This is a genomic window from Umezawaea sp., from assembly GCF_036375055.1.
GTDB lineage: Bacteria > Actinomycetota > Actinomycetes > Mycobacteriales > Pseudonocardiaceae > Umezawaea.
In genome coordinates this window covers 1-56863 of sequence record NZ_DASUSQ010000075.1, presented here as the reverse complement: position 1 = coordinate 56863, position 56863 = coordinate 1, and the positions used below count along the sequence as shown (strand labels likewise).

The window sequence follows — 56863 nt, the reverse complement described above, 5'->3', positions numbered from 1 at the left end:
GCCTTGAGGTCGGCGTGCTCGTTCGGGCCGGAGGTCGCGAGCGCGCGGAGCTTGCCCGCCTTGATCTGCTCGGCGTACTCGCCGACGCCGGAGATGCCCGCGTTGACCTTGTTGCCCAGCAGCGCGGCGAGCGACTCGCCACCGCCGGAGAACGGGACGTAGTTGAGCTTCGCGGGCTCGATGCCCTTGGCCTTGAGCATCATCGCGGCGAGGATGTGGTCGGTGCCGCCCGCGGAACCGCCCGCGATCGAGACGCCCTGGCCCTTGGCGGCGATGTCGGCCAGCAGGTCGTCGATCTTCTGGTACGGCGAGTCGGCGGGAACCACGACGACCTCGTCCTCGGCGGTGAGCCGGGCGATCGGGGTCGCGTCCTCCAGGCGCTTGTCGACACCGTTGGTCTCGACGGCGCCGACCATCACCAGACCGGTGATCATCAGGAAGCTGTCGGACTTCTCGTTGGCCAGCTTCTGGAGGCCCACCGTGCCACCGGCACCGCCCACGTTGCTGACCTGAACGGACTTGACCAGATCCGCGCCGGTGATGCTGGCCTGCATGGCCCGCGCGGTCTGGTCCCAGCCGCCGCCCGGATCCGCGGGGGCCATGATCTCCAGCTTCGCGACCGAGCTGGAGGAGCTCGCGCCGCCACAGCCCGCGAGCGCGAGACTCACCGCGATCGTCGCGGCCGCCACCGTGCGCGCTCCACGGGTGTGAATTCTCGACATTGTTGTACGCCTTCCGGGTATCCGGGGCTTCCGTGCCCCGGTGGCGGCTGAGGGTAGGCATTCGTCCGGTGACGAATACACCACTGGAAGTAACGGTCGTATTGGTCGTTACGGTCGTGAAGCAGCTCACAAGCGCATTGGGCCAGAATGCGCACCATGCGACGGTCGTTTTCCCTCGGTGTCTACCTGCTGGCTCTCCAGGTCGTCATCGTTCTGGTCACGACGTGCACCGCCGGTCTGCTCGCGGCGAAACTCCAGAACGACCGGATCCGCGAGGCGTACAAGGGGCGGATGCTGTCGACGGCGGAGAGCGTCGCACGGTTGCCGTCCGTGATCGAGGCGTTCGACGCGCCTCACCCGGCCGAGATCATCCAGCCTCTCGCCGAGGTGCTGCGCAAGGCGTCCGGGGTGACCTACGTCGTCGTGACCGACAACGCGGGCAACCGCTACGCCCACCCGGACCCCGCGCGGATCGGCCAGAAGGTGTCGACGGACCCGTCCACGGCGCTGTCCGGCCAGGTGTTCGTGGGCACCGAGACCGGAACGCTGGGCACCTCCCTGCGGGCGAAGGTGCCGATCAGGGCCACCGACGGGACGATCATCGGCATCGCGTCGGTCGGCATCCTGGAGACCCAGCTGGCGGCCGACTTCGCCGACGACCTGCCCGAGCTGATCGGCTGGCTCGCGGCGGCGGCGCTGATCGGCTCGCTCGGCGCCGCGATGGTGACCAAGACGATCCGGCGGCGCACGTTCCGGCTGGAGCCCGCGGAGATCGCCCAGCTGCTGGAGACCCGCGACGCCATGCTGCACGGCATCCGCGAGGGCGTCGTCGCGGTCGACGACCGCGACCACCTCGTGCTGGTCAACGACGAGGCGATGCGGCTTCTGGACCTGCGCGAAGACCCCACCGGGCTGCCCGCGGCGCAGGTGCTGGAACGCGGCGGCCTGCTGGACCTGGCCAGGGTGGTCGAGGACGTGACCGATCGGTTGGTCCTGGCCGGTGAGCGCGTGCTGGTCGCCAACCGCATGACCGCCAAGTCGCAGGGCCGCCCGGTCGGCGTCGTGCTGACCCTGCGCGACCGCACCGAGCTGTACGACGCGCTGCGCGAACTGGACGGCCAGCGCACCGTGACCGAGGTGCTGCGGACCCAGGCGCACGAGTTCTCCAACCACCTGCACGTGATCGGCGGCCTGCTGGAACTCGACCGGCCCGCCGACGCCGTGCGCTACATCGAACGCGTCGGCGGCGCGGGCTCGCTCACGTCGGCGACCGTCGACCGCGCGATGGCGGACCCGGCGCTGGCGGCGCTGCTGCTGGCGAAGGCGGGCACCGCCCACGAGCACGGCGTGTCGTTCCGGTTCTCCCCCGATTCGTCGGTCACGAGGGAGGCGGGTGACGACACGCTGACGGTGTTGGGCAATCTGGTCGACAACGCCGTCGACGCGGCGGGGTCGGGCGGCACGGTCACCGTGCTCGTCCGGTCCGACGACGACGGGGTCCGCATCCTCGTCGAGGACGACGGGCCGGGCATCGACGAAGCGGAACGCGGGAGGATCTTCACCTTGGGCGTCACAACCAAACAGCCGCGACGGGCGCACGGCCGGGGCATCGGGCTGGCGCTGGTGTCGCGGGTGGTCTCGCGGCGGTCCGGCAGCGTCGAGGTGGGCCGGTCCGAGTTGGGCGGGGCCTCGTTCGACGTCTGGCTCCCCGCCCTGGTGGGGGTCGGCGCATGAGCACCGTTCGCACCCTGGTGGTCGACGACGACTTCGCCGTGGCGGCCGTGCACCGGGCGTTCCTGGACACGTTGCCGGAGTTCACGGTGGTCGGTGAGGCGCATCGCGGGATGGACGCCCTGCGGGCCGTGGAGGAGCTGCACCCGGATCTGGTGCTGTTGGACATCCACCTCCCCGACATCTCCGGGTTGGAGGTGTTGGCCCGGTTGCGGGCGCGGTCCGGTGCCCAGGTGGACGTCATCGCCATCACCGCCGCTCGGGAGGTGGAGACCGTGCGGCAAGCCATGTCCCGAGGAGTGGACCACTACCTGGTGAAGCCGTTCACCCGCGGGGCTTTCCTGGAGCGGATGAACGCCTACCTGGCCCAGCGGGCCGAGGTCCTGCGGGTGGGGCGGGAGTCCGTTCTCGATCAGGATGCCGTGGACCAACTGTTGGCCGCCGGGCAGCGCAAGCCCAGGGGTGGGGCTTTGCCGAAGGGGTTGTCGGCGGTGACCCTGCGGTTGGTCACCGAGGCCTTGCGGGCCAACGAGGGGGATATGTCCGCGCAGGAGGTCGGGGATCGGGCCGGGGTTTCGCGGGTGAGCGCTCGGCGGTACCTGGAGCACTTGGTGGCCATCGGGAAGGCCGAGGTTCAGCCCCGGTACGGGGTGTCCAATCGGCCTGCTCATGGGTATCGGTTGGTGTGACGGTCGGTGGACGGGGATCGGGTGGCCGCCGGTCCTGGCGAATCGGGTGGCCGCCGGTTCCAGCGGTGGTGGCCGATGCGACTCGGGGCCCCTCGGTGCGACCCCTTGATCGGGCTGAGGGGCAGGTGGTGGCTGCCTGCCCGATCAAGGGGTGCGGGGGTCACCTCCCCCGAGCACAATCGGCCACCGGTTCAGGGAAAGCCGTGGCTCACTGCTCGGTCAGACGGAACCAGCGGCAGTCGTAGGGTTCCAGGGTCAGCTTCAGGTTGCCGTTCTTGGGGATTTTCGTGGTTTTCACCACCAAGAGGTCTTCGGCCGTGGTGAATCCCGCGAGCGGCAGGGTGACTGTTGTTTTTTTGTCACTGAAATTGTGCACTGCCGCTACCGTGCCGTCCGCGTCGCACCTGTGCGCGAAGGCTGCCGGGTCTTCGGTCTTGAGCACCTGGAAGTCGCCCCAGGCCAGTTCCGGGCAGTCTCGGTAGCGCTCTACGAGTTGGCGGATCCAGTTGAGCAGTGAGGTCTGGTCGCGTTGCTGCGATTGGACGTTGATGTTCTTCGGGCCGAATTCCCCCGTGACCACTGGGCCCGGCAGGGATTTCTTGTCCGCTGTGGAGAAGCCGCCGTTGGGGTCGTCCGACCACTGCATGGGGGTGCGTACCGCCAGCCTGCCCTCTGCCGCGAGGTTTTCGGCCATGCCGATCTCTTCGCCGTAGAAGAGGACCGGGGTGCCCGGCAGGGAGAAGAGGAGGCTGTAGACCATGCGGATCCTGCGCTGGTCGCCCTCCAGCATCGACGGGAGCCTCCTGCGCAGGCCCCGGTCGTAGAGCTGCATGTTCTGGTCCGGGCCGAAGGCTTCGAAGACCTCTTTGCGTTCGTAGTCGGTGAGCTTGTCCAGGGTGAGTTCGTCGTGGTTGCGGACGAAGGTGGCCCAGTGGGCGTCCCTGGGCGGGGTGGGGCGTTCGGTCAGGACCTTGGCCAGCGCGCCCGCGTCCTTGCGCGCCAGGGAGAGGTACATCTGCTGCATGCCGATGAAGTCGAAGCACATCGTCAGCTCGTCGCCCACGCCCTCGGCGTTGCCGAAGAACTTCATGGTGTCCGCGTACGGGAGGTTGACCTCGCCGAGCAGGACGCCCTCGCCGTTGCGGCGGTTGAGGAAGGCTCGCAGGTCGCAGAGGTAGTCGTGGGGGTCCGGGAGGTCCACGGCGTCGGCCTGGCCGTCGGTCTCCAGGAGGAACGGGACGGCGTCCACCCGGAAACCGGAGAGGCCCAGCTCCATCCAGAAGCCCATGACCTTGGCGATCTCGTCGCGGACCTCGGGGTTGGCGACGTTGAGGTCCGGCTGGTGGCGGTAGAAGCGGTGCAGGTAGTACTGGCCCGTCGGTTCGTCGAACTCCCAGAGGCTGGTCTCCTGGTCCGGGAACACGACGCCCTGGGGGCCGTCGGCCGGGGGCTCGTCCGCCCAGACGTACCAGTCCCGCTTCCGGGAGTCCTTGCTGGAGCGGGCGTCCTGGAACCACGGGTGCTGGTCCGAGGTGTGGTTGACGACCAGGTCGGCGATCACGCGCATGCCGCGGTCGCGGGCGGTCCGGATGAACTCGACGAAGTCGCCCAGCGTGCCCAGACCGGGGTCGACGCCGTAGAAGTCGGTGATGTCGTAGCCGTCGTCGCGGTCGGGTGACGGGTAGAACGGCATGAGCCACAGGCAGGTGACGCCCAGCTTGTGGAGGTGGTCGATGCGCTGGGTCAGGCCGCGGAAGTCGCCGTGGCCGTCGCCGTCCGAGTCGGCGTAGGTCTCGACGTCGAGGCAGTAGACGACGGCGTTCTTCCACCAGACGTCGGAGGTGCGGGTGAGCTTCACGACCTCACCTCCGGCAGCACCTTGGCGCCGAAGGCGTCGATGAACGGGTCCAGCTCCTGGCCCACGTGGTGCAGGTACAGCTCGTCGAAGCCCAGGTCGGCGTACTCGCGCAGCCAGGCGGCGTGCCTGCCGAGGTCGGAGGAGATGTTGACGACCTCGGCGACCTTCTCCGGGGTGACGTCGGCGGAGGCGGTGTCGAAGGCCTCCGCGGTGTCGAGGTCCCAGCAGACGGGTGGGGGGAAGACGTTGCTGCGCCACTGCTCGTGGGCGATCCGCGTGGCCGTGGCCTCGTCAGGGTCCCAGCTGAGGTGGACCTGGAGGTGCAGCTTGCCCCTGCCGCCCGCGTCGCGGTAGGCGTCGGCCATGCGGCGCAGGTGTTCGGCCGGGGCGTTGACGGTGATGAGGCCGTCGGCCCACTCGGCGCACCAGCGCGCGGTCTCGACGCTGACGGCGGCGCCGATCAGCTGCGGCGGCTCCTCCGGGCGGGTCCACACGCGGGCGCGGTCGACCGTGACCAGACCGTCGTGGCTGACCTCCTCGCCGTCGAGGAGGGCGCGGATGATGTCGACGCACTCGCGCAGGCGGGCGGTCCGGAGGCCCTTGCGGGGCCAGAGTTCGCCGGTGATGTGCTCGTTGCTGGCCTCGCCGGTGCCGAGCGCGGCCCAGAAGCGGCCGGGGTACATGGCGCCGAGCGTGCCGATCGACTGGGCGATGATCGCCGGGTGGTAGCGCTGGCCGGGAGCGTTGACCACGCCGAAGGGCAGGCTGGTCGCCTCCAGCGCGGACCCGAGCCAGGACCAGGCGAACGTGGACTGGCCCTGGCGTTCGCTCCAGGGCGAGAAGTGGTCGGAGCACATGGCGGCGTCGAAGCCGGCCTGTTCGGCGTGCTTGACGGCGGACAGGGACTCGGTCGGGTGGACCTGTTCGTGGGAGGCGTGCACTCCGTACAACGTCATGCGCTGACGGGTACCCCGGTCGTGTCCGTTTTAGACCTGAACGCGCTGATGGCGCCGCCGCTCTCACGGCTTCGTTCATTCGCGCACGACCAGGACCAGCTTCCCCGCGGTGCGACCGGTCTCGCCGCGGACGTGCGCCTCGGCGGCCTCGGCGAGCGGGAAGGTCGCCTCGACGTGCGGTCGGAGTGCGCCCCGCTCGACGAGGTCGGCGATGGCGCGCATGCCCGCGTGGTCGGCTTCGACGACCAGCCCCTCCAGTCGAACGCCCAGGTCGGCGGCCCTCGTCGCGGCCGAGGCGAAGTCGTTGCCCGCCACGAGCGTGATCAGCACACCGCCCTCGCGCAGGACGCCGAGCGAACGGGTGCGCACGTCGTCGGCGAGGGGGTCCAGGACCACGTCGACGTCGTCGACCACGTCCGCGAAGTCCGTCGTCCGGTGGTCGACCAGCTCGTCGGCGCCGAGTTCGCGCAGCCACTCGTGCCTGCCCGCGCTCGCCGTGCCGATGACGTGCGCGCCGCGCGCCTTGGCGATCTGCACGGCCAGGTGGCCGACCCCGCCCGCGGCGGCGTGGACCAGCACCCGCTGTCCCGGCCGGACGTTCGCGGTGTCGACCAGCGCCTGGTGGGCGGTGAGCGCGGCGAGGGGCAGCGCGCCTGCCCGGACGTGGTCGATGGTCGCGGGTTTGCGGGTGAACGACCGGGCGGTGGCCTTGGAGTAGTCGGCGTAGGCGCCCGCGCCGTGCGAGTAGGGCAGCATGCCGAACACCTCGTCGCCCGGTTTGAACAGGGTGACCCCGTGGCCGACCTCGACGACGACGCCGGAGACGTCCCAGCCGAGGACCGGGACCGGCTCGGTCATCCACGGCAGGCCCGCGCGGTGCTTCCAGTCGGTCGGGTTCACCCCCGCGGCGTGGACGCGGACGACGATCTCGCTCGTGCCCGCCACCGGTCGCGGCCGTTCGACGAGCCGGAGGACGTCGGGGTCGCCGAGGACGTCCTGGCTGACGGCGTTCATGGTGGGGTTCCGGTCGGTCATGGTCCCAGCCTGTCGAGGGCTCCTGATCACGACAATGGCATGATGGTCACCTTGCGATGAGATCGTGCCACTGGCCGGCGATCCCCGGAGCCACCCCATGACCCGCGCGCACCGCGTCGCCGTCCTCGCCCTGGACGGGGTGTACCCGTTCGAGCTCGGCATACCGAGCCGCGTCCTCGGCGCGACCGACGGGCTGTACGAGGTGGTGACCTGCACCGTCGACGGTCTGCCGGTGACCACGGCCGCCGACTTCACCATCGCCGTCGAGCACGGCCCCGAGGTGCTGCGGACCGCGGACACCGTGGTGATCGCGCCCTTCAGCCCACCCCCCTGCGCGGCGGAGATCACCGCGCCCGCGCTGCCGGGACCGATCGCGGCGGCCCTCGGGCTGATCCGGCCCGGCACCCGGCTCGTGTCCATCTGCACCGGCGCCTTCGTGCTCGCCGCCACCGGTCGGCTGGACGGCCGATCCGCCACCACGCACTGGCAGGCGTCCGACCTCTTCCGGAGCCACTTCCCACGGGTCCACCTGGACCCGGACGTGCTGTTCGTCGACGACGGCGACATCCTCACCTCGGCGGGCGCCGCCTCCGGCATCGACGTGTTCCTGCACATCCTGCGCAAGGACCACGGCAGCGCGGTCGCCAACCGGGCGGCGCGCCGGTGCGTCGTGCCCCCGTCGAGGGAGGGTGGCCAGGCGCAGTACATCGAGGCGCCGGTCCCGCGGACACCGGACGACGGCACCTCGGCGACCCGGCAGTGGGCGCTCGCGCACCTGCACGAGCCGCTCGTCCTGGCCGACCTGGCGGAGCACGCGCGGATGAGCCCGCGCACCTTCGCCCGCCGCTTCTCCGACGAGGTCGGCCTGAGCCCCGGCCGGTGGGTCATCCAGCAGCGCCTCGCCCGCGCCCGCGAACTGCTGGAGTCGAGCGACCTCCCGGTCGACGAGATCGCGGGCCGGGTCGGCTTCGCCACCGGCACGTCCCTGCGGCAGCACCTCCACGCGGCGATCGGGGTGTCACCGCTGGCCTACCGGCGGACCTTCCGGACGACGGCGGCCTCCGACTAGCGCGGCCACCGCGCTAGGCCAGTTCGGGCCTGCCGGACGGGCGCGGCTCGGGGTCGACGTCGACCACGACACCCTCGACCACGGCCCCGTCCACGACGACGCCGCCCGCGGTCCGCGGACGGCCGTACTGGTGGTTGAGCACGGCCGTGGCGGCGCGCTCCTCGGAGCGGCGGGCGATGCGGCGGCTGACGAGGCGGCGGGTCGGCGGGAACAGCAGGAAGAGCGCGGCGACGTCGCTGACGAAGCCGGGCAGGATGACCAGCGCGCCCGCGGCGGCGATCAGCACGCCGTCGGCGACCTCCTGGTGCGGCGCGCGCCGGGTGCGCAGCGCCTCGGAGAACGACGCCATCGTCCGGGCGCCCTCGCGGCGCAGCAGCATCGAGCCGACGACACCGCCCAGGATCAGCAGCCCGACGGTGGCGAGCACCCCCACGGACTCGCCGACAGCGATGAGCGTGCCGATCTCGACGGCCATGCCGACCAACAGCAACAGGAAGACGCGCATGTCCCCTCAACGCACAAGTCGGTCAAATCGCTCCCTTGACACGTGTAACACGGTCAACACGCCCTCGTGCCGCAATATTTACGTCCAACTGGCGCTGTGTCAGGATATCTTTACGCGAACCAACCCGTAGGGGGTACGTATGACTGCGCTTCACGAGGTCGCGCCCGCGTCCGAGGGCATCGACCACCAGCCGTACACCTACGTGCGCAAGGAGCTGGTCGAGCCCGACTGGCGCCGCTTCCCCGGCTGGAGCCACGTCACCGACGCGCAGTGGCGCGACGCGCAGTGGCAGCGCGTGAACTGCGTGAAGAACGCGAAGCAGCTCCGCAAGGTCGCGGGCGACCTGCTCAGCGAGCGCTTCTACGAGGACCTGGCCGCCGACCAGGCCGAGCTGGCCACGATGTCGATGCTGCTGCCGCCCCAGATGCTGAACACCATGGCACCGGACGCGGCCCCGGAGGACTTCACGGACGCCTTCCTCGCGGACCCGGTGCGCCGCTACATGGTGCCGGTGCGCTCCGACCGCGACCCGGTGTGGCCGAGCCACCCGCACTCCGAGCGCGACTCGCTGCACGAGGCCGAGATGTGGGTGGTGGAGGGCCTGACCCACCGCTACCCCACCAAGGTGCTGGCCGAGCTGGTGTCGACGTGCCCCCAGTACTGCGGCCACTGCACCCGCATGGACCTCGTCGGCAACAGCACGCCCACGGTCCAGAAGCACAAGCTGCTGCTCAAGCCGGTCGACCGCCAGGACCAGATGGTCGACTACCTCAAGCGCACGCCCGGCGTCCGCGACGTGGTCGTGTCCGGCGGTGACGTCGCCAACGTCCCGTGGGCGCAGCTGGAGTCGTTCCTCATGCGGCTGCTCGACATCGACACGGTCCGCGACGTCCGCCTGGCCACCAAGGCGCTGGCGGGTCTCCCCCAGCACTGGTTGCAGCCCAGGGTCGTCGAGGGCCTGGAGCGCGTGGCCCGCACGGCGGCCCGCCGGGGCGTCAACCTGGCGATCCACACGCACGTGAACCACGCCCAGTCGGTGACCCCGCTGGTCGCCGAGGCCGCGCGCACGGCGCTGGAGGTCGGCGTCCGCGACGTCCGCAACCAGGGCGTGCTCATGAAGGGCGTCAACGCCACCCCGAACGACCTGCTGGACCTGTGCTTCGCGCTCCAGGGCGAGGCGAACATCCTGCCGTACTACTTCTACATGTGCGACATGATCCCGAACGCCGAGCACTGGCGGGTGGCGGTGTGGGAGGCGCAGGCCCTCCAGCACGCGATCATGGGGTACCTGCCCGGCTACGCGACGCCGCGCATCGTGTGCGACGTGCCGTACGTGGGCAAGAGGTGGGTGCACCAGCTCGCCGAGTACGACCGCGAGCTGGGGATCTCCTACTGGACGAAGAACTACCGGACGGGCATCGAGCTGGCCGACCCGGAGGCGCTGGACCGCCGCTACCCGTACTACGACCCGATCTCGACGCTGGGCGGGACCGGGCAGGAGTGGTGGTCGGACAACGCGTGACCCGGTGCGGGCGCGGATCGGGACCCGCGCCCGCACCGGGTGGTCAGCAGGCGCAGAGCGAGTAGGTCGCCCGGTACGTCGTGGCCGACGCCGGTGCGACGACGTTGTGCGTCTGGGCGCCTCCGTCGGACCACCGGTTGAAGCGGAAGCGCAACCCGAGCGGGCCGGACTGGGGGCTCGGCGCGCTGACCGAGTTGTTCGACCCGACGATCACGGTGCGGGTGAACGGTGTCGTGGACGCCGTGCCGCCGACGCTGAGCCGGAGTCCGCTCGGGGAGGACGTGAAGCTCAGGGCGACCGTGCGCGGGTCGAGCCTGACCTTGCTGGTGGCGGAGCGGCCGGAGGAGTCGGTGGCCGTCAGCGACAGCTCCAGGTAGGACGGGTACTCGTGGTCGGGCGCGGTGAACGAGCCCGACGCCACGCCCGCCCAGTCCTGCACGACGTGCTCGTGGCAGGAGCCGCTGCTCGCGCAGTGCTGGATGCTCAACCGCCAGCGCAGCGCGGACGCGGGCAGCGTGCCGTCCTGCGCGTCGGTCGCGTGGCCCGTGAACGGGACGTTCTGGCCCACGGCCCAGCGCAGCGCGGCGGTCGGATCGTCGATCACCGGCACCGGGTCCTGCGCGACCGGCGTGCCGACCGTGACGGTGACCGTCGTGGTGCCGGACGCGCCGTCCTGGTCGGTGACGCGCAGGCCCACCACGACCGTGCCCTGGGTGCTGTAGGTGCGGGTCGGGGTGGCGGACGTGGAGTCGTCGTACGCGCCGTCGCCGTCGAGGTCCCACGCGTAGGACAGGGTGTCGCCGACGTCGGGGTCGGTCGACCCGGTGCCGCTGAACTGCACGGCCAGCGGCGCGGGGCCGGAGGACGGGGTGGCCGTGGCGGCGGCGGTCGGCGCGCGGTTGCCCTCGGGGTAGCCGACCCGGCGCAGTTGGCCCGCGCCGAGGGCGAGGTAGAACAGGTCGCCACCGGGACCGGTGGTGATCTGCACGGGGACGTTCACGCCGGTCACGAACGGCACCAGCTTGGCGGGGTCGGGCTGGCCCGCGGTGGTCTGCATCGCCCAGATGCAGCCGCGCGAGCTGTCGGCGAAGAACAGCGCGCCGTCGTAGGCCGCCGGGTAGTTGCTGGTGGACTCGAACGCGATGCCGGAGACCGACGATCCGCCGGTGGGGCACGGGTCGGTCGACACGACCTTCGCCGAGTGGTTGTAGGTGTAGTACGGCGCGGTCTGGCCCGCTCCGGTGTAGAGCGACTCGCACAGGGAGAGGTTCGCGCCGTCGTAGCCGCCCTGGCGCGCGGCGCCCTCGTAGCAGGGCCAGCCGAAGTTCTCCGCCGTGCCGTCGTTCACGTCGGTGATCCGGTTGATCTCCTCCCAGGTGTTCCAGCCGACGTCACCGGCCCACAGCTCCTCGGTGCCGGGCCGGAACGCGAACCGGAACTGGTTGCGCAGGCCGGAGGCGATCACGCGGCGGGCGTTGGCGTCGGCGCTGCCCGCGAACGGGTTGCCGGGCAGGCCCGCGCCGGTGTCCGGGTCGATGCGCGTGATCGTGCCGTCGAGGGTGACCGGCTCGCCCGCCGGGCGGCGGATCGACTGCGACCGCAGCGCGCCGCCGCGGGCCGTGGGCGAGGTGAGGTTCGTGCCCGCGGGCGACGGTGGGTCGGCGCAGGGGTTGCCGACCTGGCCGTAGTCGGTGAAGTTGAAGCTCGCCCCGTCACCGCCGCCGACGTACAGCCCGCCGTCGGGTCCGAAGGCGACCGTGCCGATGGAGTGGCTGGGGTACTGCTGGCACCAGTCGGTGACCAGCGGCTGCTCGGCGGTGGCCACACCGCCCGCGCCCATCGTCAGCTTGGAGACCCGGCTGGTGACGACACAGCCCTGGTCGGTGGCGCCGGGAGGGGTCGGGCAGGCGTCCCCCCAGCGCGGCGCGGTGCCGCCGGGCACGGCGTCGTAGGTGTAGGCGACGTAGACGAACGGGCGGGCGGGGAACTGCGGGTCGACCGCGAGGCCGAGCAGACCGCGGTCCCAGAAGTCCTGGGTCTGCGTGCGGAGGTCGGCGAAGACGGTGGCCGTGGTGTCCGAGAGGGAGTCGAAGACCTTGACCAGGCCGCTCTTCTCGGCGATGAAGACCTTGCCGTCCGGGGCGAAGGACACGGCGGTGGGGCTGCTGAGGCCGCCGATGGCGAGGGTGTCGGTGAAGCCGGTCGGCACGGCGGCGGAGGCGGTGGGCGGGAGTGCCGTCACGGTGGCGGCGACCACGAGGGTCGCCACGGCCGCGGCGGTCGTGCGTCTGGAACGGACGGGTCTGCGGCGGAATGGACGCATGATCGGTGCGGTCCTCTCGTGCGCTGCTCTACAGGGACACGAAGAGGTTCACCCGTGAGACCTGCGTCACGTGCCGAGCTGCGCCCACACGACTTCGGGGTACCGCCGAAAGTCACCCGAGCGGCCGAGCGATCACGGCCTCCTCCGCAGGTGGAGCCGCCTTTATAGGGGTGGTCGCCCGGCCGTGGAACACCACGGTCCCGGTCGGGTCGACGGAGACCAGGTCGCCGGTGCGGTAGACGGTCGTGCCGTCGCCCGCGGGGTTCGCGACGAAGCGCTCCGCGGTGCGGCCGGGGTCGCAGGCGTAGCCGGGGCCGACCGCGGCGCCGCCCACGTACAGCTCGCCGACCTCTCCCGGCGGTACGGGGCGGAGGTGGGGGTCGAGCACCAGGATCGTCGTGCCCGCCAAGGGCCTGCCCAGCGGGATCGTCCACTTCGGACTGCCGGTGACCGCGTGGGCGAGGCAGGCGATCGTGGCCTCGGCGGGGCCGTGGACGGTCGTCACGCGGGTGCGGGGCAGGGAGGCGCGGTGTCGTGCCACCAGGTCCGGGGTGACCGGTTCGCCGTGCAGCAGGCACAGGTCGAGGGTGGCCGGGAGGAGGTCGGCCCGGTCGAGCAGTCGGTGGTGCGACGACGGGGTGGTGAGCAGGTGCGTGGTCCGGTGGCGGGTGGCCAGGGCTGCCACGGCTCGCGGGTCGGCCAGTTCGCGCGCGTCGGGCAGCACGAGGGTGCCGCCGGACGCCAGGGTGGCGAAGAGGGCGCCCAGCACGCCGTCGTCGGACACGGGCAGTGCGGGCAGGACGACCGGGGCCGGTCCGTACAGGGTGGTGTGGCCGGTGATGGCGGCGTCCAGGTTCGACCTGGTGATCACGATCGTCTTCGGTCGTCCGGCGGGCACCGGGGTGTGCAGGAGGTACGCCGGGTGGCGGCCGTCCGCGGCGACCGGACGGTCCGGTCGCGACCGCCCCCGCGCGGTGAACTCGACCAGCGGCGGTGGGCGCTCCACGTCGCGCAGCGGCCCCCTGACGGCACCGAGGTGGACGATCGCGGCGCAGTCGGCGACCTCCAGGACGGAGTCGAGCCGCTCGGCGGGGTGGTCGGGGTCGACCACCGCGAAGGACGCGCCCGCCCGGAGCGTGGCGAGCACGCCGACCAGCGCGGCGGCGCCCTGCGGCAGGAACAGGACGACCGCGGTGCCGGGCTCCACCCCCGCGGCGACCAGCCTGCCCGCGAGTTCCGCGGCGGTGTCGACCAGGCTCCGGTAGGTGAGCACCTGCTCGCCGACGACGAGTGCCGGGCTGTCGGGGCCGCGGCGGGCCTGCCGCTCGATCGCCTCCAGAGCTTCGGACATGGCCGTCCCCGTCCTCGTCCCGGTCGCGGCAGGTCGCGCGACTGCGCCCGCGGGCCCGTGCGACGCTAGGGAAGCGCGCGCGGAAGATCCAGGTCTTTAACCCAGGGGGAAAGTCGGTCGCGGGCCCGCTCCCCCTCCGTCGGCAACCGGTGGGCGGCGACCACGGCGGAACTCGCGGACGTCCCGCGCGCGACGGTGGCCGCCCCGTCCCGGCACCGCGACGAGGATTCCCTTTCACCCACTGAAAACCGGGCTTCCCGCGACGGGCGCGCTGCTCCACTGTCCTGGACACCCGCCATCCCGGCGGGCGCCGCCCCGGACGTCACCACCACGGCCTCCGGGCGGTCCACTCGTGGCAGGACGGGAGACCGCGCTGTGATGACCGCCTTCGTGCGCGACCAGTGGTACGTGGCCGCCTACGGACACGAGATCGGCCGTGAGCTCTTCGCCAGGACCGTCCTCGGTGAGCCGCTGGTGCTCTACCGGGCCGAGACCGGGGAGGTGGTCGCGCTCGCCGACCGGTGCGTGCACCGGCGCTACCCGCTCTCGGAGAGCAGGCTCGACGGCGACACGATCATCTGCGGCTACCACGGTTTCACCTACGACAAGGCGGGCACGTGCGTGGCCGTCCCCGGCCAGGCCCGGATCCCCCGCACCGCACGGGTGCCCGCCTACCCCGTGGTGGAGCGGGACTCGTTCGTCTGGGTGTGGATCGGCGCCCCCGACCTGGCCGACGAGGCGCTGATCCCCAGGGCGCCCTGGCTCGTCGACCCCGGGTACACGACGGTGTGCGGGATGGAGCCGCTGGCGGCCCGGTACCTGCTGCTGGTGGACAACCTGCTCGACCTGTCGCACGAGACCTACCTGCACGGCGGGTACATCGGCACGCCCGAGGTGGCGGAGACGCCGATCACGACCGAGGTGGACGAGGACAACCGGACCATCTACGTCAGCAGGCACATGGACGACGCCGCGTGCCCGCCGTTCTACGCGAAGTCCACCGGCATCGAGGGCCGCATCACCCGCTGGCAGGACATCGAGTACCGGCCGCCGTGCCTGTACCTGCTGCACAGCCGGGTGGCCCCGGTGGGCGTGCTGCCCGAGGAGGACGGGTCCGACCCGAACGGCTTCCACGTCGAGGTCGTCTACGCCATCACCCCGGAGACCGAGCACAGCACGCACGACTTCTGGGCCGTGGCGCGGGACTTCGCCCTCGACGACCAGGGCGTGTCGGACTTCCTGGCGGAGAGCAACCGCACGGTGGTGCTCCAGGACGTGACCGCGCTCGACATCCTGGAGAAGGTGATCCAGGCGGAACCCGACGGCTACCAGGAACTGTCGGTCAACATCGACACCGGCGGCCTGGCGGCCCGGCGCTTCCTCGAGCGGATGGCCGCCGACGCGGCCGAGGGCGCGCGGGCGGCGCGGGTATGACCGGCCGGGTCGCGGTGCTGCGCGGTGACGCCGTGCACCGGGTCCACTGGCGGCTGGGCACCGATCTGCTGGTGGCCGTGTGCCACTGCGGCGCCGAACGCGACTTCGAGGACCCGGTCGTGCTCTGGGACTGGCTGCTCGCCCACCCGGTGGGCCACGAGTCCGGGTCCGCGCCCGCGCGGCGGCAACCGCTGGCCGTGAGCGCGCGATGACGGCTCGGGCCGCCGCCGAGCAGGAGTTCGACCTCCTGCTGGCGCACCGGGAGGAGGTCGCGGCCGGGGTGGTCGTGATGAGCCTGCGCCACCGCGACGGGGACGACGTGCCCGCCTGGGAGCCGGGCGCGCACGTCGACCTCGTGCTGCGCCCGGACCTGGTGCGGCAGTACTCGCTGTGCGGCGACCCGGCCGACCGGTCGGAACTGCGGGTGGCGGTGCTGCGCGAGCCGAACGGCCGAGGCGGGTCGGACCACGTGCACGACCGGCTCCGGCCGGGCGACGCGGTGCGCGTCCGGGGTCCGCGCAACCACTTCGCGCTGGTGGAGGCGAAGCGCTACCTGTTCGTCGCGGGCGGCATCGGCATCACGCCGTTCCTGCCGATGGTGGCGGCGGCCGACGCGCTCGGGGCGGACTGGCGGCTGGTGTACGGCGGGCGGACGCGGGCGTCGATGGCGTTCCGGGAGCACCTGTCCCGCGCGTACGGCGACCGGGTGGACGTCCGGCCGCAGGACGAGACGGGGCTGCTCGACCTGGACGCCCTGCTGCGCGACCCCGACCCGGACACCGCCGTCTACTGCTGCGGTCCCGAACCGCTGCTGGCCGAGGTCGAGCGGCGCTGCGCGGGCAGGCCGCCGGGGGCGCTGCACGTCGAGCGGTTCACCCCCGCGCCGACCTCGTCCCGGCGGGCGGGCTTCGAGGTCGAGCTGGCGCGGTCGGGGACGGTCCTCGCCGTGCCACCGGACAGGTCGGTGCTCGACGTGGTCGAGGAGGCCGGGGTGCCGGTGCTGTGGTCGTGCCGCGAGGGGACGTGCGGCACCTGCGAGACGCCCGTCCTGGACGGGGTTCCCGACCACCGCGACTCGCTGCTCACCGAGGCGGAGAAGGAGGCCTGCGACACGATGATGATCTGCGTCTCCCGCGCGCGCGGCTCCCGACTGGTCCTCGACCTGTGACGGGTCGGTCGGTCACGTCGAAGGTGCTCGCCCTGCTGGAGGCGTTCACGCCCGAGGCGCACGCCCTGACCCTCACGGAGCTGGCGCGGCGGGCGGACGTGTCCCTGCCGACGGCGCACCGCCGCGCCATGGAGCTGGTGGCGTGGGGCGCGCTGGAACGCGGTCCGGACAGCAGGTTCCGCATCGGCCTGCGGCTGTGGGAGGTCGCGTCCCTCGCCCCGCGCGGGCTCGGTCTGCGCGAGGCGGCCATGCCGTTCATGGAGGACCTGTACGAGGTCACCCACGAGAACGTCCAGCTCGCCGTGCGGGCCGGGCTGGAGCTGGTGTTCGTCGAGAGGATCGCGGGCCGCGACGCCGTGCCGGTCAAGACCCGCGTCGGGGGCCGGTTCGCGCTGCACGCCACCGGGGTCGGTCTGGTGCTGCTCGCCCACGCGCCCGCCGAGGTGCAGGAGGAGATGCTGTCGGCGCCGCTGCGCGGGTACAGCGCGAAGACCACGACCGACCCGGTGCGGCTGCGGGAGGTGCTGGCGGACGTGCGGCGCAACGGCTACGCCGTCAGCGACGGCCAGGTCACCACGGACGCGCTGTCCGTGGCGGCACCGATCCGCGACGCCGACGACGAGGTCGTGGCCGCGGTGTCGCTGGTGGTGCGGGCGGACGGCGCGGACCCGGCGGCGCTGGCACCCCTGGTCCAGACCGCCGCGCGCGGGATCACCCGTACATTGGCGTCGTCCGTCGGATGAGACCGCACGATGGAGGAACCATGTCGATCCTCGGCACGCCCCTGGTGGCCGACGTCGTGGCCAGGCTCATGCAGGGCGCGAACCGGCTCGCCGCGGGCACGATCGCCCGGCGCGCCGCGAGCCTGCTGCCCGAGTACCGGGTGCGGACGCGGGAGATCGCGGTCCCGACGGCCGTCGGACCGGCGCGCGCCGTCGTCTACCTGCCCTCGGGCCGGGACCCGGCCCCGGCGGTGCACGTCAACTTCCACGGCGGCGGGTACGTCATGCGCGGGATCACGCTCGACGACCCGCTGTGCCGGTACCTGGCCTCCGAGGCCGGGGTGGTCGTCGTCAACGTCGACTACGCCGTGGCGCCGCGGCACCGGTTCCCGGTGCCCGCGCGGCAGGCGTTCGACGTCGTCCGGTGGGTCGCGGACCACGGCGGCGAGCACGGGTGGGACGGCGCGAGGCTGACGGTGGGCGGGCAGAGCGCGGGCGGCGGGCTCGCGGCGGCCGTGGCGCGCCAGGCGCTGGAGCTGGGCGGGCCGCCGATCGCGCTCCAGGTCCTGCACTACCCGCCGCTCGACCTCGCCGTCAGCCCCGCGGACAAGCCGTCGCCGCTCGCGAAGCCGCTGCTGCGCCCGTGGATGGGCGAGGTCTTCGACACCGCGTACGTGCCGGACCGGTCCGCGCGCACCGACCCGCTGGTGTCGCCCGCCAACCCGGCGGACACCGCCGACCTGACCGGGATCGCTCCCGCGCTCGTCGTCACGGCCGAACTCGACCGGCTCCGGGAGGAGGGCGCGCGGTACGCGCGGCGGCTGCGGGCCGTCGGCGCGCTGGTCGAGCACCACGACGTCGCGGGGGCCGACCACGGGTACGACATCGACGACACCGAGGAGACCCGCACGACCTACGCCCTGATGGCCAGGCACGTCGCCGAGGCGGTGCGGGTCTGACGTCAGCCCAGCCCGTGCGTCGCGGTGGCACCGCCGTCCACGGCGAACTCCGACCCGGTGCAGTAGGAGCTCTCGTCGGAGGCGAGGAACAGCACGACGTTCGCGACGTCCTCCGGCTGCCCGACGCGGCGCAGCGCGACCTTGCGGCCGATCCGCCCCACGTCGACCACCAGTCCGCCGAGCGCGTCGCTCACCATGAGGGTGTCGACCGCGCCGGGGTGCACGGAGTTGACCCGGATGCCGCGCTCCCCCAGTTCCACGGCGGCCACCTTGGTCATGCCGCGGATGGCGAACTTGGTGGCGGTGTAGGCGACCAGGTAGGGCATCCCGGCCAGTCCCTCCACGGAGGACACGTTGACGATCGACCCGCCGCCCGCCCGCGTCATCGACGGGACCACCGCGCGCATCCCGAGGAACGTGCCGGTCTGGTTGATCGCGACCACCCGCTGGTAGTCGGCGAGCGAGGTCTCGTCGACGGCGGAGAAGTGCAGGACGCCCGCGTTGTTCACCAGCACGGTGATCTCGCCGCAGGCGTCCGTCGTCTCCGCCACGACCCGCGACCAGTCGTCCTCGGAGGACACGTCCAGGTGGCGGTAGAGGGCGGACCCGCCGAGTTCTTCGGCGAGCCGCTCGCCCTCCTCGTCGCGGACGTCGGTGATCGCCACCCGCGCGCCCTCGGCGGTGAACCGCCGGGCCGCGGCGGCGCCCTGGCCGCGCGCGGCGCCGGTGATGATCGCGACCTTGCCGTCCAACCTGCCCACGGTCACATCAGCTCGTCGGTCAACGGCATCATCACGGTCTTCAGCTCGGTGTAGGCCTCGTAGGCGCTCCGGCCGCCCTCCCGCCCGAGCCCGGACTGCTTGTAGCCGCCGAAGGGCACGTGCGGTTCGAGCTGGAAGCCGTTGACGCCGATCATCCCGGCGCGCAGCCGCCTGGCGACGCGGAACGCGCGGCGGACGTCGTTGGTGTAGATGCCCGCGCCCAGGCCGTACTCGGTGTCGTTGGCGATCCGGACCGCCTCGTCCTCGTCGTCGAACGGCACGACCGCGAGCACCGGGCCGAAGATCTCCTCGCGGGCCACGGTCATGTCGTTGCGCACGTCGGCGAAGATCGTCGGGGCGACGAAGTTGCCGTCCGCGTAGTCGCCGTCCAGGCGCTTGCCGCCGGTGACCAGGCGAGCGCCCTCCTCCTGGCCCTTCTCGATGTAGCCGAGCACGCGGTCGAGCTGCCGCCGGTTGATCAGCGGGCTGGCCATCACGGCGGGGTCGAACGGGTCGCCGAAGGTGACCACGCCCGCGAGCACCTCGGCGGAGGCCAGGAACTCGTCGAGCACGCTCCGGTGCACCAGCGCCCTGGTGTGCGCCACGCACGCCTGACCGGACAGGCCCATCGTCACCATGCCCATGCACGTCATCGCGGCCAGGCCGACGTTCTGGGCGTCGGGGAACACCAGCGCCGGGCTCTTGCCGCCCAGTTCGAGCGACACGCGCTTGGTCGTCCCGGCGGACGCCTCGACGACGAGCCCGCCGACCGACCGGCTGCCGGTGAAGCTGATCTTGTCGACGAGCGGGTGGCCGACCAGCGCCGCCCCGGTCGGCTCCCCCGGCCCGGTGACGAGGTTGACGACGCCGTCCGGCAGGCCCGCCTCGATCAGCAGCTCGACCATGCGGATCACGCAGAACGACGCGTACTCCGAGGGTTTGACGACGACCGTGCAGCCCGCGGCGAGCGCGGGCGCGAGCTTCTGCGCGAAGAGCACGAACGGCGCGTTCCACGGCAGCACGGCCGCGACGACGCCGACCGGCTCCCGGAACGTCATCGCCAGGTGGTCGCCGCCCTGGTACGGCGGCAGGGTCTCGCCGCCGACCTTGTCGATCCAGCCCGCGTGGTGGTCGAAGATGTCCGCGGCGATGGCCACCGACGTGCCGTAGACCTGCCCGAACGACAGCGGCACGCCGTTGTCGAGCGCCTGGAGGCCGCGCAGCTCGTCGGCGTGCTCCCGCAGCAGCTCGCCGTACCGGTGCAGCACCTTGACCCGCTGCCCCGCGCCGCACCTCGGCCACGGGCCGTCGTCGAACGCGCGGCGGGCGGCGCGCACGGCGTCGTCCACGTCCTGCTCGGAGGCGACGGCGAACCGCCCGACCACCTCGGCGGTGGCGGGGTGGTGGTGCGTCCACGTCCGGCCGTCGGCCGCCGAGCGGAACTCGCCGCCGACCAGGAGCTGACCGTCCTTCAACCCGAGCGTCTCCCGGTGCGGTCCTACGGTGAACACCACTGCTCCTCCTCGAACGCGGGATCAGGACAGGGAAAGCGTCTCGGTGCAGGCGAACGTCCGCCGGGGGTCCCTGGCCGCGAAGTGGGCGGCGAGGTCCTCGGTCGAGTCGAACCGCCGCTCCACGGTGGGCGGGGCCATCAGCGCGATCACGCCCCCGTGCACGACGAAGACCTGGCCGCTGATCGCGTCGGCGGCCGGGGAGGCGAGGTGCGCGACGAACGCCCCGACGTGCTCCGGCGCGAGGGGGTCGACGCCGTCGCGGGGCCCCTCGCCGAAGACGTGCTCGGTCATGGCGGTGCGGGCGCGCGGGCAGATCGCGTTGGCGCGGACGCCGTAGCGGGCCAGACCCTGCGCGGTCGACAGGGTCAGCGCGACGATCCCCGCCTTGGCCGCCGCGTAGTTCGGCTGACCGGCCGGGCCGAGCAGGAACGCCTCCGACGAGGTGTTCACGACCCGCCCGTACACCGGTCCGCCCGTCTCCTTGGCGCGGGCCCGCCAGTAGGTCGCCGCCGCGCGGGACACGAGGAAGTGGCCGCGCAGGTGCACCCGCAGCACCAGGTCCCAGTCGTCGTCGGAGGTGCTGAACAGCATCCGGTCCCGCAGCACGCCCGCGTTGTTCACCACGACGTGCAGGCCGCCGAAGTGCTCGACGGCCGCCGCGAGCAGACCGTCCGCGGTGGCCCGGTCGCCGACGTCGCCCTCGACCACGACGGCCTTGGCGCCGAGCCGCTCGACCTCCTCCACGACGGTGTCCGCCGCGCCGGGGAGGTCGTTGAGGACGACGTCCGCGCCCGCACGGGCCAGCGCCAGCGCCTCCGCCCGGCCGAGCCCGGCGCCCGCGCCGGTCACGACCGCCACCTTGCCCGCGAGGTCCACGGTGGACGCCCTCCTAGTCGAAGATGATGACCTGGCGGACGGAGGCGCCACCGCCGCGCAGCACCTGGAGCCCCTCGTTGACGTCCTCCAGGCGGATCCGCTTGCTGATCATGGACTCCACGTCGAGCCGTCCCGCGCGCCACAGCGCCACCAGGCGCGGCACGTCCCGGCGGACGTTCGCCGTGCCGTAGAACGACCCGTGCAGGGTCTTGTCGTGCAGGAACAGCTCCTGCGCGCTGAACTCGACCATCGCGTCGGCCCGGCCCGCGCCCACGATCACGACGTGGCCGCCGCGCCGGGTGACGTCCCACGCCGACCGGATGGTGGCGGGCAGGCCGACGACGTCGAAGCCGTAGTCGAAGCCCATGCCGCCCACCAGCGACTGGTTCAGCTCGGCGAGGCCCTCGGGGGTGGTGGCGTGCGTCGCGCCGAAGTGCTTGGCCACCTCGTGCTTCTCCACCACCGGGTCCACCGCGATGATCCGGGCCGCGCCCGCGAGCCGCGCGCCCTGGATGACCGAGACGCCGACACCGCCGCAGCCGATGACCACGACGTCGGACCCCGCCTCGACCTTGGCGGTGTTGAGGACCGCGCCCACGCCGGTGATCACGCCGCAGGCGATCAGCGCGGCGATCTCGAACGGCACGTCGTCGTCGATCCTGATCGCTCCGGCGGCGGGCACGACCAGTTCCTCCGCGAACGTGCCGAGCCCGGCGTAGCCGAAGGCCGGGTTGCCGCCGACCAGGAAGCGCGGGGAGGTGAACGCCGCCATGGCGTGCACGATGCACAGGTGCGTCTCGCCGCTGACGCAGTTGCGGCAGGTCCCGCAGGGCGGCACGAACGTCACCACGACGTGGTCGCCGACGGCGAGCGAGGTCACCGCGCTGCCGACCTCGACGATCTCGCCCGCGCCCTCGTGGCCGACGACGCCGGGGGCGAGCGCGGGCAGGGTGCCGTTCATCGCGGAGAGGTCGCTGTGGCAGATCCCGCACGCCCTGACCCTGATGCGGACCTCGTCGGGGCCCGGTGCCGTGGTGGTCACGTCGTCGCGGAGTTCGAGCTTGTCGTCGCCGATCTGGTTCAGCACGGCTGCCTTCACCGGTATCACTCCTCGTCGAGTTCACGGCTGAGCTGGATACAGGGCACACTAGAATCTGTTCTCATTCATCACAAGGTCCATCCGTGTGCGCCCTACTCGGCGAGCCGCAGGGCGTTGCGCGGGCACGCCGCGACCGCCCTCCTGGCCGGTTCCACCTCCCCCTCGGCCAGATCACCGGGTCGCACCTGCAACACCTCGTCGTCGTCGAGGTCGAAGACGTCCGGGAGGACCCCGACGCAGACGCCGTTCGCCTCGCACAGCACCGGGTCGACGCTGACCTTCACGACTACCTCCCCTGAGCCCTTCACACTGAACTAGAACTCGTTCTAGAGTAGTGGTCGCTTCGCATCCCGAGCCAGCGGAGGACGCATGCACATCGGGTACACGCCCGAGCAGGAGGACCTGCGCCGGGAACTGCGGAGCTACTTCGCCGCGCTGATGACCCCGGAGCGCCGGGAGGCCCTCACCTCGGGCGACGGCGACTACGGCGATTCCGCGACGTACAAGGACACCGTCCGCCGGATGGGGCACGACGGCTGGCTCACCCTCGGGTGGCCCGAGGAGCACGGCGGGCGCGGCCGTCCCACGATCGAGCAGCTGATCTTCGTGGACGAGGCGGCCGTCGCGGGCGCGCCGGTGCCGTTCCTGACGATCAACTCGATCGGGCCGACGATCATGGCCTTCGGCACGCCCGAGCAGAAGGCCCGCTACCTGCCGGGGATCGCGCGCGGCGAGACCCACTTCGCCATCGGCTACTCCGAGCCCGAGGCGGGCACCGACCTGGCCGCGCTGCGCACCCGCGCCGTCCGCGACGGCGACGAGTACGTGATCACCGGGCAGAAGATGTGGACCAGCCTCGTGCAGTACGCCGACCACGTGTGGCTGGCCTGCCGCACGGACCCGGAGGCGCCGCGGCACAAGGGGTTGAGCATGGTGGTCGTGCCGACCGACTCCCCCGGCTTCTCCTGGACGCCCGTGCGCACGATGGCCGGGCCGACCACCAGCGCCACCTACTACCAGGACGTGCGCGTGCCCGTGGCGAACCGGGTCGGCGCGGAGAACGAGGGCTGGAAGCTCATCACCAACCAGCTCAACCACGAGCGCGTGGCGCTCAGCTCGGCCGCGCCCCTGCAAACCGCGCTCCAGGAGGTGCGGGAGTGGGCGCGGTCGACCACGCTGCCCGGCACCGGCGACCGCGTGGTCGACCAGGAGTGGGTGCGGCTGCACCTGGCCCGCGTGCACGCGAAGACCGAGTACCTGAAGCTGCTGAACTGGAAGATCGCGACCGACGCCGAGCGGGCGCCGAACCCGGCGGAGGCGTCGGCGACGAAGGTGTTCGGCACCGAGTTCGCGACCGAGGCGTACCGGCTGCTGATGGAGGTGCTGGGCGCGCACGGCGTCGTGCGCGCCGGGTCGCCGGGGGCGCTGCTGCGCGGCCGGGTCGAGCGGATGCACCGGTCGTCGCTGATCCTCACCTTCGGCGGCGGCACCAACGAGATCCAGCGGGACATCATCGCGAGGGTCGGCCTCGGCCTGCCCGCCGCCCCGCGCTGACCGGGAGGACCGCATGGACTTCACACCGACCGAGGCGACGCTCGAACTGGCGGGCCTGGCCCGCGACATCCTGGCCGACCACGTGACCGCGGCCCGGCTGCGCCAGGTCGAGGCCTCCCCCGGCCACGTCGACCGCGCGCTCTGGGCGGACCTCGCCGAGGCCGGGGTGCTGTCCGCCGCGCTGCCCGAGGACGTGGGCGGCGGCGGGTTCGGGCTGCTGGAGCAGTGCGGCGTCCTGGTCGAACTGGGCCGCGCGGTCGCGCCCGTGCCGTACCTGCCGTCGATCGCGGTGGCCGCGTCCGCGCTGGCCGCGTTCGGCACCGCCGAGCAGCGGGAGGCGTGGGCGAAGCCGACCGCCGCCGGGGAGCTGCTGCCGACCGCGGCGCTCGTGGAGGAGCTGGACGACGGCACGGGCACCCCCGCCACCACCGCCGAGCACGGGCCGGACGGGTGGACGCTGACCGGTGCGAAGACCACCGTGCCGTGGGGTGCGGTGGCGGACCTGTTCCTCGTCCCCGCGACGACCTCGCGGGGCACGGCGGTGTTCCTGGTCGACCCGCACGACGAGCGCGTGACGGTGGCCGGGCAGCGGGTCGTGGACGGCGACGACACCGCGTGGCTCGAACTGGCGGGCGTGCGGCTGGGCGAGGACCGGCTGCTCGGCTCACCGGGCGACGGGACAGCGCGGTGGCTGGTCGCGCGCGCCACGGTCGGGCTGTGCGCGCTCCAGCTCGGGATCACCGAGCGGGCGCTGGAGCTGACCGCCGAGCACGCCCGCACCCGCGTGCAGTTCGACCGGCCGATCGGCAGCTTCCAGGCGGTGTCGCAGCGGCTGGCCGACGCGTTCGTCGACGTGGCCGCGATCCGGCTGACGCTGTGGCAGGCGGCCTGGCGGCTCGCCTCGGACCTGCCGTGCGACACGGAGGTCGCCACGGCCAAGTTCTGGGCGGCCGACGCGGGGCACCGGGTGGCGCACACGGCCGTGCACGTCCACGGAGGACAGGGCATCGACGTCGAGCACGGCCTGCACCGGTACTTCACCGCCGCCAAGCGCGTGGAGTTCGACCTGGGCGGCGCGACCGCGCACCTGCGCGGGATCGGGGCGGCCCTGGCCGCGCACCCGGCGTGACCAGGGGCCCCGCGTCACGCCTCAGCGCAGCTTGCCCAGCCGGTCGACCGCCTCGTCGGCCTCGCGCAGCAGCGTCGCCATGACCTCGGCGACCGGGCGCACCTCGTTCATCCGCCCGACGACCTGGCCGACCGGCATGGAGACCACCTCGGGGTCGTCGGACCTCGCGATGCGCTGGTGCGCCTCGCTGACCAGCAGGTTCTGCAAGGGCATCGGCAGCGGCGCGGGGGCGTCCGCCTCCGCCCACGCCTGCGTCCACCTGGTCTTGAGCAGGCGGGCCGGTTTCCCGGTGTAGATCCGGGTGCGCACGGTGTCGCTCGACCCGGCGGCCAGCAGCGCGCGCTGGGTGGCGGAGCCCTGCCCCGTCAGCGCGTACTCGGCGGTGGTGAGCCAGTACGAGCCCATCCACACCCCGGAGGCGCCCAGCGCGAGCGCGGCGGCCATCTGGCGGCCGGAGCCGATGCCGCCCGCGGCGAGCACCGGCACCCGGTCGCCGACGGCGTCGACGATCTCCGGGACGAGGACCATCGAGGCGACCTCGCCGGTGTGACCGCCCGCCTCGTAGCCCTGCGCCACCACGATGTCGACGCCGTTGTCCACGTGCCTGCTCGCGTGCTCGCTCCTGCCCGCGAGCGCGGCCACGGGGATCCCGTGCTCGTGCACCCGCTCGACCACGTCGTCCGGCGGCGAGCCGAGCGCGTTCGCGACGAGCCGGACGGGGTGCTCCAGCGCCACGTCCACGTGGGACCGCGCCACGGAGTGCAGCCAGCCGAGCACGCCCGCGCCGGACTCCTCGTCGGCGGGCAGCGGGGGCACGCCGAGCTTCTGGAGCGTCCGCCGCACGAAGTCGCGGTGCCCCTGCGGGATGAGCTCGTCGAGGTCGAAGGACGTGCCCTCGGTCGGCACGGTCGCGGGCATCACGATGTCCACGCCGTAGGGCCTGCCGTCGGTGTTCTCGTCCATCCACGTCAGCGCGCGGTCGAGGTCGGCGGCGTCGTTGAAGCGCACGCACCCGAGCACGCCGAGCCCGCCCGCGCGGCTGATGGCCGCCGCCACGTGCTCGGACGGCGTGAAGCCGAGGACGGGGTGTTCGATGCCCAGCGTGTCGCACAGGGGCGTGCGCATGGATCCTCCTCAGCCCGGCAGCGATGCCGTCGCGTGGTCGTCGGCGTGGCGCTTGGCCCACTGGTAGTCGGGTTTGCCGCTGGGGAGCCTCGCGATCTCGTCCACCAGCCACACGCTCCGGGGCACCTTGTAGCCCGCGATCTCCCGCCGCACGTGGGTGTCCAGTTCGGACAGGTCGGGCGCGCGGCCCGGCCGCGGCTGCACCAGCGCGCCGACCCGCTGCCCGAGCCGCTCGTCGGGCACGCCGATGACCAGCGCGTCGAAGACGTCGGGGTGGGACTTCAGCGCGGCCTCCACCTCCTCGGGGAAGACCTTCTCCCCTCCGGTGTTGACGCACGTGTTCCCCCTGCCCAGCAACGTGATCGTGCCGTCGGCCTCGAACCGCGCGTAGTCGCCCGGCACGGTGTACCGCTTGCCGTCGACCTCCTGGAACATCGCGGCGGTCTTCTCGGGGTCCTTGTAGTAGCCCAGCGGGACGTTGCCGCCGCGGGCGAGCCTGCCGACGACCCCGGTCTCCGGCGCGAGCCGACGCCCGTCGTCGTCGATGACGATGGTGTCGTCGTTGAGCTTCACCCTCGTGCCGTCGGTCTTCCGGACCTGCTTGGACACCGCCCCGATGCCGGTGGAGCCGGTCTCGGACGCGCCGATCGACTCCAGCAGCGTCACGTGCGGCAGCGCCTCCAGGTACTGCTCCTTGACGGTGTGCGAGAACAGCGCGGCGCTGCTGTTGATGATGCCGAGGGAGGAGGCGTCGTACCGGCCGGAGCGGAACTCCTCGATCATGGGCCTGGCCATGGCGTCGCCGACGATCACGGCCACCTGGACGCCGTGCCGCTCGACCGCCCGCCACACCTCGGCCGGGTCGAACTTGGGCACGAGCACGACGGTGCTCCCGGAGAACAGCGCGCCGAGCACGGCCCACTGCGCGGCGCCGTGGATCATCGGGGGCAGGCAGAGCCGGACCAGCCCGTAGTCCTTTCCCTGCCGGGCCTGGTGCCACTCGTCGGTGACGTGCTCGCCGGTGACGAAGTCGATGCCGCCGCCGAGCACCCGCCAGACGTCCTCGTGCCGCCACATCACGCCCTTGGGCATCCCGGTGGTGCCGCCGGTGTAGAGGATGTAGAGGTCGTCCCCGCTGCGCTGCTCGAAGTCCCGCTCGGGCGAGGCCCCCGCCAGCGCCGTCTCGTAGTCCACACCGCCGTGGCCGGAGGCGTCGGCGTCCGACTCGTCGTCGATCACCACGGCGTGCCGCAGCCGGGGCACCGTCGGCAGCACCTGCGCCACGAGGTCGGAGTAGCGGCGCTCGTGCACCAGCGCGACGAGGTCCGACTGGTCAAACAAGTACTGCAACTCGTTCTTGGTGTAGCGGTAGTTCACGTTGATCGCCACGGCCCTCAGCTTGTACACGGCGATCATGGCCTCCACCAGTTCGATGGAGTTGCGCGCGTACAGGCCGACGTGCGAGCCGGGGCCCACACCGTTCAAAGCCAGGTGGTGGGCCAAACGGTTCGCGCGCTCTTCGAGCTGCGCGTAGGTTGCCTTCCGCTCGCCGCAGAGGAGTGCGACGCGATCCGGAACGATGTCAACGGCGTGCTCGACGAGATCTGCGACGTTGAGGGCCATGTCGCGAAAGTAGAACGTGTTATCGTTGTGGACAATCCCCCAGGCGGTCAGACTCGATCCAGGAGGCCCTCGGAGATGACGTCGCAGGTAGCTGAGGAACCGCATTGCCTCGTCGAGCGGGTGGGCCCCGTCCTGGTCGTCACGATGAACCGGCCGGAGGCGCGCAACGCGCTGTCCGGGCCGATGATGGAGCTCATGCTCTCGGCGTGGGACCGGGTGGACTCCGATCCGGCCATCCGGGCGTGCGTGCTGACCGGTGCGGGTGGCGCGTTCTGCGCCGGGGCCGACCTGAAGGCCATGAACCGCAAGCACCCCGGTGACAGCTTCGGCGACGCCGACCTGTCGGTGATCGAACCCCTGCTGAAGGGGCGGCGGCTGACGAAGCCGCTGATCGCGGCGGTGGAGGGGCCCGCCGTGGCGGGCGGGACGGAGATCCTCCAGGCGACCGACATCCGGGTCGCCGGGGAGAGCGCCCGGTTCGGCGTGTCGGAGGCCAGGTGGGGGCTGTTCCCGCTGGGCGGGTCCGCGGTGCGGCTGCCCCGGCAGATCCCGTACACCGTCGCGGCGGAGTTGTTGTTGACCGGACGGCACATCCTGGCGCCCGAGGCGCTGCGGATCGGGTTGATCGGGCACGTCGTGCCCGACGGGACGGCGCTGGACAAGGCGATGGAGCTGGCGTCGCTGATCGCCGCGAACGGGCCGCTGGCCGTCGCGGCGATCCTGCGGACGATGCGGGAGACCGAGGGGATGCCCGAGGAGGAGGCCTTCAAGGTGGACGCCCGGTTGGGGGTGGAGGTGTTCCGCAGCCAGGACGCCAAGGAGGGGCCGGTGGCATTCGCGGCCAAGCGCCGACCGGACTTCCGCGGAATCTGAGACCCGTGAGGCTGGGGTCACGCGAGGAATGCCCGACAGGGGCGTGGCCACGACGGAACCGGCAGGCACAGCACCCGACCACCACAGGCCGGAAGCCACAGCACCCGACCACGACGGAACCGGCGACCACGGCCCTGGACCGCGACAGAACCGGAAGCCACACCACCGGACCCACGACGGAACCGGAAGCACAGCACCCGACCACGAGGGAACCGGCGGCCACGGCCCTGGACCGCGGCCGATGCGACTTGGGGTTCTTGGCGCTGGAATTGGTCGGGCGGCAAGCTTTCCACCTGCCGTTTCGGCCCGACTAGCGCCAAAAAGAGGGGCCCCAGGTCACATCGGCCACCCACGCCGGAACTCGCGGTCGCGGCCGACCACGCTGGAACTCCCTCTCGACCGCACCAGAACCACACGCCGAACACTCACCCCGCAGAACGATCCGCGATGTCGTTCGCCGCGACGTACCCGAAGGTCATGGCCGGACCGATGGTCGAGCCCGCGCCCGCGTAGCTGCGGCCCATGACGGCGGCGCTGGCGTTGCCCGCCGCGTACAGGCCGGGGATCACCGTGTCGTCCGGCCGCAGCACCCGTGCGCGGGCGTCCGTGCGCATCCCGCCCTTCGTGCCCAGGTCGCCGGGGACGATCTTGAACGCGTAGTACGGCGGCGCCCACAGCGGTGCCAGGCAGGAGTTGGGGATCACGGCGGGGTCGGTGTAGTAGTGGTCGTAGGCGCTGTCGCCGCGGCGGAAGTCGGTGTCCTGGCCCGTTCTCGCGAACCCGTTGAACCTGCTCACCGTGGCCTTCATCGCGGCAGGCGGGACGCCGATCGCCGTGGCCAGACCCTCCAGGCTCCAGTTCTTCACCACCGCACCCGACCGGTACCAGGAGTCCGGCAGCGGCAGGGTGGGCGCGATGTCGGCGAACAGGTAGCGGTTGCGGTAGTTCTGGTCGACGACCAGCCACGACGGGATGCACGGGGTGGCGGGGTTCCGGTCGTACATGACGTGCACGACGTCGCCGTACGGGGCGGCCTCGTTGACGTAGCGCTGCCCCGCCTGGTCGATGATCAGGCCGCCGGGCAGGGTGCGTTCGGCGAGGCAGAAGTAGGGCGAGTCGGGGGTGGGGATCGCCGGGCCCCACCACGCGTCGTCCATCAGGTCCAGGGCCGCGCCCGCGCGCTCGCCCGCGCGGTGGCCGTCGCCGGTGTTCTCCCTGGCGCCCACCGACCACTGGGTTCCGATCGGCTGCCGCTGGTACTGGGCGCGCATGGCCGCGTTGTGCTCGAACCCGCCGGAGCCCACGATGACGCCCCGCCTGGCCCTGATCAGGCCCTGGGCGCCGTCCTTGCGCACCACCACACCGGTGACCGCGCCGCCCTCGACGTTCAGGTCCACCAACGGGGTGTTGAGCCAGACCGGGACGTTCGCGGCCATCAGGCCCGCGCGCAGGCCGCCCGCCAGCGCCTGCCCCATCGTGAGGGGTTTCTGGCCCAGCAGCGCCGCCCTGGTCCCCCTGGCCAGCGCCGCCGTCGCGACCGCGAGCCCCTTGGCGTTCACCAGGGACAGGGCCAGCCACTTGTAGTCGGCGCCGAACACCACCATGCCCGCGGGCGTCGCCAGGTACGGCGGGTTCAGGTTCGCCAGCTCCGAGCCGAGGACGTTGCCGTCCAACTGGTCCGGTTCGATCGACCGGCCGTTCGGCAGGCCTCCCGGCAGTTCCGGGTAGTAGTCGCTGTAGCCCTCCATCCACCGGAACCGCAGCGGGCTGTTGCGGACGACGAACGAGATCATGGCCGGACCGTGGGCCAGGAAGGCCTGCCTGCGCGCGGCGGGCACGCCCGCGCCGACCACGGCGGCGAGGTAGGCGCTCGCCTTCTGCGGGGTGTCCGGAACGCCCGCCGCCAGCAGCACCTCGTTGTTGGGGACCCAGATGCCCGCGCCGGACCTCGCGGCCGAACCGCCGAAGGTCGCGGCCTTCTCGACCACCACGCAGCTCAGCCCGCGCTTCGCGGCCGTCAGCGCGGCGGTCATCCCGGCCGCGCCGGAACCGACGACGACCACGTCGTACTCCCCCAGCGGCGGGGCGCTCGCGTCGACCTCGGCGCTCGCGTCGGCGGGGACGCCGCCGACCAGGCAGGCGGCCAGCGTGAGGCCCGCCCCGGCGAGGACCTGGCGGCGGGTGGGCGGTCCTTCGGGTGGGGGCACGGGTCAGCGCTCCGGTGACGTGGTGGCGGGGAAGGCCTTGCGGTGGTCCCAGCTCGCGACGCGGGTCGGCCGGAAGGTCACCGCCACGCGCTTGGCCATCGCGCGGCGCACCCCCTCGCCGCTCGCGTCGTCGACCGGGCCGATGGTGCGGGCCACGACGGCGTCCACGACGCGGGCCACGTCGGCCGGGTCGTCGGAGACCTCGGCCGTGCCCTCCAGGAACACTCCGCGCAGCTCCTCGTACGCCTCGCCGGCCTCGACCAGCGCGCTCATCCTGGGGTCGCGGCGCAGGTTCACGACCTTCTGCGAGGAGCGGTCGGTGCAGAACACGATGTCGCCGTCCAGCACCGCGAACCACATGGGCGCGAGGTGCGGCACCCCGGACCTGCCCAGGCTCGCGACGACCAGCGTGCGCTGCTCCAGGAGGAACCCGTCGACCTCGGCCCGCGTCATCCTGACCCGGTCGCGGCCACGGGTCTTCGTCCAGTACGGGTCGCGCAGCCTGCGCTTGTACAGCTTGCCGTTGGGGTCGCGCGGCAGCTCCTCGACGTAGTCGACGGTGCGCGGCAGCTTGAACTTCGCCAGCCGCCGCGCCGCGAACGCGAGCAGGTCCTCGGTGAACTCGGCACCGGGCCGCACGGGCTGGACGACGGCCTTGATCTCCTCGCCCCAGTCCGGGTGCGGCACGCCGAACACCGCGACGTCGGCGACCTCGGGGTGGCACGCCAGCTCGCCCTCGATCTCGGCCGGGTAGATGTTGACCCCACCGGAGATGATCAGGTCGCTCTTGCGGTCGCAGAGGAACAGGTAGCCGTCCTCGTCGAGGTACCCGACGTCCCCCAGCGTGAACAGGTCGCCCAGCCGCGAGGAGCGGGTCTTCTCCTCGTCCCGGTGGTACTCGAAGGTGGCCGTGCCCATCCGCATGTAGACCAGGCCGCGCTCACCGGCGGGCAGCTCGTTGCCGTCCTCGTCGAAGATCTGGACCACCGACGACGGCCACGGCAGGCCGACCGACCCCGGTTTGCGCAGCCACTCCTCGGCGCTGATCGCGGTGCCGCCGCCCTCGGTGGCCGCGTAGTACTCGGTCACGACCGGCCCCCACCAGTCGAGCATCCGGCGCTTGACCTCGATCGGGCACGGGGCCGCGCCGTGGATCATCACGCGCAGCGACGAGAGGTCGTAGCGGGACCGGACGTCGTCGGGCAGGGCCAGCAGGCGGTGGAACTGGGTCGGCACCATGTGGCTGTGGGTCACGCGGTGGCGCTCGATCAGCCGCAGCATCTCCTCGGGGTCCCAGTGGTCCATCAGGACCGCGGTGTGCCCGAGCTGGATCGAGATGACGACGAAGTTCAGCACCGCCGTGTGGTACATCGGCGACCCGCACAGGTGCACGTGCGAGTCGAACGGCTTGAGGCCGAAGATGCCGAAGAACCAGGCGGCCGACGGCGGGACCACGTCGGGGTCGGCTCCGGTCAGCGGCCTGCGCACGCCCTTGGGGCGGCCGGTGGTGCCCGAGGTGTAGAGCATCGGCGACCCCGTGGTGCGGACGTCGGGGCGGATCGCCGGTTCGCCCTCCCCCAGCTCGCTCAACGGCCGGAAGCCGGGGACGTCGCCGACGGCGAAGCACGCGTCCGGCGCGAGTTCGGCCCGCGCGGCGGCGTCGGCCGCGACGTCGGCGAACCGCTCGTGCGCGACGAACGCCTTGGCGCCGCTGTCCCGCACGAGGTAGGCGACCTCGGGGCCGACGAGGTGCCAGTTGACCATGACGACGTACAGGCCGGTCTGCACCGCGGCGAAGTAGACCGCGACCAGCTCGGCGCTGTTGGGGAGCATCAGCACGACGCTGTCGCCCGGTCGCAGCCCCATGGCCTGCAACCCGCGCCCGTACCGGTCGGCGGTCGCCGCCAGGTCGCGGTAGGTGGTCCCGCGGCCCGCGGGGTCGACCAGCGCGCACCGGTCGGGGTCCGCCGCGGCGATGTTCCACAGTCCCTCGGAGGTCACGTGAGCACTCCCGTCCTCGCGGCTACCTCACCTCAAATTAGAACGTGTTTCACTAGTTGGCAAGCGTCCGCGACGGCCTGGATCGACGCCACGTCGCGGCAGCCCACGATCACCGTCGACACCCCGGCCGCGCTCCACCCGGCGAGGTCGGCTCGCACCTGCTCGGCCGTGCCGACGATCGAGATCTCGGCGATCAGCTCGTCCGGCACCGCCAGCGCCGCCTCCTCCTTGCGGCCTGCCGCGAACAGCCGCCCGACGTCGTCGACCACCTCGCGGTACCCCATGCGGGAGAACAGCTCCGCGTGGAAGTTCATCCCCGGCGCGCCCATCCCGCCCAGGTAGAGCGCCATCACGGGCTTGATCCGCGCCCGGACGCCGACCGGGTCGTCGGTCACCACGACCTGGCACGTGGCGGCGATCTCGAAGTCCCGCCTGGTCCGCCGCGCGCCGGGCTTCGCGAACCCCTCCGCGAGCCACTCGTCGTACATCGGGGCGAGCCTGGGCGCGTAGTAGATCGCGAGCCAGCCGTCGGCGATCTCGGCGGCGAGCGCGACGTTGCGCGGACCCTCGGCGCCGAGCCAGATCGGCAGGTCGGCGCGCAGCGGGTGGGTGATGGGCCGCAGCGGCTTGCCGAGCCCGAGTGCGCCGGGCCCCTGGTAGGGCAACGGGTAGTGCGGGCCCGCGTTGCTCACCGGCCGCTCGCGCGCGAGCACCTGCCGGATGATCGACACGTACTCCCTGGTCCTGGCCAGGGGCTTGCCGAACGGCGCCCCGTACCAGCCCTCGACGACCTGCGGCCCGGACACGCCGAGACCGAGCACGAACCGGCCGCCGGACAGGTGGTCCAGGGTCAGCGCGTGCATCGCGCAGGCCGCGGGCGTGCGCGCCGACATCTGCACCACGGACGTGCCCAGCCGCACCCGCGAGGTGGACGACCCCCACCAGGCGAGCGGCGTGAACGCGTCCGACCCCCAGGCCTCCGCGGCGAACACCGCGTCGAAACCGGCCTCCTCGGCCGCCTTCACCAACGCCGCCGCGTCACCGGGGGGCTGCGCGCCCCAGTACCCGAGCTGTAGCCCCACCCTCATGCCGAACCTCCTCGGTCACCTGGCATCTTGCCACGAAATCGAGAACCTGTTTCACTTTGATTCGTGACCAAGCCGCTCAGCGCTCCACTAGAGGTTGGCTTCGACTACACGCGCTCGCTCGGCCCCACGCTGGGCCGGTTCATGACGGCGCTCCGGCAGCGGCGGGTGACCGGTGTGCGCGGCTCGGACGGGCGCGTGCACGTACCGCCCGCCGAGTACGACCCGGTGACCGCCGAACCCCTGACCGAGGTGGTCGACGTGGCGTCGACCGGTGTCGTGCGGAGCTGGTCGTGGGCGGCCGAACCGCTGGAGGGCCAGCCGCTCGACCGGCCGTTCGCCTGGGCGCTGGTCCAGCTCGACGGGGCGGACACCGCGCTGCTGCACGCCGTGGACGCCGGGTCGCCCGACCGGATGCGGACGGGGATGCGCGTCCGGGTGCGGTGGGCGGAGGAGCGGGTCGGGGCCGTCACGGACATCGCGTGCTTCGAACCGTCCGACGAACCGGCGCCGGAGCCGCTGGCCGACGACGGCGAGCCGGTCACCATGATCACCAGCCCGGTGCGGCTGCACTACCGGCACACCGCGTCGGCGGAGGAGAGCTCCTTCCTGCGCGGCCTGGCCGAGGGCAGGCTGCTCGGCCAGCGCTGCCCGGCCTGCGGCAAGGTCTACCTGCCGCCCAGGCCCGCGTGCCCGACCGACGGCGTGCCGACCACCGACGAGGTGGAGCTGACCGACCGCGGGACGGTGACGACCTTCTGCATCGTCAACGTGCCGTTCCTCGGGCAGCGGATCACGCCGCCGTACGTGGCGGCCTACGTGCTGCTGGACGGCGCGGACATCGCGTTCCTGCACCTCGTGCTCGGCTGCGCCGCCGACGAGGTGCGGATGGGGATGCGCGTCGAGGCCGTGTGGAAACCGAGGGAGGAGTGGGGGCCGACGTTGCAGAACATCGACCACTTCCGCCCCACCGGCGAGCCGGACGCGCCGTACGACACCTATTCGCAGCACCTGTGACGAGAGGAGGTCGGCCCATGCCGGACGTCGCGGTCGTCGGCTTCGCCCAGACGCCCTGCGTGCGCAGGACGACCGGAACCACCAACGGTGTCGAGATGCTGGTGCCGATCTTCCAGGAGGTGCTGGGCGGGCTCGGACTGTCCACACCGGACATCGGGTTCTGGTGCTCGGGGTCGTCGGACTACCTGGCGGGGCGGGCGTTCTCGTTCGTGTCCGCGGTGGACGCGATCGGCGCGTTCCCGCCGATCGTCGAGTCGCACGTGGAGATGGACGCCGCCTGGGCGCTCTACGAGGCGTGGGTGAAGATCCTCACCGGCGAGGTCGACACCGCGCTGGTCTACGGCTTCGGCAAGTCCTCCGCCGGACACCTGCGCCGGGTGCTGGCCCTCCAGCTCGACCCCTACCTGGTGACGCCGCTGTGGCCCGACTCGATCGGGTTGGCGGGCATCCAGGCCAGGCTGGGCATCGAGGGCGGGCTGTGGAGCGAGCGCGCCATGGCCGAGGTCGCCGCCCGCAGCCGGTCGGACGCGCGGGCGAACCCCCTGGCCCAGTTCTCCGGCGAGGTCGACGTCGACGACCTGCTCGCCGCGCCCTACCTGGCGGACCCGCTGCGGGCGCACGACTGCGCCCCGATCACCGACGGGGCGGCGACGATCGTGCTGGCGTCCGGCGACCGGGCCCGCGAGCTGTGCGAGCGACCGGCGTGGATCACCGGCATCGACCACCGGGTCGACTCGCCGAGCCTGGGCGGGCGCGACCTCACCACCTCGCCGTCCACCGTGGCGGCGGGGAAGGCCGCGGGCGCCGACGGGGTCGCGGTGGCGGAGCTGCACGCGCCGTTCAGCCACCAGGAGATCCTGCTGCGCCAAGCGCTCGGGCTCGGCGACGAGGTCAGGGTCAACCCCTCGGGCGGCACGCTCGTCGGCAACCCGATGTTCGCCGCCGGACTGGCGCGGATCGGCGAGGCCGCGCGGCGGGTGCTGGACGGGGAGGCCGAACGCGTGCTGGGGCACGCCACCAGCGGACCGCTGCTCCAGCAGAACCTGGTCTGCGTGATGGAGGGACGGGACTGATGGCCGGGCAGCAGGCGGCCGTGGTCGGCACCGGCCAGACCCACCACGCCGCGAAGCGACTGGACGTGTCCATGGCCGGGCTGTGCCGCGAGGCCGTCGACCGCGCGATGGCCGACGCGGGCGTGGACTGGGGCGACATCGACGCCGTCGTGGTCGGCAAGGCGCCGGACCTGTTCGAGGGCGTGATGATGCCCGAGCTGTTCCTGGCGGACGCGCTGGGCGCGGGCGGGAAACCGCTGCTGCGCGTGCACACCGCGGGCTCCGTCGGCGGCACCACGGCGAACGTGGCGGCGAGCCTCGTGCAGGCCGGGGTGCACCGGCGGGTGCTGGCCGTGGCGTTCGAGAAGCAGTCGGAGTCCAACGCGATGTGGGCGCTGTCCGTGCCGATCCCGTTCACCATGCCGGTGCACGCGGGAGCGGGCGGCTACTTCGCGCCGCACGTGCGCTCCTACATCCGCCGCTCCGGCGCGCCGGAGCACGTCGGCGCGATGGTCGCGGTGAAGGACCGGCGCAACGGCTCCCGCAACCCGCACGCGCACCTGCGCCAGCCGGACATCACGCTGGAGTCGGTGCGGGCGTCGAAGATGCTGTGGGACCCGATCCGCTACGACGAGACGTGCCCGTCGTCGGACGGCGCGTGCGCGATCGTCCTGTCCGACGAGCCGACCAGCGGTGCGGCGGCGTGGATCCACGCCACGGCCCTGCGCACCGAGCCGACGACGTTCGCCGGGCGCGACCAGGTCAACCCACGGGCGGGCCGGGACGCCGCCGCGGCGCTGTGGAAGCAGGCCGGGATCACCAACCCGCTGGCGCAGGTGGACGTCGCCGAGATCTACGTGCCGTTCTCCTGGTTCGAGCCGATGTGGCTGGAGAACCTCGGGTTCACCGACGAGGGCCAGGGCTGGAAGCTCACCGAGGCGGGCGAGACCGAGATCGGCGGACGGCTCCCGGTGAACCCGAGCGGTGGCGTGCTGTCGTCGAACCCGATCGGCGCGTCCGGGATGCTCCGGTTCGCCGAGGCGGCGAGGCAGGTGATGGGCCGCGCGGGCGACCACCAGGTCGACGGGGCGCGCACGGCGCTGGGGCACGCCTACGGCGGCGGTTCCCAGTTCTTCGCGATGTGGGTCGTCGGCTCGGAGAGGGCAGGTGTGCGATGAAGTTCAGCGTGGGCATCGCGATGAGTCCGCTGGACCAGTTGACCGAGCTGGCCAGGACGGCCGAGGAGTGCGGCTACGACTCGGTGGCGCTGCCGGACTCCCTGTTCTTCTCGGAGAAGGTGTCCGCCGAGTACCCGTACACGCCGGACGGCTCGCGGATGTGGAACGAGGAGACGCCCTGGGTCGACCCGATGGTGGCCGCCGCGGCGATGGGCGCGGTCACCGAGCGGATCCGCTTCTACACCCAGGTGCTCAAGCTCGGGTCGCGCAACCCGCTGCTGCTGGCCCGCCAGGTCGGCTCGGTGGCGAACCTGACCGGTGGCCGCTTCGGGCTCGGCGTCGGGATCGGGTGGGCGCCGGAGGAGTTCGAGTGGTGCGGCGCGCCCTACGAGGGCCGCGGCAGGCGGGCCGACGAGATGATCGAGGTGCTGAAGCTCGTGCTCGGCGGCGGCATGGTCGAGCACCACGGGGAGTTCTTCGACTTCGACCGGCTGCGGATGAGCCCGGCGCCCGCGGACCCGGTGCCGTTCTACGTCGGCGGCCACACCCCCGTGGCGCTGCGCCGGGCGGCGCGGGTCGGCGACGGCTGGACGTCGGCGATGATCAAGTTCGACGACCTCCGGTCCGTGATCGACAAGCTGGCCGTGCTGCGGACCGAGTACGGGCGCGCCGACGAGCCGTACGAGATCCAGGCCGTCTGCATCGACCGGTTCGGCCTCGACGGCTACCGGCAGCAGGCCGAGATCGGCGTGACGGACGCGATCGTCGTCCCCTGGCTGTTCTACGGCGTGGGGTTCGACGGCGCGCTGGCGGCGAAGAAGGACGGCCTGCGGCGGTTCGCCGACGAGGTCATCAGCCGGATGTGAGGAGTGGGCGGCATGTTGGTGGACGCGATCACCTGGACCGCATCGGAGGTCGAGCACCCGGCGCGCACCGCGTCGTGGCGGTCGATGGAAGCGGTGGTCAAGGGGGCCAAGGACGAGTGGCTGGCGCTGTTCGCCGACGACGCCGTGGTGGAGGACCCGGTGGGCCCGTCGATGTTCGACCCGGAGGGCAAGGGCCACCACGGCCGGGAGGGCCTCTCGGCGTTCTGGGACCTCGCCATCGCGCTGGCCGAGCGGTTCGAGTTCGCCGTCCACGACTCGTTCGCCACCGGCCACGAGGTCGCGAACGTCGGCACGATCAGCGCGTTCCTGCCCGGTGGCAGCCGGATCGACACCGACGGGGTGTTCGTCTACCGGGTGGGTCCCGACGGCCTGATCCGGTCGATGCGCGCGTTCTGGGAGGTCGACCGCGCGATGGCCACGATCCGGCAGGTCTGACCCCGGACGCGGGAACGGCCCGGCGCCCCGAGCGGGCACCGGGCCGTTCCTCCGCGCGTCACGAGTAGTGGACCTGGAACTCCTTGATCCCGTTGAGCCACCCGGACCGCAGCCTGCGCGGCTCGGCGGCCTGGCGGATGTCCGGCATGTGGTCCGCGATCGCGTTGAAGATGAGGTCGATCTCCAGCCGGGCGAGGTTGGCGCCGAGGCAGAAGTGCGCGCCGCTGCCGCCGAACCCCAGGTGCGGGTTCGGGTCGCGGGTGATGTCGAAGCGCTCGGGGTGGTCGAACACGGTCTCGTCGAAGTTGGCGGAGCTGTAGAACAGGCCCACCCGCTGACCCTTCCGGATCGGCACGCCGCCGAGTTCGGTGTCGGCCAAAGCCGTGCGCTGGAACGACATCACCGGCGTCGCGAAGCGCACGACCTCGTCGGCGGCGGTCTTGGGGCGCTCGGCCTTGAACAGCTCCCACTGGTCGGGGTGGTCCAGGAACGCCTTCATGCCGTGCGTGATGGCGTTGCGCGTGGTCTCGTTGCCCGCGACGGCCAGCAGCAGCACGAAGAAGCCGAACTCGTCGGAGGCGAGCCCGACCCCGTCCACGTCGGCCTGGACGAGCTTGGTCACGATGTCGTCCATCGGGCAGCCCCTGCGGTCCTCCGCCATCGTCCAGGCGTAGCCGAGCAGCTCGGTGGCGGCGGCCATCGGGTCGCGGTCGTACTCGGGGTCGTCGTAGGAGATCATCTCGTTCGACCAGTCGAAGATCTTGCGCCGGTCGGTCTGCGGGATGCCGATCAGCTCCGCGATGGCCTGGAGCGGCAGCTCGCAGGCGACGTCCGTGACGAAGTCGCCGCTGCCCTTGGCCAGCGCGGTCTCGACGATCCGGCCCGCCCTGGCGTTGAGCGCGTCGCGCAGGTTGCCGATCGCCCTGGGGGTGAACCCGCGCGACACGATGCCGCGCAGCTTCGTGTGCACGGGCGGGTCCATGTTCAGCAGCACCAGCCGCTGCATCTCGATCCGGTCGCGCGTCATGCCGTCCTCGAACCGGATGATCGCGGTGTTCTCCCAGCTGGAGTAGAGGTCGCTGTTGCGCGACACCTCCTTGACCTCCGCGTGCCGCGACACGACCCAGTAGCCGTCGTCGTCGAAGCCGCCCCGGTCGGTGGGCTGGGGGTTCCACCACACCGGCGCGGTCCGCCTCAGCTCGGCGAACTCCTCCACCGGGATCCGGGTCGCGTACATATCGGGGTCGGTGAAGTCGAAGCCTGCGGGTATGCGGGGTCCGGTCACAGCTACCTCCTACACCCAGATATGTAACACGTTCTATTCGATTCAAGCACAGCCACCTGCGATATTGAAGCCCTCAACGGGGCATCCTTGCCCAGATCAAGAACGTGTTCTAACTTCAGCGTGGCGCGGCGAGAGGAGTTCGACGTGGGTCATCCGGTGATCGTGGAGGCGGTTCGCACCCCCATCGGCAAGCGTGGCGGATGGCTCGCCGGTCTGCACGCCGCCGAACTCCTGGGCGCGGCCCAGCGCGCCGTCGTCACCCGTGCGGGGGTGGACGCGGACGTGGTCGAGCAGGTCATCGGCGGCACCGTCACCCAGGCGGGTGAACAGTCCAACAACATCACCAGGACGGCCTGGCTGCACGCGGGCCTGCCGCGGGGGACGGGGTGCACGACCGTCGACTGCCAGTGCGGCTCCGCGCAGCAGTCGACCCACCTGGTCGCGGGCCTCATCGCCGCGGGCGCCATCGACGTCGGCGTGGCCTGCGGCGTGGAGGCGATGAGCCGGGTCCCGCTGCGCAGCAACACCGGCGGCGACGCCGGGAAGCCGCGGCCGGACAGCTGGTCGATCGACCTGCCGAACCAGTTCGTGGCGGCGGAGCGGATCGCCGTCCGGCGGGGGCTCGGCCGCGAGGAGGTCGACCGGTTCGGCGTGCGCTCGCAGGTGAGGGCGGCGCGGGCGTGGGAGGAGGGCCGGTTCACCCGCGAGGTGGTGCCCGTGGAGGTGGACGGCGGCACGGTCGACCGCGACCAGGGACTGCGGGAGACCCGGCTGGAGTCGCTGGCCTCGCTCAAGCCCGTCCTGGAGGACGGCGTGCACACGGCGGGCACGTCCTCGCAGATCTCCGACGGCGCGTCGGCCGTGCTGCTGGTCGACGAGGACTGGGCCAGGGCGCACGGGCTGCGCCCGAGGGCGCGGATCGTCGCCCAGTGCCTGGTGGGCGCGGAGCCGTACTACCACCTGGACGGACCGATCGCCGCCACCTCCCGCGTGCTGGAGCGCAGCGGCATGAAGATCGGTGACCTGGACCTCTTCGAGGTCAACGAGGCGTTCGCGTCGGTCGTGCTGTCCTGGACGGCCGTGCACAAGCCGGACCTCGACCGGGTGAACGTGAACGGCGGCGCGATAGCGCTGGGGCACCCGGTGGGCAGCACCGGGACCCGGCTGATCACCACGGCGCTGCACGAGCTGGAGCGCAGGGACGCGACCACGGCGCTGATCACGATGTGCGCGGGAGGGGCCCTCTCCACCGGCACGATCATCGAACGCCTCTGACCCCTGCCCGGTCGGCTCGTCGGGTGTCGCAGGCCAGGCGCCGCAGGCCGCCCCGGCCACGGGTTCACGCCGGCCGACTCCGCAGGCACCGCGAGCCAAGCACCGCCGACGCCCCGGCCACAGGTTCACGCCGGCCGACTCCGCAGGCGTCTCGGGCCAAGCACCGCCGACGCCCCGGCCACGGGTTCACGCCGGTCGGTCCCCTGGGCGTCGCGGGTCAGGCGCCGTAGACCGGCTCGGCCGTCTGCCCGCTCAGCAGCCGCCGGACCACCGGTCCCAGTTCGGCGGGCTCCCAGCGGGCTCCCTTGTCGACCTCGGGCCCGTGCCGCCACCCCTGGGCCACCGCTATCCGGCCGCCGTCGACCTCGAACACCCGCCCGGTCACGTCCGCGGACTCCGCGCTCCCCAGCCACACCACCAGCGGTGCCACGTTCTCCGGCGCCATCGCGTCGAACCCGCTCTCGGGCGCGGCCATGGTCGAGGCGAACGTCGACTCCGTCATCCGGGTGCGGGCGGCCGGGGCGATGGCGTTCACGGTCACGCCGTACCGCCCCAGTTCGGCGGCGGCCACCAGGGTCAGGCCCGCGATGCCCGCCTTGGCCGCCGAGTAGTTCCCCTGCCCCACGCTGCCCAGCAGCCCGGCCCCGGAACTGGTGTTCACCACGCGCCCGTCCACCGCGCCGCCCGCCTTGGCCACGGCGCGCCAGTACGCGGCGGCGTGGCGCAGCGGTGCGAAGTGCCCCTTGAGGTGCACGCGCACCACGTCGTCCCACTCCTGCTCGGACATCGTGACCAGCATCCGGTCGCGCAGGAACCCGGCGTTGTTGACCAGCACGTCGAGCCCGCCGAACGACTCCAGGGCCGTGCGCACGAGCCTGCCCGCGCCGTCCCAGTCCGCGACGTCGTCGGTGTTGACGACCGCGCGGGACCCGATCTCCGCCGCCACGGCGTGCGCGGCCTCGGCGGACACGTCGTTGACCACCACCCGCGCCCCGGCCGCGGCGAACGCGAGCGCGTGGGCGCGGCCGATCCCCCGCCCGGCCCCGGTGACGACCACGACCCGATCGGCGCACAGGCTCATGTCGCCGCCGCCCCGAGGTACGCGGGCACCTCTCCCCCGCCGTGCACCAGGAGGCTGGCCCCGGTCACGTAGGACGCCGACGGCGAGGCCAGGAACACCGCGCACCCGCCCACCTCGTCCGGCTCGGCGAGCCTGCCCAGCGGCACGGTCCGCCCCACGGCGGCGACCCCGGCGGCGTCGCCGTAGTGCAGGTGCGACGACTCGGTGCGCACCATCCCGACGGCCAGGGAGTTCACCCTGACCTTCGGTGCCCACTCGACCGCGAGACTGGCCGCGAGGCCGTCCAGCCCGGCCTTGGCCGCCCCGTACGCGGCGGTGCCGGGCGACGGCCGCCGACCGCTGACGCTGCCCACCATCACGATGCTGCCACCGCTCTCCTGCCTCTGCATCACCTCGTTGGCGACCTGCGACACCAGCAGCGGAGCGACCAGGTTCAGCTCGACGACCTTCCGGTGGAACGCGGGTGAGGCGTCGGCCGCCAGCGCGAACGGCGCCCCGCCCGCGTTGTTCACCACCACGTCCAACCGCGCGTGCCGCTCCACGACCTCCGCCACCAGCCGCCGCACCAACTCGGGGTCGCGCACGTCGCAGGGCAGGAACTCGACGCCGGGCACGGCCGCGTCCGGAGCCCGCCGGGCGCACGCGACGACCACGGCCCCGGCCTTCAGGAACGCCCGGCTGATCCCGGCGCCGACACCGCGAACCCCACCGGTGACCAGGACCACCGCTCCGTCGAGGTCGAACCCCACGCGCACCTCCGACCCTATCCCGGCCGCCCGAGCACTGGTAAGTTACCAAGCAATCGCTTGGTTCGGAAGGCGGCGCGATGGGAATCTCCAGCAGCCACACCGAAGGCGGCGTCACCGTCGTCACCCTCGACTTCCCCCCGGTCAACGCCGTGCCGTCCGGGGGCTGGTTCGCGCTGGCCGACGCCGTGCGCGACGCGGGCGACGACCCCGCCACGCACGTGGTCGTGCTGAGGGCGCAGGGTCGGGGGTTCTGCGCGGGCGTGGACATCAAGGAGATCCAGCGGTCCGAGGACCGCCAGGCGGTCCTGGCCGTCAACCGGGGGTGCGCCGCGGCGTTCGGCGCGGTCTACGACTGCGCGGTGCCGGTCATCGCCGCCGTGCACGGCTTCTGCCTGGGCGGCGGCATCGGGCTGGTCGGCAACGCCGACGTGGTGGTCGCGTCGGACGACGCCACGTTCGGCCTGCCGGAGGTGGACCGCGGGGCGCTGGGCGCGGCGACCCACCTGTCCAGGCTGGTGCCGCAGCACCTGATGCGCGCGCTCTACTACACGGCCCGCTCGATCGGCGCGGCCGAGCTGCACCACCACGGCGGCGTGTACCAGGTCGTCCCCCGCGAGGAGCTGGACGCGGCGGCGCTCGCGCTGGCGCGGGAGATCGCGAGGAAGGACACCAGGGTCATCCGCCGCGCCAAGGAGGCGATCAACGGCATCGACGCGCAGCCCGTGCGCCGCGACTACCGGTTCGAGCAGGGCTTCACCTACGAACTCGACCTCACCGGCGCGGCGGACGAGGCGCGACGGGCGTTCCTGGACGGCAAGGCTCGCTGACAGCGGGAGGAACCCATGCGGGACAAGCGGATGACGGCCGACGAGGTCGTCGCCGAACTGGCCGACGGCATGACCGTCGGCATCGGGGGCTGGGGGTCGCGGCGCAAACCGATGGCCCTGGTCCGCGCCCTCCTGCGGTCACCGCTGCGGGACCTGACGGTCGTCTCCTACGGCGGCCCCGACGTGGGCCTGCTCTGCGCGGCGGGCAAGGTCCGCAAGCTCGTCTACGGGTTCGTCTCGCTCGACACGATCGCCTACGACCCGTGGTTCCGCCGGGTCCGCGAGACGGGCGGGATCGACGTGCTGGAACTCGACGAGGGGATGTTCCAGTGCGGCCTGCGGGCGGCGGGCCACCGGCTGCCGTTCCTGCCCATCAGGGCCGGGCTCGGTTCGGACGTGCTGCGGCTGGCTCCCGAACTCCGCACGGTCCGCTCCCCCTACGACGGTGAGGAGCTGGTCGCGATGCCCGCGCTGCGCCTGGACGCCGCGCTCGTCCACCTCAACCGCGCCGACCGGCACGGCAACGCCCAGTACCTCGGCCCCGACCCGTACTTCGACGACCTGTTCTGCCTGGCCGCGCGCCGCCGGTACGTGTCGTGCGAGCGGATCGTCGAGACCCGCGACCTGACCGCCTCCGGACCGGTGCAGTCGCTGCTGCTGAACCGGATGATGGTCGACGGGGTCGTGGAGACGCCGAACGGCGCCCACTTCACCAGCTGCGTGCCGGACTACGGCCGCGACGAGGCGTTCCAGCGGCTCTACGCCGAGTCGGCCGCCGATCCGGAGCGCTGGCCGGGCTTCGTCGACCGGTACCTGTCCGGCACCGAGGCCGACTACCTGGGGGCGGCGCTGTGACGGCCACCAGGGCGGAGGTCTGCGCGGTGGCGTGCGCGGACCTGTTCCTCGGTGCGGGCGAGGTCCTGGCCAGCCCCATGGGCCTGCTGCCGTCGCTCGGCGCCCGGCTGGCCAGGCTGACGTCCGAGCCCGACCTGCTGCTGTCCGACGGCGAGGCGTTCCTGCTCGACCCGGAGTCCGCGGTGGAGGGCTGGCTGCCGTACCGGCGCGTGTTCGACGTCGTGGCGCACGGCCGCAGGCACGTCGTGATGGGCGCGAACCAGATCGACCGCCACGGCAACCAGAACATCTCCTGCATCGGCGACCACGCCAAGCCCACCCGCCAGCTCCTCGGGTTCCGCGGCGCGCCCGGCAACACCGCCAACCACCGCACGAGCTACTGGGTCCCCCGGCACGGCCCCCGCGTGTTCGTCGACGCCGTGGACGTGGTGTCGGGCGTCGGCCACGACCACGCCGTGGGCCCGTTCCACGACGTGCACCAGGTCGTCACGAACCTCGCCGTCCTCGACTTCGACACCCCGGACCGCTCGATGCGGCTGGTGTCCGTGCACCCCGGCGTGGAGGTGGCCGACGTGCTGCGCCTGACCTCGTTCCCGCTGGAGCACGACGAGGTGGAGGAGACCAGGCGGCCGACGGACGTGGAGCTGGAGCTGCTGCGCACCGTGCTCGACCCCGGCGGCGCGCGGGAGCGGGAGGTGCCGTCGTGAGGACCGCGTTCACCGAGCTGGTCGGCGTGCGGCACCCGGTGGTGCAGACCGGGATGGGCTGGGTGGCCGGGCCCCGCCTGGTCGCCGCGACGGCCGAGGCGGGCGGGCTGGGCATCCTCGCGTCGGCCACGATGGGGCTGCGGGAACTCGACGCCGCCATCGCGGAGACCAGGGGGCGCACCGCGCACCCGTTCGGCGTGAACCTGCGCGCGGACGCGGTCGACGCGGCGGACCGGGTCGACCTGCTGATCCGCCACGGGGTCCGGGTCGCCTCGTTCGCGCTCGCCCCCGAGCCGGAGCTGATCGCCAGGCTGGCCGACGCGGGGGTGGTCGTCATCCCGTCCGTCGGGGCGGCCAGGCACGCCGAGAAGGTCGCCGCCTGGGGCGCCCACGCCGTGATCGTGCAGGGCGGTGAGGGCGGCGGGCACACCGGCGGCGTGGCCACGACGTTGCTGCTGCCGTCCGTGGTCGACGCCGTGGACATCCCGGTGGTCGCGGCGGGCGGGTTCTTCGACGGCCGGGGTCTGGCCGCGGCGCTCGCCTACGGCGCGGCGGGCGTCGCCATGGGCACGCGGTTCCTGCTGACCAGGGAGAGCACGGTCCCGGACGCGGTGAAGCGGGCGTACCTGGAGCGCGGCCTGGACGGAACGGTCGTGACGACGCGGGTCGACGGCCTGCCGCACCGGGTGCTGCGCACGGACCTCGTCGACCGGCTGGAGCGCTCCGGCCGCGTCGGCGGGCTGCTGCGGGCGCTCGCCAACGCGGCCAGGTTCCGCGCGCACACCGGGCTGTCCTGGCCCGCGATGGTCCGCGAGGGCCTGGCGATGAGGCACGGCCGGGACCTGCGCTGGTCGCAGGTCGTGATGGCCGCGAACACGCCGATGCTGCTGCGGTCAGGGTTGGTCGACGGGCGCACCGACGCGGGCGTGCTCGCGTCCGGGCAGGTCGTCGGGCTGCTCGACGACCTGCCGACGTGCGAGGAGCTGATCACCGGTGTGGTCGAGCAGGCCACGGCGATCGTCCACGGGCTCAACCGGACGGTGTGACGGGGTCGGTCCGCGCGGACCTCGTCGCGGGGGTCCGACAATTCCGATTCCCGCTGGTGGACGAGCGTGGAGCGGTAGCGTCGACCCTGGCTCCGCCCCGGTCGTGGGGCGAAGCACCGTTCGAGGGGGAGACGATGAAGCGCAGGGGGAAAGCGGTGCTGGCCGTCGCACTGGCGGTCGCGGGTCTGACGACGGCCGTCACGGGGACCGCGGCCGCGGCGGGGTGCACGTGGACGCGGGGCGCGCTGCCGCTGCCCGCCGGGAGCACCCGCGGCTACGTGACGGGGGCGGCGAACGGCGGCTGGTTCGTCGGCAGCGGGTCCACGACCGACGCGGTCCGCTGGCACGGTGGCCAGGTCGAGAACCTCGGTCAGGCCCTCGGCAGGCAGACGCAGCTGACGGACGTGAACTCCTCGGGGGTGGCGGTCGGGTACACGTACGTGGAGACCTTCCGCGACGGCGCCTTCGTCCACCGCGGCGGCCGGTTCGAGCGGCTGCCGACGCCGTCGGGCTACCGGACGTCCTGGGGCAAGGCCATCAACGACGCGGGTGACGTGGTCGGCATGGCGAGCGGGATCGGGGACACCTTCGACCTCGTCCTGTGGCCCGCCGCCACTCCCGGCACGCCGGTGGTGGTCAACCCCGACCCGGCCCTCTACTCCTACGTGAGTCCGATCGACGTCGACGAGCAGGGCCGGATCCTGCTGTTCGCGGAGGGCGCCGAGACCGCCCACTTCGTGCGCCACCCCGACGGCGCTCTGACGAGGCTCGCGGTGCGGACCACCTACGTCGACGCCTTCCGCAACGGCCGCGTCTCCGGTGAGCTGTACGAGAACCGCGCGTACACGACCGTGGAGTGGGACCTCGACGGGCAGGTGGTCCGCAGGCTCGGGGTGCGCGCCACGGAGACGGTGGTCGACTCCGGCACCCTCACGGTGGGCACGTACCGGACCGCCGACAAGGGGTACGCGCTGGGCGTCTGGGACGGCGGCGTGCTCGCGGACACCCTCGTGGCCAACCAGGACGGCACCTTCGGCAGGCCCGTGATCACCGACGACGGGGTGGTCGCGGTGCACGACGACTCCGCCGGGACGATCACGACGTTCACCCGCGCCTGCTCGTGACGGCGCTGGGCGGCCGGGTCGTCCCCGGCCGCCCAGCGGGTCACCGGCCCAACCGGCCGGGGGCTCGGCCGTGCTCCTCGGCGGAGTGGTACCAGCTCCCGCCACCTCACGCCGTTCCCGCGACGGACGACCGACACCGCACCGGGATCACCGTGCTCGACCGCGCTCATCCGAGGGCTCGACCGGGTCGCGGGTTCGCTCGACGCCACCGGGACGCGGTGCGCCCGCGGGTGGGCGCACCGCGTCCCGGTGGCACGGGTCAGTCCGTCAGGGTGGCCAGTTCGGCCAGCACCTCCGACGCGGTGACCGGGTCGAGTTCGGCGAAGGTGCGCGCGCTCCCGATCAGGCGGACCTCGCGCAGGAGCTGCGGTCCGGACTCGTGCGGCTCACCGATCACCAGCCCCGGATCCAGGAGGACCTCGATCGAGCCGCGGCCGGGCAGCGGACGGGTGATCTCGTTCTCGATCCCGGCGTCCATCGGCGTGCCGCGCTCCCACTCGCCCTTGGTCAGCCGCAACAGCCTGCCCGCCTCCACCTGGAGGCCCTTGACCCTGTCCAGTTCACGCGACGACAGCTCGGCCTCGGTGAACCGGTGCACCGGGCGCCCGAGCTGGGCGAACGGTTGCAGGATCTCGTAGTCGGCGAACACCTCCGCCCACGCCGCCACGGCGTCGCCCAGGTGCACCGGGTGCGCCACCCCGACGAGGGCGTCGTCCGGCAGGGCGAAGGTGTCGTCGCGCACGTCCGCGAACGACCCGTCCTCGGCCACCCGGAACGAACTCCCGGCGTCCGTCACCCACACCAGCCGCCGGACCAGGTGCCGCAGCAACGGGTGCGCGACCAGCAGCGACCGGAACTCGGCCGCGGGCCACCGGCGTTCCGCCACCATCGACCGCTCCAGCCTGACGACCTGGTCGCCCGCGATCGTCCGCACGTCCTTCTTCAGCTGCCCGAACCGCTTGTGCTCCGCGGGCGCCACCTCGGGGTCGTCCTTCGCGCCCGGCTTCGGCAGGGCCTTGAGCCGCCTGCCCGTCTCGTCCAGCACGAACGGCTTGAGCTGCTCGTCGAACCCGATCGTGAACCGCCGCGTGCCGTAGTCGACCGTCGTCGTCGACGCGTCGTCCAGGTCGAAGTCCGGCACCAGCCGGTCGCTCAGCTCCTCGGCGGTCAGCCCCATCCCGGCGGCGACCTCCTCGATCTTCTCCCGCGCCCGGTACTTGATCCCGTCGAACCTCACCCGCTGCGCGATGCTGTTGAGCACGCCCAACGCCGTGTCGGTGCCGATCTCGGCCAGCACGTCCAGCCCGACCACCGCCCGCGCGTGCTGCGCCTCCCCCGGCCACGCGCGGATGAGCGGCTCCAACGCCCGTGCCGTCCCGTCGTCGCCCAGCAGCCCGAGCGACGTCAGCACCCACCCCTCCTTGGCGGGCATCCCGTTCGTCCGCCACAGCTCGAACAGCTCCCACGAGAACCGCGCCAGCGATGCCTCGTCGAACGCCTCGCGCACGGCCTTCACCTCGGCGTGCCCGTCGTCCGGCGTGCTCAACGCCAGCAGGACGAGCAGGTTGCCGACGGCTTCCGCGGACAGCGCCAGCTCCGTCCCGCGCAGCAGGACCGGGGGCAGCACGACCGGGACGAGCCACTCGCCGAACTTCGGCGCCACCACCGGCGGCACGGTCGCGAGCACGGCCTCGACGGCCTTCTCGGCCTCGGGCCCGTACTCGCGCGCCGCGGCCCTGGCCTGCTCCGGGATGACGCGCAGCGCCGCCTCCGCCGCCTGGCGGGCCGCACCCGGCTTGCCCACCGCGTCGGGCACCAGGAACCGGGCCGCGCGCTCGGCGTGCCGTCGGAGCCACGTCGGGGCGAACTCCTTGGCGGACTTGAGCTTCACCAGCCACTTCGCGACCAGCCGGGCCGTCTTCAGCGACACCACCGGCGCCACCACCTCGCCCTTGTCCTCCCGCGCCAGCGTCGCGATGGTCAGCGCGCTCGGGATCGCGTCGGCCCCGAAGCGGGCCAGGAGCCACTTGCCGTGGTAGGCGCCGAGGGACAGCGCCCCGACGTCCCAGCCGGGCAGCAGCGGGCGGAGCTCCTCCACCGGTCCGTGCATGAACAGGTTGACCTGGCGGACGCTGTAGAGACCGCCAGCCCGGAACTCCTCGATAGTCGGAGCCCAGTCGACGGTGTCGTAGTGGCTGTTGCCCGTGCCCGCGTACCGGTCCCGCTCATCGGGCTCCCACTCCACCGCCTGGTGGTCCACCGCCTTGAGCCCCGTGACCACCAGCGGTTCCACGGGCACGGCCTCCACCACCCACGGCGGATCCACGAGCACGGTGGGCAGCGCGTCCGCGGGCGCCACGTCCAGGACCACCATGGTCTCCAGGACCGCCCGAGCGGCCTCGGGGAGGTCGACGCGGTCGGCCAGGTCGGGGTGGCCCTTGAGGTGGCGCTCCAGCAGCGGCCGGACCCGCGCGTCCTCGGACGCGGCGAACCGCTCCAGCGCCACCACGGGGTGACGGCGGGCCAGGTCGAGCACGGCGGGCAGCACCCGTTTCACGTCGAGGCGGGCCAGCAGCGCGTCGACCGTGCCCGCGGTCGGGAACACGGCCAGCGTCTCCAGGACCAGGTCCCTGATGCCGCTGTCCAGCTCCGGGCTCGGGTCCAGCAGCACCGCGAGAGCGGGCATCGCGTCGGGGCCGACGCCGTCGACCAGGGTGTACAACCCGTCCTTGCTCCTCAGGTACCGCCCCACGGCCCGAAGGGTCAGCGCCCGTTCCACCTGGGCGACCGTGCTCGCCGAGTAGATCAGCGACGCGTGCACCAGCAAGCGCGGGTACGAGGTGAGGTCCACCCGTTCGGCCTCCTCGAACGCCTCGTCGACCCAGTCCCGCCTGGTCGGGAAGAGGTACGCGGCGGCCACCATCGACCGCGGGTCGGTGCGGTGCGACCCGGCCGCCCGCATCGCGGCGTCGTGCTCCTCCTCGGACGCCGACGCGAGCAGCGCCCGCAACCGCCGCGCCGTCCCGACGCCGACGTCGCTGTTCATCGGCACCCGCCGCAGGTGGGTCGCCGTGTTCGGGTAGCCGGGCCGGTACACCTCGACGCAGCGCATCTCGACGACGGCCCGCGCGGCGAACGACAACCCGTGCTCCACCACCAGCGCGTCCGCCAGCCGAGGCCCGGACCCCAGCAGCACCGCCACCACGGCGGCGCCCAGCGGCGACACCTCACCGGCCAGGTGGGCACGGGCGGCGACGACCAGCTCCTGATCGCTCGTCGCCTCGGCCAGCACCTCCTCGACCACCGGCAGCTTCTCGGCCAGCGCCGCCCGAACCTCCTCCACCGCACCGGCCTCGACCACGGCACCGGCAGGCACCCCGCCGCCACGCCGCACGTGCACGTGCGGCTGCCACTCGGCGGGAAGGCTGAACGCAGACGTACTCAACATCGCTCCTATGCCACATCGGTGAACACTTCTCCGAGAACCACCCCGATCCGAGCCGCGTCGATCGAGCATCCACAGAGGACGGACAACGCCGATCCCCGCGCACGCCCCGGCCCGGTCGGTGCCGCAGACCCTATTGCGGGGGTACGACGATTCCGACCGGCAGACCACTCGGTGCAGTGGTTTCCCCAGGAGCCAGGGGAACTTTCGGCGTGATCACCAGCCCAGCGCGGTCGCTCCGGTCAGCGCCGCCCGCACCCGCACGTACCGCGTGCCCACCGGCCACAGGCGCACCGTCGTGCCCACCGCGCCGGTGAACGCGCCGGTCGCCACCGGACTCCCCCACGACGTGCCGTCGGCGCTCACGTGCACCTCGTACGGCCCGGCCTGCCGCGGCTCGCAGGCCACCGCCGTCACGGTCCGCGCCGCACCGAGGTCCACGCGCACCTCAGCGGCGTCCACCCGCGAGGTCCCGGCGAGCACCCCGGACCCCATCACCGGGTCGGACGTGCTCTCCGCGCCGGTCTCCACGTGGCCCGCGAAGCGGCGGGCGAATCCGTCCGGACCGGTGGCGGTCAGGTCGTACCAGCCCGACGTCCCGCCGACGGAGAACCAGTCCTCGGTGCGGGCGCCGGGTGCGAGGGTGTAGGTCCACGGGCCGCCCGCCCGGTTGCCCGGTCGGACGGTGAGGGTGCACGGGGCGCCGCCGGTGTTGGTCATGGTGAGCCACACGCGGGCGTCGGCGGGGGCGTAGCGGAGGGTCACCTCGGGGTTCGGGCCGCCCGACGTGGCGGTGACCCGGTTGCCCGCGAAGCGGCGGAGGAAACCGTTGGGGCCCGAGGCGGTCAGGTCGTAGGCGCCGGTCGGGGTGCCCGCCTGCCAGTAGTCGGTCAGCGTGCGGCCCGCCCCGACGGTGTAGCGCCACGGGCCGTCGGTGCGGAAGGCGCCCGCGTGGACGTAGAAGTGCGCGCCCGCCGTGCCTGCCGAGGCGAAGTCGATCCAGAACTTCTCCGCGGTGACCCGTCCCGACGCCGACAGCACGTAGGGCAGCGGTCGGGCCGGGCGCACGCCGGGCTCCTGCACGGGCATGACCTGGGTCTCGGGCGGGGTGGGTGAGGTGGGCCTCGGGCCCGAGGTGGGCACGGGCGCGGGCAGCGCCGGGTAGCCGCCGGTGCCGGACAGGTCCAGCGCGGAGGTGAGGTCGCCGCACACCGCGCGCCGCCACGGGGAGATGTTCGGTTCGGCCACGCCGGTCCAGCGTTCCAGCAGCCGGAGGACGGAGGTGTGGTCGAACACCTCCGAGCAGACCTTCCCGCCCCGGCTCCACGGCGACACGACCAGCAGCGGCACGCGCTGGCCGAGGCCGATGGGCCAGCCGTCGTAGACCTCGTCGGCGACCGGCGCGGTCGAGAGGCCCTGCGACGGGGACACCGGCGGCGCGGGCTGCGGGACGTGGTCGAAGAAGCCGTCGTTCTCGTCGTAGTTGAGCAGGAACACCGTCTTGCGCCACACCTCCGGGTCGGCGGCGAGCGCGTCGAGCACCTGCTTCACCAGGTCGGCCCCGGTGTTGGGCCCCCAGTCGGGGTGTTCGCTCCGCGACTCCGGGGCCACGACCCACGACACGGCGGGCAGCCGCCCGCCCGCGACGTCGGCGCGGAACGCCGACGCCAGCCGTCCCGTGCGCTCCCGCGCCAGGCCGCGGTCGTACAGCGACCGGTCGGCCGCCGACAGCGCCGCGACGCCCCTGTCGAGCTGCGCCAGCAGCTCCTCGCGCCGGGCGGCCGACGCCGACGCGACGTCGTAGTAGAAGTACTCCAGCTTCCCGTAGGGCTTGCCCGCGGAATCCCTGGTGGCGGCCAGCGCCTTGCGCCCGACGGCGAGGAACGAGGCGAAGTAGTCGAGGGAGTTGTCGCCGTAGTTGTCCCACTCCTGGTAGACCCGCCAGCTCCGACCGGCCTGCTGGAGGCGCTCGGCGTAGCTGGTCCACGTGTAGCCGGTGTGGCCGGGGTTCTGCCAGCCGTCGTTGCCGATGGCCCGCTTCGCGGTGCCGGGCTCGTAGCCGATGGTCCCGGAGAACAGGTAGAAGCGGTTGGGGTTGGTGGGTCCGGCCTCGGAGCAGTGGTAGGCGTCGCAGATCGTGAACGCGTCGGCGAGGGCGTGGTAGAACGGCAGGCCCGCGCGGTCCAGGTGGGTCATGGTGCGCACGCCCTTCTGCGCGACCCACTGGTCGAAGCGGCCGTCGTTCCACGCGCGGTGGCCGTCGGCCCAGCCGTGGGGCGTGCCGGACATGAACTCGTCGCCCACGCGGTAGGGCAGCAGGTACCCGCTGCCGTGGGGCTGGCGGAACACCGAGCCGCCGCCGGGCAGCCTGATGGCGGCCGGGTCGTTGAAGCCGCGCACACCGCGCAGCGTGCCGAAGTAGTGGTCGAACGACCGGTTCTCCTGCATGAACACCACGACGTGCTCGACGGCGTCCAGCCCGCCCTCGGGTGCCTCCACCGCGAGCGCGCGGCGCAGGTTCACCGGCAGCAGGGCCAGTCCTGATCCCGCGGCGGCGGCCTTCAGCAGGGAACGGCGCTTCATCGTGTCTCCTCGTCCGTGGGCGCGGGCGGCGCCGGACGAGGCTGACCGCGCGGGGTTGAGCCGAAGTGACGAGCGGTGGTCGGCGGTGAGAAGTCCTGGTGACGACCAGCCGGTGTCAGCCGAGGCGCTCCACGATCGTCACGTTGGCCTGGCCTCCGCCCTCGCACATCGTCTGGAGCCCGAACCGGCCTCCGGTGCGTTCGAGTTCGTGGACGAGGGTGGTGCAGAGCTTCGTGCCGGTCGCTCCGATCGGGTGGCCGAGGGCGATGGCCCCGCCGTTGACGTTGACCCGGTCGAGGTCGGCGCCGGTCTCCCCGGCCCACGCGAGGACCACGCTCGCGAACGCCTCGTTCACCTCGAACAGGTCGATGTCGGTGATGTCCATGCCCGCGCGGTCCAGGGCGTACCGCGTCGCCCTGATGGGTCCGGTCAGCATGTAGACCGGGTCGGAGCCGCGGGCCGACAGGTGGTGCACCCGCGCCCTCGGGGTCAGGCGGTGTTCGCGGACGGCGCGCTCGGAGGCGACGAGCACCGCGCTCGCGCCGTCGGAGATCTGGCTGGCCAGCGCGGCGGTGGTCCGGCCGCCCTCGCGCAACGGCTTCAGCGTCGCCATCTTCTCCACGCTGGTGTCCGTCCTCGGGCACTCGTCGTGCGCGACACCGTCGACCGGCGCGATCTCGCGGTCGAACCGGCCCTCCTTGATCGCGGTCACGGCGCGCAGGTGGCTGGTGCAGGCGAACTCCTCCATCACCTCGCGGGACAGGTCCCAGCGCGTGGCGATCAGGTCGGCCGCGCGGAACTGGGAGATCTCCTCGTCGCCGTAGCGGTGCTCCCACCCCCGGCAGCCGCTGTACGGGTCCTCGAAGCCGTACTGGACGCCCGTGGTCATCGACGCGCCGATCGGGATGCGGCTCATGCTCTGCACGCCGCCCGCGACGACGAGGTCCGCGGTGCCGCTCATCACCGCCTGCGCGGCGAAGTGCAGCGCCTGCTGGCTGGCCCCGCACTGCCGGTCGACGGTCACCCCCGGCACCTGCTCCGGGAACCCGGCGGCCAGCCACGCCGTCCTGGCGATGTCGCCCGCCTGCGGCCCGATGGTGTCGACGCAGCCGAAGACGACGTCGTCCACGTCGGTCGGGTCGACGTCCACGCGGTCGAGCAGCGCGGTGATCACGTGAGCGCCCAGGTCCGCCGGGTGCAGGTGGCTCAGGGCTCCCCCGCGTCGGCCGACCGGGGTGCGCACGGCCTCGATGATGTACGCCTCGGACACGCACTCCTCCTCTACCTCTTGGTGTTCCTCCTGCGCCGAGTCGAGATGCCGTCCAGCAGGATGCCCAGGTACTGCTCGGCGACGGCCCCCGCGGACAGCCCGCCGCCGGGCCGGTACCAGCGCACCGCCACCCACACGGTGTCCCGGATGAACCTGTACACCAGGTCGACGTCGAGGTCCGAGCGGAAGTCACCCGCACGGACGCCGTCCTCCAGGAGCACGGTCCACAGCTTGCGGAACTCCGCGCCGCGGTCGCGCAGGTAGGAGAACCGCTCGAACTGGACCAGGTGCTTGGACTCGTTCTGGTAGATCGCGACCTCGGCGTGCCGGTGGTCGATGGCCTCGAACGACGCGACGACCACGGCGTCCAGCGTCGCGCGCGGACCGAGGTCGGCGTCCACGATCTCCCGGTACCTCGCGAACAGCTCGTCGAGGAACGTCCGGAGGATCTCGTCGACCATCGACTCCTTGGAGTCGAAGTGGTGGTAGAGGCTGCCGGACAGGATGCCCGCCGCGTCCGCGATGTCCCGCACCGTCGTCGGCACGAACCCCCGTTGGGCGAACAGGTCGGCCGCCAACGCGAGCAGCTCCGCCCTGCGCACGGATCGACTCATCCCGGTACCTCCACGACTCTCACGGGTGCTGGCTGCTCACCGACACGACCTCGCCCGTGAGGTACGAGGAGTAGTCGCTGGCGAGGAACACGATCACATTCGCCACCTCCCACGGCTCGGCGGCGCGCCCGAACGCCTCGCGACCGGTCAGCTCGGTCAGCAGCTCCTCGCTCGTCACCCTGCTCAGGAACGGGTGCATCGCGAGGCTCGGCGCGACCGCGTTCACCCTGATCCCGAGCGGTGCGACGTCGATCGCCGCGCACCGGGTGAACGCCATGACGCCCGCCTTCGCGGCGGCGTAGTGCGCCTGCCCGGCCTGCGCCCGCCACCCGATCACCGACGCGTTGTTGACCACGGCCCCGCCGCCGCCCTGGGCGGCCATCTGCTTGAGCACGGCCCTGGTGCAGCGGAACGTGCCGCCGAGCGTCACGTCCAGCACCCGCGACCACTCGTCGTCGGTCATGTCCAGCACGGACTTCTCGCCGCCGAGCCCGGCGTTGTTGACCATCACGTCGATCCGGCCGTACCGCTCCACCGCGCCCGCGACCAGCGCTCGGACCTGGCCCTCGTCGGTGACGTCGCAGACCGCGGACCAGACCCGGTCGCCGTGCTCGGCCGCCAGCCGGTCGCGGGTCTCGCCGAGGCGCCGCTCGTGCCAGTCGCTGACCACCACGGTCGCGCCCTCGTCCAGGCAGCGCTCGGCGGTGGCCGAGCCGATGCCGGTGCCCGCCGCGGCCGTCACGACGACGACCTTGTCCGCGAGCAGGGCGTGGCCGGGCGGGCGGACGGGCGTCACGGGCGCGCCTCCCTGGGCAGGCCGAGGATCCGCTCGGCGACGACGTCGCGCTGGACCTCGTCCGACCCGCCGTAGATCGTGTCCGCCCGGCTGAACAGGAACAGCCGCTGCCACTCGTCCAGGCCGCCGGGGGCGACCATCGAGCGGGCGCCGAGCACGTCCATCGCCAGTTCGCCGAGCGAGCGGTGCCACCCGGCCCAGAACAGCTTCGCCACCGACGACTCCGGACCGGGCGGCCCCTCCAGCGTGCGGAGGGCGTGCGAGCGCATGACGTGCAGCCCGATCCACGCCCTCGTCAGCCGGTCGCGCAGCACCGGGTCGCAGTCGGGCCCGGCCAGCTCGGCGATCCCGTCGAGCTGGCGGCGGAAGCCGACCTGCTGGCCCAGCGTCGCGACGCCGCGTTCGAAACCCAGGGTGGCCACGGCGATCCGCCACCCGTCGCCGACCTCCCCGACGACGTTCTCCCTCGCCGTGCGGGCCCCGTCGAAGAACACCTCGTTGAACTCGGACGTGCCGGTGAGCTGCCGGATCGGCCGCACCTCCACGCCCGCCTGGCGCATCGGCACGAGCAGGTAGGACAGCCCCCGGTGCCGCTCGGACCCCGGTTCCGTGCGCACCAGGGCGAAGCACCAGTCGGCCACGTGCGCCAGCGACGTCCACACCTTCTGGCCGGTGACCACCCACTCGTCGCCGTCGAGCACCGCGCTCGTGCTGACGGAGGCGAGGTCCGAGCCCGCTCCCGGCTC

At 72.7% G+C, this 56863-nt stretch carries 49 protein-coding genes (1 of these 49 cut by a window edge); 23 read left to right on the top strand and 26 right to left on the bottom strand.

The window, feature by feature from the left end; translation table 11 throughout:
- On the bottom strand, window positions 1-689 hold the 5' portion of the coding sequence (locus VFZ92_RS20930) for a Bug family tripartite tricarboxylate transporter substrate binding protein (protein ID WP_330877679.1). The gene continues 262 nt to the left of window position 1, outside the view; 689 of the gene's 951 nt are visible here — the first part of the coding sequence; it begins with the start codon at window positions 687-689; its stop codon lies off the left edge, out of view.
- A 189-nt stretch (window positions 690-878) separates the two neighbouring features.
- Between VFZ92_RS20930 and VFZ92_RS20925 the strand changes: the two genes are divergently transcribed.
- Entirely contained in the window at window positions 879-2456 is a 1578-nt protein-coding gene (locus tag VFZ92_RS20925; RefSeq protein ID WP_330877678.1) for a sensor histidine kinase, read from the top strand.
- A complete protein-coding gene (locus VFZ92_RS20920; protein WP_330877677.1) occupies window positions 2453-3142 on the top strand; it encodes a response regulator in 690 nt (229 codons plus the stop codon). The genes VFZ92_RS20925 and VFZ92_RS20920 overlap by 4 nt, the downstream gene beginning before the upstream one ends.
- 208 nt (window positions 3143-3350) lie before the next feature.
- Here VFZ92_RS20920 and VFZ92_RS20915 read toward each other — a convergent pair whose 3' ends face one another.
- From VFZ92_RS20915 to VFZ92_RS20905, 3 genes are all read right to left on the bottom strand, one after another.
- Entirely contained in the window at window positions 3351-5000 is a 1650-nt protein-coding gene (locus VFZ92_RS20915) for an alpha-amylase family protein (RefSeq protein ID WP_330877676.1), read from the bottom strand.
- On the bottom strand, window positions 4997-5956 hold the full coding sequence (locus tag VFZ92_RS20910) for a TIGR03885 family FMN-dependent LLM class oxidoreductase (RefSeq protein ID WP_330877674.1): 960 nt from the start codon (window positions 5954-5956) through the stop codon (window positions 4997-4999). The genes VFZ92_RS20915 and VFZ92_RS20910 overlap by 4 nt, the downstream gene beginning before the upstream one ends.
- A gap of 75 nt (window positions 5957-6031) precedes the next feature.
- Complete coding sequence (locus VFZ92_RS20905) at window positions 6032-6970, bottom strand: NADP-dependent oxidoreductase (RefSeq protein WP_330877685.1); 939 nt, start codon at window positions 6968-6970, stop codon at window positions 6032-6034.
- A 118-nt stretch (window positions 6971-7088) separates the two neighbouring features.
- Between VFZ92_RS20905 and VFZ92_RS20900 the strand changes: the two genes are divergently transcribed.
- Window positions 7089-8060: a GlxA family transcriptional regulator gene (locus tag VFZ92_RS20900; protein ID WP_330877673.1), complete on the top strand. Its 972-nt coding sequence runs from the start codon at window positions 7089-7091 to the stop codon at window positions 8058-8060.
- A 13-nt stretch (window positions 8061-8073) separates the two neighbouring features.
- On the opposite strand, the gene VFZ92_RS20895 is transcribed toward VFZ92_RS20900, so the two are convergent.
- Complete coding sequence (locus VFZ92_RS20895) at window positions 8074-8565, bottom strand: FxsA family protein (protein WP_330877672.1); 492 nt, start codon at window positions 8563-8565, stop codon at window positions 8074-8076.
- A 139-nt stretch (window positions 8566-8704) separates the two neighbouring features.
- Between VFZ92_RS20895 and VFZ92_RS20890 the strand changes: the two genes are divergently transcribed.
- Complete coding sequence (locus tag VFZ92_RS20890; RefSeq protein WP_330877671.1) at window positions 8705-10087, top strand: lysine 2,3-aminomutase; 1383 nt, start codon at window positions 8705-8707, stop codon at window positions 10085-10087.
- A gap of 43 nt (window positions 10088-10130) precedes the next feature.
- Here the strand turns inward: VFZ92_RS20890 and VFZ92_RS20885 are convergent, their stop codons facing one another.
- Together VFZ92_RS20885 and VFZ92_RS20880 are read right to left on the bottom strand one after the other, a co-directional pair.
- Complete coding sequence (locus VFZ92_RS20885; RefSeq protein WP_330877670.1) at window positions 10131-12356, bottom strand: PQQ-dependent sugar dehydrogenase; 2226 nt, start codon at window positions 12354-12356, stop codon at window positions 10131-10133.
- A gap of 166 nt (window positions 12357-12522) precedes the next feature.
- The gene (locus tag VFZ92_RS20880) at window positions 12523-13761 is read right to left on the bottom strand and encodes an AMP-binding protein (RefSeq protein WP_330877669.1); all 1239 of its coding nucleotides are present in this window, start codon (window positions 13759-13761) and stop codon (window positions 12523-12525) included.
- A gap of 378 nt (window positions 13762-14139) precedes the next feature.
- On the opposite strand from VFZ92_RS20880, the gene VFZ92_RS20875 reads away from it, so the two are divergent.
- Genes VFZ92_RS20875 through VFZ92_RS20855 form a run of 5 tightly spaced genes read left to right on the top strand, consistent with a single transcriptional unit; the run spans window position 14140 to window position 18044 of the window.
- On the top strand, window positions 14140-15195 hold the full coding sequence (locus VFZ92_RS20875; RefSeq protein WP_330877668.1) for an aromatic ring-hydroxylating dioxygenase subunit alpha: 1056 nt from the start codon (window positions 14140-14142) through the stop codon (window positions 15193-15195).
- Entirely contained in the window at window positions 15192-15407 is a 216-nt protein-coding gene (locus VFZ92_RS20870) for a hypothetical protein (protein WP_330877667.1), read from the top strand. Before VFZ92_RS20875 ends, VFZ92_RS20870 begins: the two co-directional genes overlap by 4 nt.
- On the top strand, window positions 15404-16363 hold the full coding sequence (locus VFZ92_RS20865) for a PDR/VanB family oxidoreductase (RefSeq protein WP_330877666.1): 960 nt from the start codon (window positions 15404-15406) through the stop codon (window positions 16361-16363). The genes VFZ92_RS20870 and VFZ92_RS20865 overlap by 4 nt, the downstream gene beginning before the upstream one ends.
- Window positions 16360-17106: an IclR family transcriptional regulator gene (locus tag VFZ92_RS20860; protein ID WP_330877665.1), complete on the top strand. Its 747-nt coding sequence runs from the start codon at window positions 16360-16362 to the stop codon at window positions 17104-17106. The genes VFZ92_RS20865 and VFZ92_RS20860 overlap by 4 nt, the downstream gene beginning before the upstream one ends.
- Before the next feature lie 20 nt (window positions 17107-17126).
- The gene (locus tag VFZ92_RS20855) at window positions 17127-18044 is read left to right on the top strand and encodes an alpha/beta hydrolase fold domain-containing protein (RefSeq protein ID WP_330877664.1); all 918 of its coding nucleotides are present in this window, start codon (window positions 17127-17129) and stop codon (window positions 18042-18044) included.
- Window positions 18045-18046: 2 nt separating this feature from the next.
- Here VFZ92_RS20855 and VFZ92_RS20850 read toward each other — a convergent pair whose 3' ends face one another.
- The 5 genes from VFZ92_RS20850 to VFZ92_RS20830 all read right to left on the bottom strand — a co-directional run bounded on the left by VFZ92_RS20850 (window position 18047) and on the right by VFZ92_RS20830 (window position 22578).
- Window positions 18047-18805, bottom strand: coding sequence for a glucose 1-dehydrogenase (locus VFZ92_RS20850; protein ID WP_330877663.1), 759 nt, complete (start codon window positions 18803-18805; stop codon window positions 18047-18049).
- Window positions 18806-18807: 2 nt separating this feature from the next.
- Complete coding sequence (locus tag VFZ92_RS20845; protein ID WP_330877662.1) at window positions 18808-20319, bottom strand: aldehyde dehydrogenase family protein; 1512 nt, start codon at window positions 20317-20319, stop codon at window positions 18808-18810.
- Window positions 20320-20340: 21 nt separating this feature from the next.
- A complete protein-coding gene (locus VFZ92_RS20840) occupies window positions 20341-21195 on the bottom strand; it encodes a 3-oxoacyl-ACP reductase (RefSeq protein ID WP_330877661.1) in 855 nt (284 codons plus the stop codon).
- Between the two features lie 13 nt (window positions 21196-21208).
- A complete protein-coding gene (locus tag VFZ92_RS20835; protein ID WP_330877660.1) occupies window positions 21209-22294 on the bottom strand; it encodes a Zn-dependent alcohol dehydrogenase in 1086 nt (361 codons plus the stop codon).
- A gap of 92 nt (window positions 22295-22386) precedes the next feature.
- A complete protein-coding gene (locus VFZ92_RS20830) occupies window positions 22387-22578 on the bottom strand; it encodes a ferredoxin (RefSeq protein WP_330877659.1) in 192 nt (63 codons plus the stop codon).
- Between the two features lie 85 nt (window positions 22579-22663).
- Between VFZ92_RS20830 and VFZ92_RS20825 the strand changes: the two genes are divergently transcribed.
- Window positions 22664-23848 (top strand): acyl-CoA dehydrogenase family protein, encoded by a 1185-nt coding sequence (locus tag VFZ92_RS20825; protein ID WP_330877658.1) that lies wholly within the window; start codon window positions 22664-22666, stop codon window positions 23846-23848.
- Between the two features lie 13 nt (window positions 23849-23861).
- Window positions 23862-24977 carry an acyl-CoA dehydrogenase family protein gene (locus tag VFZ92_RS20820; RefSeq protein WP_330877657.1) on the top strand — a complete coding sequence of 372 codons (1116 nt, stop codon included), beginning with the start codon at window positions 23862-23864 and terminating at the stop codon, window positions 24975-24977.
- Window positions 24978-24998: 21 nt separating this feature from the next.
- On the opposite strand, the gene VFZ92_RS20815 is transcribed toward VFZ92_RS20820, so the two are convergent.
- Together VFZ92_RS20815 and VFZ92_RS20810 are read right to left on the bottom strand one after the other, a co-directional pair.
- The gene (locus VFZ92_RS20815; RefSeq protein WP_330877656.1) at window positions 24999-26102 is read right to left on the bottom strand and encodes a nitronate monooxygenase family protein; all 1104 of its coding nucleotides are present in this window, start codon (window positions 26100-26102) and stop codon (window positions 24999-25001) included.
- A 9-nt stretch (window positions 26103-26111) separates the two neighbouring features.
- The gene (locus tag VFZ92_RS20810) at window positions 26112-27725 is read right to left on the bottom strand and encodes an acyl-CoA synthetase (RefSeq protein WP_330877655.1); all 1614 of its coding nucleotides are present in this window, start codon (window positions 27723-27725) and stop codon (window positions 26112-26114) included.
- Between the two features lie 75 nt (window positions 27726-27800).
- Between VFZ92_RS20810 and VFZ92_RS20805 the strand changes: the two genes are divergently transcribed.
- A complete protein-coding gene (locus tag VFZ92_RS20805; RefSeq protein WP_330877654.1) occupies window positions 27801-28598 on the top strand; it encodes a crotonase/enoyl-CoA hydratase family protein in 798 nt (265 codons plus the stop codon).
- Between the two features lie 425 nt (window positions 28599-29023).
- Here the strand turns inward: VFZ92_RS20805 and kstD are convergent, their stop codons facing one another.
- From kstD to VFZ92_RS20790, 3 genes are all read right to left on the bottom strand, one after another.
- Window positions 29024-30733, bottom strand: a complete 1710-nt coding sequence (kstD, locus tag VFZ92_RS20800; RefSeq protein WP_330877684.1) for a 3-oxosteroid 1-dehydrogenase — start codon at window positions 30731-30733, stop codon at window positions 29024-29026.
- Window positions 30734-30808: 75 nt separating this feature from the next.
- The gene (locus tag VFZ92_RS20795; RefSeq protein WP_330877653.1) at window positions 30809-32806 is read right to left on the bottom strand and encodes an AMP-binding protein; all 1998 of its coding nucleotides are present in this window, start codon (window positions 32804-32806) and stop codon (window positions 30809-30811) included.
- A 32-nt stretch (window positions 32807-32838) separates the two neighbouring features.
- Window positions 32839-33894, bottom strand: a complete 1056-nt coding sequence (locus VFZ92_RS20790; protein WP_330877652.1) for an LLM class F420-dependent oxidoreductase — start codon at window positions 33892-33894, stop codon at window positions 32839-32841.
- A 63-nt stretch (window positions 33895-33957) separates the two neighbouring features.
- On the opposite strand from VFZ92_RS20790, the gene VFZ92_RS20785 reads away from it, so the two are divergent.
- Genes VFZ92_RS20785 through VFZ92_RS20765 form a run of 5 tightly spaced genes read left to right on the top strand, consistent with a single transcriptional unit; the run spans window position 33958 to window position 38460 of the window.
- The gene (locus VFZ92_RS20785) at window positions 33958-34908 is read left to right on the top strand and encodes a Zn-ribbon domain-containing OB-fold protein (RefSeq protein ID WP_330877651.1); all 951 of its coding nucleotides are present in this window, start codon (window positions 33958-33960) and stop codon (window positions 34906-34908) included.
- 17 nt (window positions 34909-34925) lie between these two features.
- Window positions 34926-35981 (top strand): thiolase domain-containing protein, encoded by a 1056-nt coding sequence (locus tag VFZ92_RS20780; protein WP_330877650.1) that lies wholly within the window; start codon window positions 34926-34928, stop codon window positions 35979-35981.
- Complete coding sequence (locus VFZ92_RS20775; protein ID WP_330877649.1) at window positions 35981-37138, top strand: thiolase domain-containing protein; 1158 nt, start codon at window positions 35981-35983, stop codon at window positions 37136-37138. The genes VFZ92_RS20780 and VFZ92_RS20775 overlap by 1 nt, the downstream gene beginning before the upstream one ends.
- Complete coding sequence (locus tag VFZ92_RS20770; RefSeq protein ID WP_330877648.1) at window positions 37135-38004, top strand: TIGR03619 family F420-dependent LLM class oxidoreductase; 870 nt, start codon at window positions 37135-37137, stop codon at window positions 38002-38004. Before VFZ92_RS20775 ends, VFZ92_RS20770 begins: the two co-directional genes overlap by 4 nt.
- A gap of 12 nt (window positions 38005-38016) precedes the next feature.
- Window positions 38017-38460, top strand: coding sequence for a nuclear transport factor 2 family protein (locus tag VFZ92_RS20765; RefSeq protein ID WP_330877647.1), 444 nt, complete (start codon window positions 38017-38019; stop codon window positions 38458-38460).
- Between the two features lie 58 nt (window positions 38461-38518).
- On the opposite strand, the gene VFZ92_RS20760 is transcribed toward VFZ92_RS20765, so the two are convergent.
- Window positions 38519-39745: a cytochrome P450 gene (locus VFZ92_RS20760; RefSeq protein ID WP_330877646.1), complete on the bottom strand. Its 1227-nt coding sequence runs from the start codon at window positions 39743-39745 to the stop codon at window positions 38519-38521.
- A gap of 144 nt (window positions 39746-39889) precedes the next feature.
- Here VFZ92_RS20760 and VFZ92_RS20755 point away from each other — a divergent pair, with 144 nt between their 5' ends.
- Window positions 39890-41020: a steroid 3-ketoacyl-CoA thiolase gene (locus VFZ92_RS20755; RefSeq protein WP_330877645.1), complete on the top strand. Its 1131-nt coding sequence runs from the start codon at window positions 39890-39892 to the stop codon at window positions 41018-41020.
- Window positions 41021-41237: 217 nt separating this feature from the next.
- Here the strand turns inward: VFZ92_RS20755 and VFZ92_RS20750 are convergent, their stop codons facing one another.
- Window positions 41238-42101, bottom strand: coding sequence for an SDR family oxidoreductase (locus VFZ92_RS20750; protein WP_330877644.1), 864 nt, complete (start codon window positions 42099-42101; stop codon window positions 41238-41240).
- Window positions 42098-42850 carry an SDR family oxidoreductase gene (locus VFZ92_RS20745; protein ID WP_414719964.1) on the bottom strand — a complete coding sequence of 251 codons (753 nt, stop codon included), beginning with the start codon at window positions 42848-42850 and terminating at the stop codon, window positions 42098-42100. Before VFZ92_RS20745 ends, VFZ92_RS20750 begins: the two co-directional genes overlap by 4 nt.
- A gap of 77 nt (window positions 42851-42927) precedes the next feature.
- Here VFZ92_RS20745 and VFZ92_RS20740 point away from each other — a divergent pair, with 77 nt between their 5' ends.
- The 5 genes from VFZ92_RS20740 (at window position 42928) to VFZ92_RS20720 (ending at window position 47409) form a co-directional block, all read left to right on the top strand.
- Window positions 42928-43677, top strand: a complete 750-nt coding sequence (locus tag VFZ92_RS20740) for an enoyl-CoA hydratase family protein (RefSeq protein WP_330877642.1) — start codon at window positions 42928-42930, stop codon at window positions 43675-43677.
- A 15-nt stretch (window positions 43678-43692) separates the two neighbouring features.
- Complete coding sequence (locus VFZ92_RS20735; protein WP_330877641.1) at window positions 43693-44532, top strand: CoA transferase subunit A; 840 nt, start codon at window positions 43693-43695, stop codon at window positions 44530-44532.
- The gene (locus tag VFZ92_RS20730) at window positions 44529-45239 is read left to right on the top strand and encodes a CoA-transferase (RefSeq protein WP_330877640.1); all 711 of its coding nucleotides are present in this window, start codon (window positions 44529-44531) and stop codon (window positions 45237-45239) included. The genes VFZ92_RS20735 and VFZ92_RS20730 overlap by 4 nt, the downstream gene beginning before the upstream one ends.
- Window positions 45236-46285, top strand: a complete 1050-nt coding sequence (locus VFZ92_RS20725; RefSeq protein ID WP_330877639.1) for an NAD(P)H-dependent flavin oxidoreductase — start codon at window positions 45236-45238, stop codon at window positions 46283-46285. The genes VFZ92_RS20730 and VFZ92_RS20725 overlap by 4 nt, the downstream gene beginning before the upstream one ends.
- A 134-nt stretch (window positions 46286-46419) precedes the next feature.
- Window positions 46420-47409, top strand: a complete 990-nt coding sequence (locus tag VFZ92_RS20720; RefSeq protein ID WP_330877638.1) for a hypothetical protein — start codon at window positions 46420-46422, stop codon at window positions 47407-47409.
- Window positions 47410-47668: 259 nt separating this feature from the next.
- On the opposite strand, the gene VFZ92_RS20715 is transcribed toward VFZ92_RS20720, so the two are convergent.
- The 6 genes from VFZ92_RS20715 to VFZ92_RS20690 all read right to left on the bottom strand — a co-directional run.
- The gene (locus VFZ92_RS20715) at window positions 47669-50857 is read right to left on the bottom strand and encodes a DUF4132 domain-containing protein (protein ID WP_330877637.1); all 3189 of its coding nucleotides are present in this window, start codon (window positions 50855-50857) and stop codon (window positions 47669-47671) included.
- A 213-nt stretch (window positions 50858-51070) separates the two neighbouring features.
- Window positions 51071-53437 carry a phosphocholine-specific phospholipase C gene (locus VFZ92_RS20710; protein ID WP_330877636.1) on the bottom strand — a complete coding sequence of 789 codons (2367 nt, stop codon included), beginning with the start codon at window positions 53435-53437 and terminating at the stop codon, window positions 51071-51073.
- Between the two features lie 115 nt (window positions 53438-53552).
- Window positions 53553-54707 (bottom strand): acetyl-CoA C-acetyltransferase, encoded by a 1155-nt coding sequence (locus VFZ92_RS20705; RefSeq protein ID WP_330877635.1) that lies wholly within the window; start codon window positions 54705-54707, stop codon window positions 53553-53555.
- 11 nt (window positions 54708-54718) lie between these two features.
- Entirely contained in the window at window positions 54719-55321 is a 603-nt protein-coding gene (locus tag VFZ92_RS20700) for a TetR/AcrR family transcriptional regulator (protein ID WP_330877634.1), read from the bottom strand.
- Window positions 55322-55340: 19 nt separating this feature from the next.
- Window positions 55341-56117: an SDR family oxidoreductase gene (locus VFZ92_RS20695; RefSeq protein ID WP_330877633.1), complete on the bottom strand. Its 777-nt coding sequence runs from the start codon at window positions 56115-56117 to the stop codon at window positions 55341-55343.
- Window positions 56114-56863, bottom strand: a 750-nt coding sequence (locus VFZ92_RS20690; protein ID WP_330877632.1) for an acyl-CoA dehydrogenase family protein, incomplete at its 5' end; no start/stop codon positions are given. The genes VFZ92_RS20690 and VFZ92_RS20695, both read right to left, overlap by 4 nt.

What these genes read in the sequence shown, in the direction of transcription:
- VFZ92_RS20780 (WP_330877650.1), top strand. Translation starts at nt 34,926, where the DNA reads ATGCCGGACGTCGCGGTCGTCGGCTTCGCCCAGACGCCCTGCGTGCGC.
- VFZ92_RS20775 (WP_330877649.1), top strand. Translation starts at nt 35,981, where the DNA reads ATGGCCGGGCAGCAGGCGGCCGTGGTCGGCACCGGCCAGACCCACCAC.
- VFZ92_RS20910 (WP_330877674.1), bottom strand. Translation starts at nt 5,956, where the DNA reads ATGACGTTGTACGGAGTGCACGCCTCCCACGAACAGGTCCACCCGACC.
- VFZ92_RS20720 (WP_330877638.1), top strand. Translation starts at nt 46,420, where the DNA reads ATGAAGCGCAGGGGGAAAGCGGTGCTGGCCGTCGCACTGGCGGTCGCG.
- VFZ92_RS20700 (WP_330877634.1), bottom strand. Translation starts at nt 55,321, where the DNA reads ATGAGTCGATCCGTGCGCAGGGCGGAGCTGCTCGCGTTGGCGGCCGAC.
- VFZ92_RS20805 (WP_330877654.1), top strand. Translation starts at nt 27,801, where the DNA reads ATGACGTCGCAGGTAGCTGAGGAACCGCATTGCCTCGTCGAGCGGGTG.
- VFZ92_RS20820 (WP_330877657.1), top strand. Translation starts at nt 23,862, where the DNA reads ATGGACTTCACACCGACCGAGGCGACGCTCGAACTGGCGGGCCTGGCC.
- VFZ92_RS20735 (WP_330877641.1), top strand. Translation starts at nt 43,693, where the DNA reads ATGCGGGACAAGCGGATGACGGCCGACGAGGTCGTCGCCGAACTGGCC.
- VFZ92_RS20810 (WP_330877655.1), bottom strand. Translation starts at nt 27,725, where the DNA reads ATGGCCCTCAACGTCGCAGATCTCGTCGAGCACGCCGTTGACATCGTT.
- VFZ92_RS20895 (WP_330877672.1), bottom strand. Translation starts at nt 8,565, where the DNA reads ATGCGCGTCTTCCTGTTGCTGTTGGTCGGCATGGCCGTCGAGATCGGC.
- VFZ92_RS20870 (WP_330877667.1), top strand. Translation starts at nt 15,192, where the DNA reads ATGACCGGCCGGGTCGCGGTGCTGCGCGGTGACGCCGTGCACCGGGTC.
- VFZ92_RS20855 (WP_330877664.1), top strand. Translation starts at nt 17,127, where the DNA reads ATGTCGATCCTCGGCACGCCCCTGGTGGCCGACGTCGTGGCCAGGCTC.
- VFZ92_RS20890 (WP_330877671.1), top strand. Translation starts at nt 8,705, where the DNA reads ATGACTGCGCTTCACGAGGTCGCGCCCGCGTCCGAGGGCATCGACCAC.
- VFZ92_RS20825 (WP_330877658.1), top strand. Translation starts at nt 22,664, where the DNA reads ATGCACATCGGGTACACGCCCGAGCAGGAGGACCTGCGCCGGGAACTG.
- VFZ92_RS20765 (WP_330877647.1), top strand. Translation starts at nt 38,017, where the DNA reads ATGTTGGTGGACGCGATCACCTGGACCGCATCGGAGGTCGAGCACCCG.
- VFZ92_RS20865 (WP_330877666.1), top strand. Translation starts at nt 15,404, where the DNA reads ATGACGGCTCGGGCCGCCGCCGAGCAGGAGTTCGACCTCCTGCTGGCG.
- VFZ92_RS20770 (WP_330877648.1), top strand. Translation starts at nt 37,135, where the DNA reads ATGAAGTTCAGCGTGGGCATCGCGATGAGTCCGCTGGACCAGTTGACC.
- VFZ92_RS20920 (WP_330877677.1), top strand. Translation starts at nt 2,453, where the DNA reads ATGAGCACCGTTCGCACCCTGGTGGTCGACGACGACTTCGCCGTGGCG.
- VFZ92_RS20900 (WP_330877673.1), top strand. Translation starts at nt 7,089, where the DNA reads ATGACCCGCGCGCACCGCGTCGCCGTCCTCGCCCTGGACGGGGTGTAC.
- VFZ92_RS20925 (WP_330877678.1), top strand. Translation starts at nt 879, where the DNA reads ATGCGACGGTCGTTTTCCCTCGGTGTCTACCTGCTGGCTCTCCAGGTC.
- VFZ92_RS20880 (WP_330877669.1), bottom strand. Translation starts at nt 13,761, where the DNA reads ATGTCCGAAGCTCTGGAGGCGATCGAGCGGCAGGCCCGCCGCGGCCCC.
- VFZ92_RS20875 (WP_330877668.1), top strand. Translation starts at nt 14,140, where the DNA reads ATGACCGCCTTCGTGCGCGACCAGTGGTACGTGGCCGCCTACGGACAC.
- VFZ92_RS20905 (WP_330877685.1), bottom strand. Translation starts at nt 6,970, where the DNA reads ATGAACGCCGTCAGCCAGGACGTCCTCGGCGACCCCGACGTCCTCCGG.
- VFZ92_RS20750 (WP_330877644.1), bottom strand. Translation starts at nt 42,101, where the DNA reads ATGAGCCTGTGCGCCGATCGGGTCGTGGTCGTCACCGGGGCCGGGCGG.
- VFZ92_RS20715 (WP_330877637.1), bottom strand. Translation starts at nt 50,857, where the DNA reads ATGTTGAGTACGTCTGCGTTCAGCCTTCCCGCCGAGTGGCAGCCGCAC.
- VFZ92_RS20815 (WP_330877656.1), bottom strand. Translation starts at nt 26,102, where the DNA reads ATGCGCACGCCCCTGTGCGACACGCTGGGCATCGAACACCCCGTCCTC.
- VFZ92_RS20710 (WP_330877636.1), bottom strand. Translation starts at nt 53,437, where the DNA reads ATGAAGCGCCGTTCCCTGCTGAAGGCCGCCGCCGCGGGATCAGGACTG.
- VFZ92_RS20790 (WP_330877652.1), bottom strand. Translation starts at nt 33,894, where the DNA reads ATGAGGGTGGGGCTACAGCTCGGGTACTGGGGCGCGCAGCCCCCCGGT.
- VFZ92_RS20740 (WP_330877642.1), top strand. Translation starts at nt 42,928, where the DNA reads ATGGGAATCTCCAGCAGCCACACCGAAGGCGGCGTCACCGTCGTCACC.